The sequence below is a fragment of the Paenibacillus eucommiae genome (assembly GCF_017874215.1).
Taxonomy (GTDB): Bacteria; Bacillota; Bacilli; order Paenibacillales; family NBRC-103111; genus Paenibacillus_AI; species Paenibacillus_AI eucommiae.
Map to the genome: position 1 here is coordinate 57672 of NZ_JAGGLB010000005.1, position 57671 is coordinate 115342.

The 57671-nt window shown below is 47.5% G+C and carries 39 protein-coding genes (1 of these 39 only partly in view); 33 read left to right on the forward strand and 6 right to left on the reverse strand.

Annotation, left to right across the window (positions count from 1 at the left end):
- Positions 1-937: 937 nt before the first annotated feature.
- The 5 genes from J2Z66_RS09845 to J2Z66_RS09865 all read left to right on the forward strand — a co-directional run bounded on the left by J2Z66_RS09845 (position 938) and on the right by J2Z66_RS09865 (position 7136).
- Positions 938-1723 carry an STM4013/SEN3800 family hydrolase gene (locus tag J2Z66_RS09845; protein ID WP_209971221.1) on the forward strand — a complete coding sequence of 262 codons (786 nt, stop codon included), beginning with the start codon at positions 938-940 and terminating at the stop codon, positions 1721-1723.
- A gap of 195 nt (positions 1724-1918) precedes the next feature.
- Positions 1919-3265, forward strand: coding sequence for an STM4012 family radical SAM protein (locus J2Z66_RS09850; protein WP_245375441.1), 1347 nt, complete (start codon positions 1919-1921; stop codon positions 3263-3265).
- Complete coding sequence (locus J2Z66_RS09855) at positions 3262-4185, forward strand: STM4011 family radical SAM protein (protein WP_209971223.1); 924 nt, start codon at positions 3262-3264, stop codon at positions 4183-4185. Before J2Z66_RS09850 ends, J2Z66_RS09855 begins: the two co-directional genes overlap by 4 nt.
- A 24-nt stretch (positions 4186-4209) precedes the next feature.
- Positions 4210-6045, forward strand: a complete 1836-nt coding sequence (locus J2Z66_RS09860) for an HSP90 family protein (protein ID WP_209971420.1) — start codon at positions 4210-4212, stop codon at positions 6043-6045.
- Entirely contained in the window at positions 6042-7136 is a 1095-nt protein-coding gene (locus J2Z66_RS09865; protein ID WP_209971224.1) for a hypothetical protein, read from the forward strand. Before J2Z66_RS09860 ends, J2Z66_RS09865 begins: the two co-directional genes overlap by 4 nt.
- 114 nt (positions 7137-7250) lie before the next feature.
- Here J2Z66_RS09865 and J2Z66_RS09870 read toward each other — a convergent pair whose 3' ends face one another.
- Positions 7251-8102, reverse strand: coding sequence for a helix-turn-helix transcriptional regulator (locus tag J2Z66_RS09870; RefSeq protein ID WP_209971225.1), 852 nt, complete (start codon positions 8100-8102; stop codon positions 7251-7253).
- A 138-nt stretch (positions 8103-8240) separates the two neighbouring features.
- Here J2Z66_RS09870 and J2Z66_RS09875 point away from each other — a divergent pair, with 138 nt between their 5' ends.
- The 8 genes from J2Z66_RS09875 to J2Z66_RS09910 all read left to right on the forward strand — a co-directional run bounded on the left by J2Z66_RS09875 (position 8241) and on the right by J2Z66_RS09910 (position 22903).
- A complete protein-coding gene (locus J2Z66_RS09875) occupies positions 8241-10262 on the forward strand; it encodes a DUF5107 domain-containing protein (RefSeq protein WP_209971226.1) in 2022 nt (673 codons plus the stop codon).
- Between the two features lie 665 nt (positions 10263-10927).
- Entirely contained in the window at positions 10928-12943 is a 2016-nt protein-coding gene (locus tag J2Z66_RS43775) for a helix-turn-helix transcriptional regulator (RefSeq protein WP_209971227.1), read from the forward strand.
- A gap of 324 nt (positions 12944-13267) precedes the next feature.
- A complete protein-coding gene (locus tag J2Z66_RS09885; protein WP_209971228.1) occupies positions 13268-14839 on the forward strand; it encodes a type 2 periplasmic-binding domain-containing protein in 1572 nt (523 codons plus the stop codon).
- 71 nt (positions 14840-14910) lie between these two features.
- Positions 14911-15894, forward strand: a complete 984-nt coding sequence (locus J2Z66_RS09890; RefSeq protein ID WP_245375425.1) for an ABC transporter permease — start codon at positions 14911-14913, stop codon at positions 15892-15894.
- Complete coding sequence (locus tag J2Z66_RS09895) at positions 15888-16757, forward strand: carbohydrate ABC transporter permease (RefSeq protein ID WP_209971229.1); 870 nt, start codon at positions 15888-15890, stop codon at positions 16755-16757. The genes J2Z66_RS09890 and J2Z66_RS09895 overlap by 7 nt, the downstream gene beginning before the upstream one ends.
- 24 nt (positions 16758-16781) lie before the next feature.
- A complete protein-coding gene (locus tag J2Z66_RS09900; protein ID WP_209971230.1) occupies positions 16782-19259 on the forward strand; it encodes a discoidin domain-containing protein in 2478 nt (825 codons plus the stop codon).
- An 84-nt stretch (positions 19260-19343) separates the two neighbouring features.
- Positions 19344-20777 (forward strand): hypothetical protein, encoded by a 1434-nt coding sequence (locus J2Z66_RS09905; RefSeq protein WP_209971231.1) that lies wholly within the window; start codon positions 19344-19346, stop codon positions 20775-20777.
- A gap of 191 nt (positions 20778-20968) precedes the next feature.
- Entirely contained in the window at positions 20969-22903 is a 1935-nt protein-coding gene (locus tag J2Z66_RS09910) for a copper amine oxidase N-terminal domain-containing protein (protein WP_209971232.1), read from the forward strand.
- Positions 22904-22919: 16 nt separating this feature from the next.
- Here J2Z66_RS09910 and J2Z66_RS09915 read toward each other — a convergent pair whose 3' ends face one another.
- Positions 22920-23426 (reverse strand): hypothetical protein, encoded by a 507-nt coding sequence (locus J2Z66_RS09915; protein WP_209971233.1) that lies wholly within the window; start codon positions 23424-23426, stop codon positions 22920-22922.
- A 291-nt stretch (positions 23427-23717) separates the two neighbouring features.
- Between J2Z66_RS09915 and J2Z66_RS09920 the strand changes: the two genes are divergently transcribed.
- From J2Z66_RS09920 to J2Z66_RS10010, 19 genes are all read left to right on the forward strand, one after another.
- Entirely contained in the window at positions 23718-24605 is an 888-nt protein-coding gene (locus J2Z66_RS09920) for a LysR family transcriptional regulator (protein WP_209971234.1), read from the forward strand.
- Between the two features lie 164 nt (positions 24606-24769).
- Positions 24770-25582: a transporter substrate-binding domain-containing protein gene (locus J2Z66_RS09925; RefSeq protein WP_209971235.1), complete on the forward strand. Its 813-nt coding sequence runs from the start codon at positions 24770-24772 to the stop codon at positions 25580-25582.
- A 2-nt stretch (positions 25583-25584) separates the two neighbouring features.
- Complete coding sequence (locus tag J2Z66_RS09930) at positions 25585-26262, forward strand: amino acid ABC transporter permease (protein ID WP_209971236.1); 678 nt, start codon at positions 25585-25587, stop codon at positions 26260-26262.
- Positions 26259-27038: an amino acid ABC transporter ATP-binding protein gene (locus tag J2Z66_RS09935; protein WP_209971237.1), complete on the forward strand. Its 780-nt coding sequence runs from the start codon at positions 26259-26261 to the stop codon at positions 27036-27038. The genes J2Z66_RS09930 and J2Z66_RS09935 overlap by 4 nt, the downstream gene beginning before the upstream one ends.
- Before the next feature lie 85 nt (positions 27039-27123).
- A complete protein-coding gene (gene speB / locus J2Z66_RS09940; protein ID WP_209971238.1) occupies positions 27124-28071 on the forward strand; it encodes an agmatinase in 948 nt (315 codons plus the stop codon).
- A gap of 72 nt (positions 28072-28143) precedes the next feature.
- On the forward strand, positions 28144-29568 hold the full coding sequence (aspA, locus tag J2Z66_RS09945) for an aspartate ammonia-lyase (protein ID WP_209971239.1): 1425 nt from the start codon (positions 28144-28146) through the stop codon (positions 29566-29568).
- Positions 29569-29684: 116 nt separating this feature from the next.
- Positions 29685-31058 carry an NAD-dependent malic enzyme gene (locus J2Z66_RS09950; protein WP_245375444.1) on the forward strand — a complete coding sequence of 458 codons (1374 nt, stop codon included), beginning with the start codon at positions 29685-29687 and terminating at the stop codon, positions 31056-31058.
- A gap of 282 nt (positions 31059-31340) precedes the next feature.
- Positions 31341-32789: a M23 family metallopeptidase gene (locus tag J2Z66_RS43395; RefSeq protein WP_209971241.1), complete on the forward strand. Its 1449-nt coding sequence runs from the start codon at positions 31341-31343 to the stop codon at positions 32787-32789.
- Between the two features lie 121 nt (positions 32790-32910).
- A complete protein-coding gene (locus J2Z66_RS09960) occupies positions 32911-34728 on the forward strand; it encodes an ABC transporter ATP-binding protein (protein WP_209971242.1) in 1818 nt (605 codons plus the stop codon).
- A 69-nt stretch (positions 34729-34797) separates the two neighbouring features.
- Complete coding sequence (locus J2Z66_RS09965; RefSeq protein ID WP_209971243.1) at positions 34798-35001, forward strand: CsbD family protein; 204 nt, start codon at positions 34798-34800, stop codon at positions 34999-35001.
- A 3-nt stretch (positions 35002-35004) separates the two neighbouring features.
- A complete protein-coding gene (locus tag J2Z66_RS09970; protein ID WP_209971244.1) occupies positions 35005-35532 on the forward strand; it encodes a DUF2188 domain-containing protein in 528 nt (175 codons plus the stop codon).
- Between the two features lie 883 nt (positions 35533-36415).
- Complete coding sequence (locus J2Z66_RS09975) at positions 36416-38191, forward strand: sensor histidine kinase (protein WP_209971245.1); 1776 nt, start codon at positions 36416-36418, stop codon at positions 38189-38191.
- Positions 38179-39843, forward strand: a complete 1665-nt coding sequence (locus J2Z66_RS09980) for a response regulator (protein ID WP_209971246.1) — start codon at positions 38179-38181, stop codon at positions 39841-39843. Before J2Z66_RS09975 ends, J2Z66_RS09980 begins: the two co-directional genes overlap by 13 nt.
- A gap of 114 nt (positions 39844-39957) precedes the next feature.
- Positions 39958-41673, forward strand: coding sequence for an extracellular solute-binding protein (locus J2Z66_RS09985; protein ID WP_209971247.1), 1716 nt, complete (start codon positions 39958-39960; stop codon positions 41671-41673).
- Positions 41674-41759: 86 nt separating this feature from the next.
- Complete coding sequence (locus J2Z66_RS09990) at positions 41760-42617, forward strand: ABC transporter permease (RefSeq protein WP_209971422.1); 858 nt, start codon at positions 41760-41762, stop codon at positions 42615-42617.
- 27 nt (positions 42618-42644) lie between these two features.
- Entirely contained in the window at positions 42645-43529 is an 885-nt protein-coding gene (locus J2Z66_RS09995) for a carbohydrate ABC transporter permease (RefSeq protein WP_245375426.1), read from the forward strand.
- Between the two features lie 41 nt (positions 43530-43570).
- Positions 43571-49855: a DUF4838 domain-containing protein gene (locus J2Z66_RS10000; protein WP_209971248.1), complete on the forward strand. Its 6285-nt coding sequence runs from the start codon at positions 43571-43573 to the stop codon at positions 49853-49855.
- Between the two features lie 280 nt (positions 49856-50135).
- Positions 50136-51857 carry a polysaccharide deacetylase family protein gene (locus J2Z66_RS10005; RefSeq protein WP_209971249.1) on the forward strand — a complete coding sequence of 574 codons (1722 nt, stop codon included), beginning with the start codon at positions 50136-50138 and terminating at the stop codon, positions 51855-51857.
- A 77-nt stretch (positions 51858-51934) separates the two neighbouring features.
- A complete protein-coding gene (locus J2Z66_RS10010; RefSeq protein WP_209971250.1) occupies positions 51935-52762 on the forward strand; it encodes a hypothetical protein in 828 nt (275 codons plus the stop codon).
- Between the two features lie 313 nt (positions 52763-53075).
- On the opposite strand, the gene J2Z66_RS10015 is transcribed toward J2Z66_RS10010, so the two are convergent.
- Positions 53076-53483, reverse strand: a complete 408-nt coding sequence (locus J2Z66_RS10015) for a DoxX family protein (protein ID WP_209971251.1) — start codon at positions 53481-53483, stop codon at positions 53076-53078.
- Between the two features lie 120 nt (positions 53484-53603).
- Positions 53604-54218 (reverse strand): 50S ribosomal protein L25, encoded by a 615-nt coding sequence (locus J2Z66_RS10020; RefSeq protein WP_209971252.1) that lies wholly within the window; start codon positions 54216-54218, stop codon positions 53604-53606.
- Positions 54219-54485: 267 nt separating this feature from the next.
- On the opposite strand from J2Z66_RS10020, the gene cls reads away from it, so the two are divergent.
- Complete coding sequence (gene cls, locus J2Z66_RS10025) at positions 54486-55931, forward strand: cardiolipin synthase (RefSeq protein ID WP_209971253.1); 1446 nt, start codon at positions 54486-54488, stop codon at positions 55929-55931.
- Between the two features lie 920 nt (positions 55932-56851).
- On the opposite strand, the gene J2Z66_RS10030 is transcribed toward cls, so the two are convergent.
- Together J2Z66_RS10030 and J2Z66_RS10035 are read right to left on the reverse strand one after the other, a co-directional pair.
- Positions 56852-57016 (reverse strand): DUF1328 domain-containing protein, encoded by a 165-nt coding sequence (locus tag J2Z66_RS10030; protein WP_209971254.1) that lies wholly within the window; start codon positions 57014-57016, stop codon positions 56852-56854.
- Between the two features lie 79 nt (positions 57017-57095).
- On the reverse strand, positions 57096-57671 hold the 3' end of the coding sequence (locus J2Z66_RS10035) for an alpha-glycosidase (protein ID WP_209971255.1). Its footprint extends 1173 nt past the window's final position; 576 of the gene's 1749 nt are visible here — the last part of the coding sequence; its start codon lies beyond the right edge, outside the window; the stop codon is at positions 57096-57098.

Consider the following 57671-nt stretch of genomic DNA (forward strand, 5'->3'; position numbering starts at 1 on the left):
AGGGAAAAATTATTATTATTGGGTTCATTTAGATATTTTTTTATTTATATAAAATCAACTTAATTTCCAATATTTGATGTTTCCATAAAATTGGAAGCATAGTGGGTCAAGTTTAGTCACGGATGTCCCTTACAGGCTGAAAAAGGGGCGATTGTGGGGAAAACCGCCTTCTAATGGTCGCGGATGTCCATTAGAATCGTGAATAGGTAAAAATCAGCCTCTAAAGGTCAGCGGTGACCGTTAGAGACAGGTCCTTTCCGTATCTGGAAGATATCTTCCTTCGTTGTGATATCGGTCTATTCCTCTTTTGTTGTTGGGTAGGACTTTCAACCGTACAGGATTGGCAGATGTTTTTCCAGTTTTAGCTATCCATTCATTTGTCAAGCACTGATTGTGGTGTTGAGCCTGAAATATAGGATGAAAGATGAGGCATTTAGATTAATCAATAAAGGGTTATTTCCAAATATTTCATCCCATTTACTTCAAATACGCTCAAATTAAGAGGCCAAGCTGCCATGTGGGGTAAAAAGATGCATATACACATCTTTTAGCTTAATGATCCCGATAAAGAAAATTACTGCAAAAATACAGGGTTTCATCCGTCTTTTGCCCGTTTCGGAGGTTTAAGCCCTAAATTCCTGCACAATCTCCAATTGTAGGAATTCTCGCTAAATAACCGATTTTGGGTGAAAAATCCTGCACAAACGCAGCTTTTTTACCATCAGTGGGCGGGGACGTCTCTATTTTATTACCAATAATCGGATGATAGACGGGCGGGCTTGATGAAAGTTTCTAGTAAGACCTGAGTGGGGATGATTAAGCAAGGATTTGGCAAGGATTAAGCAAGGAATGAGCAAAGATTGAATATGGATTGCAACGAGGATTTGAGCAAGAATTGAGCAAGAACTGAGCAAGAACTGAGTAAGGATGGAACTCGATGACTGATATGAACTTGATTGTCGGATCACACGATATTGTAATGATAACGCTCGATACGCTGCGTTACGATGCAGCGGTTCTGGAGGAAGCAAATTGTCCTAATCTGTGCGGCGATGGGCCTTGGGAGAAGCGCCACACACCCGGGAGTTTTACATATGCTGCGCATCACGCTTTCTTTGGTGGGTTTCTGCCGACACCGGCAACAACGGATAAAGAGAATCACATCCGTCTGTTTCATTCCAGGAACACGGGGCTGAAGACACATCCCCATACATGGTTGTTCGACACGCCAGACATGGTAAGCGGTCTGCAGGCGGAAGGCTACCGGACTATTTGTGTTGGCGGCGTTATTTTTTTTACGAAGAAGGTGGCTCTTGCCAAGGTGCTTCCGGGTTACTTTCAGGAGAGTTACTGGCGCATGACCTTCGGGGTAACGAACCCCCGCTCGACCGAGCATCAGGTCAATCACACGCTAAAGCTGCTGGAACGGGCCGATCCGGAGGAGCGGTTGTTTCTTTTTCTTAATGTATCTGCGATCCATGGCCCGAATCATTACTTTGTACCGGGAGCCCGCAAGGATTCAGTAGACAGCCAGCGGGCTGCACTGCGTTATGTGGACGGTCAGCTGGGACGTTTGTTTGAAGCGCTGAGGGCGCGGAAGCGGCCAGCGTTCTGTCTGGCGTTCTCAGACCATGGGACTGCTTACGGCGAAGATGGATATGAGGGGCATAGGCTCGCTCATGAAGTGGTCTGGAATGTGCCTTACCGTGAGTTTCTGTTATAGATCTGCAATTCGAATAGAAACTCAAGAGTAACTCACCAGAATCTCAGTAGTCTATCAGTAGTATCAATAGTTTCAGTAATTTCAGTAGTAACTTAGCAGTAACTCAAAAGTAACTCAACTGTTGACTAGCAAGATGAGAAAGGAAGTGATCCTAACGTGTCTGTAACCTCTTCGAGATCCACGACAGCGGCTCACCTGAACCCGGAGGAGCTTCTTGAGCTCCAACAATGGAAAGATCAACTGACTGCTGATCCATACCGCTCTTATCTGTATTCTTATCCGCACAAAACAGCCTACCGCGATCTGGAGCCGAAGCTGCCGCTGCAGGAACTTTGGCGGAATGAGCCTGCAGAATCATTTTTCCTGTATATGCATATCCCATTTTGCGGAGCCCGGTGTGGATTCTGCAATTTGTTCACGCTGCCCGACAAGCGTGCTGATGTGCACGAGCAGTATGTGGATGCATTGGAGCGGCAGGCGAAGCAGTGGGCTCCTTATGTAGGCCACAAGCCGTTTGCCCGTTTTGCCATCGGGGGAGGAACGCCGACGCTGCTTGCGCCCAAGCAGTTGAGCCGCCTCTTTGATATTGCTGAAGGGACGATGGGTTTTGATCCGCAGAAGGCGTCCATCTCGGTCGAAACGTCGCCAGAGACGATAACCAGTGAACGGCTCGGCATTCTTAAGCAGCGGCGCGTCGACCGTGTGAGCATGGGCATCCAGAGCTTCGTAGAGGCGGAAGCAGCTGCAATATACCGGCCGCAGCAGCCGGATGAGGTTGAGCGTGCGCTTGAGCTTTTGCAGAAATTCGACTTTCCGCTGCTTAATCTGGATTTGATTTATGGTCTGCCGGGACAGACTGTCAGCTCCTGGCTGTATTCGTTAGAACGTGCGCTTGCCCATAATCCTGGCGAGTTGTTCATTTATCCGCTCTATACGCGGGAGCATACGATCGTGAAGCCTGATACGATCCGCCAATTAGGCACGGATCTGCGTTTGGAGTGCTACCGGGCAGCCCGCGAGCTTCTGCACAGCAGAGGATATCGCCAATACTCGATGCGCCGCTTTGCCAAGGAAAGTCCGATTACAGGCAAGGATATTTTGTCATACAGTTGCCAGGAGGAAGGGATGGTCGGGCTGGGCTGTGGAGCCCGCTCGTATACACGCAGTGTCCATTACGCTTCTCGTTACGGAGTGAGCCGCAAGGCAACCGAGAGCATCCTCGCCGATTATGTTGCGACGGAGCATTATAACACCGCCGATTACGGCTTTATTTTATCTGAGGATGAGCAGAAGCTGAGGTTTGTTGTGAAGGCGATTTTGCACCAGGAAGGTCTGGATGCGGCTGCCTATCTGGAACGATTCGGTGTCCGCCTTCAAGAGGACCAGCCGCAGCTGAGAAGGCTGACGGATGGCGGTCTGGCCGTGGAGCATGAAGGTGTGCTCCGGCTCACGGAAGAGGGAATGGCCTATTCCGACAGCATCGGAGATTGGCTGATTTCTCCTGAAGTGAGAGAACGCATGGAAAGCTATGTGCTGTCATGAAAGCCTCCCTGTACTATAGAGGCAGTCTGTCTTCCTGCAATTACGACTGTCCTTACTGCCCATTCAGCAAAACAAAGGATAGCGCCGAAACTCTTGCAAAAGATAGGGAGCAGCTGCGGACTTTCGTTGAATGGGTGCAGGAACAGGCGCATGATGGACATCGGTTGTCTGTTTTTTTCAATCCTTATGGGGAAGGGCTAACCCACCGCTGGTACCGGGAGGCCATTACGCAGTTATCTCATATGGAGCATGTGGAGAAAGTGGCCATCCAGACCAATCTGTCGGCCAATCTCGATTGGACGCAGGATATTGACAGAAGCAAAACAGCATTTTGGGCGACTTATCATCCCGAACAGACGAAAGAAGCGAGATTCCTCGCGCAGTGCGATGATCTGTATCGCAGGAGTATTGCGTTCAGTGTCGGTACGGTAGGACTTCGCGGCGCCTTTGGAGCCATCGAATCGCTTCGCAGGCTGCTTCCGCAGGATGTGTATCTGTGGGTTAATGCCTTTAAAGATAAGCCCAATTATTATACGGCTGATGAGGTTGCTTTTTTGCGGGGTATTGATCCGCTTTTCGAATGGAACTTAACGGATTACGACAGCCGTGGCCAAAGCTGCAGAGCAGGTGAGCAGGTTTTCTACGTTCAGGGAGCAGGGCTGGTAAAGCGCTGCTATAAGGACAGGCAGGTCATAGGGAACCTTTACCGCGACGGTCTGGCGGGGTTGTCTGCGAAGCGCCCTTGCCGCATGGAGCATTGTGGCTGCTACATCGGCTATATTCATATGCCGCAGCTCCCTTTTCAAGATATGTACGGCAGTGGTTTGCTTGAGCGGATTCCTCTTCGTGGTGCAGGTTCCGCAGATATAGGTTCCGCAAATATAGGTTTCACGGATACAGGCTCCGAAAATGCAATTTGAATATGTTGAGCAAAGGAGATTATGATGAGCAGCGCAGATCCATATCGTTTTCAAGTTAATTTAAGCGGCATGATTGATATTCTATCGAACCATTTGTACAGCAGTCCGAAGGTGTTTCTCCGCGAGCTTATGCAGAATGCCACGGATGCCATTACAGCAAGGCGTAAGCTGGAGACGGGACACAAAGGCAGCGTGATGGTCGAGCTATCGGGGGATGGCAGCAGTGCGACCATGACGGTAGAAGACAATGGCATCGGTCTGACAGAGGAAGAAATTCATGAATTTTTGGCGATGATCGGTCAGTCCTCCAAAAGGGATTCTGACAGCCTGGCTGCGGAAACCTCCTTTATTGGCCGTTTCGGTATTGGTCTGCTTTCCTGCTTCATGGTTAGTGATGAGATTATTATGCTGACGCAATCTGCCAAAGGCGGCCCTGCGATGGAATGGCGGGGGAAGCCGGATGGCACCTACACGATTCGCAAGCTGGAAACGAAGCTCTCGCCCGGTACGAAGGTATATTTGCGCTGCAAGCCTGAGGCGGAAATGTATTTCGAGCCTGATGAGGTTGGCGAAAAGCTGTTCTATTATGGGGCGCTGCTGCCCTACCCCATAACGCTTCGCACAAGCGATAGCAGCAGGGTTATTAACGCTGAGCTGCCCGTCTGGATCGAAGAGCCTGGGCTGGCGCGCAGCCGCAGACAGGAGGTGCTGCAGTTCGGCCAGCGGCTTCTTGGTGAACAGTTCGGCGACTTTATCCCGCTGCGTACCGCTTCGGGGCGAACTGGGGGCATTGCCTATATTTTGCCTCATGCCGTCAACCTGAATGCCCGCCGCTCGAACAGGGTGTACCTCAAGCAGATGCTGGTGTCGGAGAAAGCCGAAAATGTCCTGCCGGAATGGGCTTTTTTCGTAAAATGCCTGATCTGGACCGATGAGCTACAGCCTACGGCTTCGCGTGAGCATTTCTATGAAAATGAGCGTCTTGAGCAGATTCGCGAAGAATTAGGAGACTCGATCCGTGACGAGCTGCTGCGGATGGCAGAATATGACCCCGACCGCCTTCAGGCAATCATCCGGCTTCATGCTCTTTCTATGAAGGCGCTGGCTGTCGAGGACGATGCGTTCTTCGGACTGATCTACCGGTGGCTGCCCTTCGAGAGTACATACGGATCCATGGAACTGGGGGCGCTCGTGCGTGAAGGGCAAAAAATATACTATACCTTTACTGTGGATGAATATCGGCAAATCACTCATGTTGCTGCAGCCCAGTCCCTGTTAGTCGTAAATGGCGGCTATATTTATGACGGGGCCTTGTTAAGCATTCTGCCTCAAGTATGTCCGGAGGCGGATACCGAGCTGCTGTCCGTTGATGACATATCGCTGTCTTTCGTGGAGCTAAGCTCCGTAGAGCGGAATCGGTATTATGATTTCCTTCGCATGGCTGACAGTGTCCTTCAACGTTTCCGCTGTCATGTGGAGCTGAAGCGGTTCAAGCCCGCCGAACTGCCGGCACTTTACACTTTATCGAAGGAATCGGCGGCTTTACGCTCACTGGAAGCGGCAGAGGAGAAAAGCACGGAGCTGCTGTCCTCCGTCCTCAAAAATTTATCCGCCAGCTTAAATGAAGCGGCTTATGCCAAGCTGTACTTCAATCTGGATAATCCGATGATTGCTAGAATTGCCGACTCTTCGGATAAGGTCATGCTGCCTATTGCCATTGAGATGCTGTATGTCAATGCGCTGATGATGGGACATTACCCGATGAGCAGGGAGGAACTGGCCGTTCTGAATAAAGGCATTGTCAGGTTTATAGACTGGGGCTTGGCCAAAAGTGCGCAGACCGGAGGGGATGACCAATGATTTCAGATTTTGAGAGGCTTATGGATGAAGCCTATGGTTTGCCGGCAGGCGAGTCCAAGCTTGCTGTGCTGGAGGAAGCCGCAAGAATTGCTGACGCTCTGGGAAATATGGAGCAGGGCTATGAAGCCCGTACTGAAATTGTGGAGACGGCCATCTTCAATGGATTCCCGTTAAAGGCATTAGTAGCCTTCTCCTGGCAGCTGGGCCAATATGATAAGAATCCTGAGAATGATAGCTTCGACAGCTCTTCACTGCTATGGTCCTACAAATGGATTCTAAGTAAATCGACATGCTTTCCGGATATTACGAGGAATCAAATTGAGGAGCTGCTGGAGGATTTCCGCAAGCGTTACCGGAAGCATGGCTACAGCGACCGGACTTATTATTATTACCGGTTCCGTATAGCGATGGACACTGGATATCTTGACGAGGCAGCGAGCCACTATGCCGTTTTCAGTGCGACAGACCGGGATTATATGAGTGACTGCGAGGCTTGTGAGCAGAATCAGATCGTCAGATATATGGTTCTTCTGGGGGAGGACGAGCATGCCTTGAAAATGGCTGCGCCGATTCTTTCGGGCAAAATGAGCTGCGCCGAGGTTCCCCATGTCACTTTGTCCAAGGTGCTGCTGCCCCTTCACCACCTGGGAAGGGAAGAAGAAGCGAAGAATAGCCAGCGTAAGGGCTATCGGCTGATTAAGGGCAATCGTGATTTCCTGGTCAATGTGGCTGAACATATCGCCTATTTAAGCTTGACAAGTCCGCTGAAGGGACTTGAGCTTCTGGAGAAGCATATGGCTGAAGCACTCGATCACGAGGACCCGCTTGACCAAATGCTGTTCCACCTTCAAGCGGCGGCACTGCTTAAGCAATTGGCCGCACAATCGGCAGAAAAGGCACAAAAAGCAGGAGCTGCGGCCTCCCGGCTGCGGCTTCCTGCCCGCCACCCTCTGCAGGGCGAAGAGGTGGACTTCAGCAGGCTTGCTGTCCATTATGGAAAACTCGCCGCAGCGGCAGCGGAACGCTTCGACCGCCGCAATGGCAACCAGTATTATTTCAAGCAGGTTCAAGCGGCAGGAATCGGCGGATAGCGGATACTCCTATAACAGCAGCCCCGGCGAGCGGATCCTGGCTCCGAAGCCGGGGCATGTTTATTTGTTGCGGGCTTATGCGTACATGGGTCCAGACTAGATCTGAAGCGATTCTCACATTACCTGGCCGCGAGCCTCGCTGGGACACATCCCCTCCAGTTTTTTAAAAACTCTGCTGAAATACAACTGGTCCCCGAACCCCACCATCAACGAAATTTGGCGGATCGTCAAATTGGTATACCGGAGCAGCTCCTTGGCTTTAAGCAGTCTGAATCTGATCAGATAATCCTTTGGCGTGGAGCCAGTCCGCTGTTTGAAGGTTTGAATATAGCGGCTAACGCACAGCCCTGCAAGATCGGAAAGCTCAGGTACGGTGATGGGTTTATGGTAATTGGTGTGGATATAGCTGATCGACAGGTCCAGCCTATTGCTGCTTTCAAGCTGCTTGCCGGTAAATCCGGATTGTAGATAATAACGCGACAGCAAGGTAAGAATCTGGATCATCAGAGAGGCGATATTTAAGTCATAACCCCTCCTTTGGGCTTGTATTTCGTTCTGAGCCATCCTCGACAAGAGGGAATATTCCTCCATTTGCCCGGTATAATAAATATTTTGGCCGGCTATGCCCAGCCTCTCCAGAACCTCTTCAACACCATACCCTGTAAAGTGTATCCAGTAGCTTTCAATCGGCTGCTCATCACTTAATTGATACAGCTGCTCTTCTCCAGGGCGATAAATGACTGCTGTTCCGCTGCCCACCTCATGATCGGTTCCTTCTGCCCGCACGATGGCTTTTCCTATATGGTTGTAAATTAATAAGTAATCCTTTCTTCCTTTTTTCCGATATCTTTCGTATTTCGCTTTTTCGAGTTTATAGTAACCAAGACAGTTGACTTGCAGAAATTCGGTCGTGCTTGCCGTACCGGCTTCATCAACCTCGGGAATGTGATACGCGGAATCATGCATGGCTGAGCTCCTCATTATCAAATTATCAGATTATCAATTTATCCATATAAATGCGTTATAAATGACTATTCTTGAACGGAATTATAGACTAATATTAAAAAAAAGTACATGTTAAAAGAATGGATGGGAGCTGACGGCGTGAACGTTTACAATTCGGTTATGAGCATAGAAGGCACTGGTCTTGACGGGGATAATCCGCTTCCGAAATTCCGGAGCAGGCAGCGGCATCGTGAGGTTCCGGAGAACGGAAGTCTCTCGGCAGAGCAAAAGGAAAAGCTGGGCTATGAAACAGGGGACCGTTATTTGCCTTACAGGATTCAGGACAGATACACACGGGATAAAAAAGTGATGCAGCTAAAAACGGTCATACTGGAAAATGACATCCTGCAGGCTGTTTTCCTGCCCGAATATGGAGGCAGACTGTACTCCCTCAAAGATAAGCGGACGGATCGTGAGGTGCTGTACAAAAATCCGGTTTTTCAGCCCGCCAATCTTGCGATTCTGAATGCATGGTTTTCCGGAGGGATTGAATGGAATATTGGGCAGCTCGGCCATACATTTACAACCTGCGCTCCGCTGCATGCAGCGAAGCTTGCAGATGACGAGGGGAATGCATTCCTGAGGTTTTATGATTATGAGCGATGCAAGAACGTATTCTGGCAGCTGGATATTCATTTGCCGGCAGGCTCGGAGCATCTGCAGGTCTATGTCCGGATCATCAACGATCAGGCACAGTCCGTTCCTATGTACTGGTGGACGAATATCGCGGTGGACGAGACGGAACACTCTCGTGTGTTCGCCTCTACGAGTGAAGTGATCTATATCGACCATGCCGCCAAGGGATTTGGTTCGGGGGAGATGCCATATTTGCCGACAGTACCTGATGCAGATGTGTCCTATCCGATGAATTTTCCTTTTGCTAATGAATATTTTTTTCAGAGTCCTGAAGCTTGCAGATCTCCTTGGGAAGCGGTTTCGTATGAGGACGGCAGATTAGTGTATGAACGCTCGACCTCACTTTTGCGGTACCGCAAAATGTTCTGCTGGGGCAGCCATGCAGGCGGCCGGCGCTGGTGTGACTTCCTGGCTAAGCCGGGTGAAGGCAACTATGTTGAAATTCAGGGCGGATTTGCGCCTACACAGCTGCATGGTCTTGATCAGCCTGCTAATACCGAATGGGATTTTACGCAGATTTTTGGCGTCACCGATGTGGATGCAGCTAAAGCTGGCGGGAACGATTGGGCAGCTGCCCGGGATTACATCGAAGCTCAAGTGGAGGATAAACTCCATGAGGATGAGGTGTACAGGATACACGACAAGCTGCAAAGCTTGGCTGACCGGCAGCCCGAGCAGCAGCTGCACACTGGCTCAGGCTGGGGTGCATTAGAGAGACGCCGCCGGGAAAAGGCAGAAGGCCGGACAACGCCGCAGGGCTTTGTTTTTGCTGATGCAAGTCTGGGCGCTGCTCAGCAGCCTTGGTTAGGGCTGCTTGAGACTGGAAGCTTGCCGGCTGCTGCTGTTGATGATATTCCGGCCTCATGGATGGTGCAGGAGGAATGGCTCGAATTGCTGCAGGCCAGTCTGTCCGCTGAGGCACATGCATCGTGGGATGCCTATATGCATCTCGGCGTCATGCTGTATGAGAAAGGGCAGGAAGATCAGGCCGTTGAAGCATGGGAGCATTCCCTGATGCTTCAGCCTTCTGCCTGGGTGTACCGCAATTTGGCCGAGGTGATGAAGCATAGAGGGGACATGGATGCCGCCTTCGCTCGTCTGGAACAGGCCTACCTTGTTTCCGGCAGCTTCCCGGACAGAGCGTTTGCGGAGGAATACCTGGAGCTGTTGATCCGAAATGGTCAGTATGTAAAAGCCTGGGATGTATACGAATCGCTTCCGGAATCTTTTTCCGCTAGCGACCGGCTGCAAATCATCGTTGGGCAGGCGGCACTGCATTTGAACAAGCTGGACTTCCTGGAAAAGCTGTTCGCTACAGAGTTCGCCGTAATCCGCGAAGGCGAGCTGTCGATTGTTGATATGTGGTACCAATACAATGCCAGGAAGCTGGCTGCAGCAGAAAACCGGGAGCTAAGCGAGGAGCTTAAAGCGGAAGCGGTTAAACGGTTCCCGCCGCCTCAGCATATAGACTTTAGAATGAGCTAGTTAATGGAGTGGAGTCGTCATCAGGTTGCAGCGAGTCAACGAGAGAGATCTGATGACGTTGTTGCAGCAGGTCAGGTCCCTGATGATCGGTGCGGATAAGAAGAGACTGTCGATTAAACTGCTAGCAGCACATTGGATTTTGATTTGAATTAGCCACAATGCGAACTAATCTTCGCGTTGTGGTTTTTTTCAACGTCGCGGATTCCAAAAAGGTTATCTAGTGCCGAATGATTGTATAATTATATCCATATATTGGACGGAATTTACTGGTGTTTGCTCCGTATGAAAATTCCACTGGCAACGATCCGAACAGATAATGCGATTACTAGGCTAAGGCAACGTTTCACGCTAGCCGTCTTCCCTACTTTTTTTATGTTAAAATTGATTTGCAACACCCACCCGGTCCTAATAACCTTGATCTAACTGGCTTCCATCGTTTTTGAGTCAATATAAATAAGGCCCCTAATAAGATTATTGTATATAATATTGTTTCATTATATATTATATTTATGGTGTGCGTAAAATAGGGATATTACAATAAATGGAAATTGGTAAAGGTAGATTTGGGGGAGAACTTCTTGACGCTTCCATGCTATTATAGTATATCTATATCGTTTGTATATAAATTGAAGATTTCAGCAGCAGGTATTTAAGGGGGTGTAGTGGTGACGAAAGATATTAAATCGTACATCTACAAAGTGATAATCGTTTTGGCGGTTGTCTCCAGTATTCCAATTCTAATCGTTAGCGCTTACAATATTAATTTGTTTTTAACCAAAACGGTAGAACTCATCAATTCGAAAAACGAAAATGAATTAACTCGAACCGGCGCATTAATGGAGAGAACGCTTCAGCAAATTATGGATTTCACGAATTCCATTACGCTTGACAGCCGTTTCGCAAATATTCGAACGGATTACGAACAATGGAAGGCATTGAGCGATATTAACAACTTAATTTATGCCAATCCTTTTGTCACGGAAATCCTGTATTACAATGCTAATGAGAATATATTGCTTATTTCCAATTATGGAATCGAACGAAATCCCGGTAACAGTCCGATACCGTGGATCGCCTCTGTTGCATCCGGGATGACCTTATACGGAATCGAGGTCGTGGAGGGCAAATCCAAGCAAGGGGCTCATGTTGCGTCTATTGTTCAACGGCTTCCTTCTTCAAGAGGAGAGCAAAATTATATCATTTACAACGTGAATCTTGATAAGATCTATGCTTCCTTTTTGCAAGAATTGAACGTGAACGCCGAGCTGTACAATTATTATCTTACAGACGCTAGCGGTAAAATCATGTTTCATCGGGAGCCGCAAAAATTCGGGATAAACCTTTCCGATATCGAGCGGGACCCAAAGACCATCCAAGTGAACGATTATAGACTCAATGCCTTGAATTGGCGATTAATTAGCGAAGTTAATACGAAGCAGTTGTACGGGGATGTCGCGAAATTAAAAAGTACGTTGATTACCGTGCTCTCGGCCGTTGTCGTCTTCATGCTGGTTCTTATCCTGATCGGATTCCGCGAGCTTTATAAGCCTTTTCATCGGATTGTCCTGAGAGTCAATGAAAACGAAGAACTGCTGAGAAAAACGCTTCTGCATCGTCTTTTGATGGGCCAGATCGGAATTAATCCGGACATAGAAAGATTAACCAAAGCTTATGCGAGATTTCATCTTGTGACGATCATCAAAATCCTGCCGTCGATGGATGAAGTCGGCCATGATCCCGTACACATGAGAAAATCGATTGTAGACGGTTTAGACGGGGCATACCGTTATGAAATGTTTGAAGAGTCGAATGAAACGTATATCATGCTGTTCCAACTGGAGCATGAAGACGTGAGCCGCTTCACTACCGATCTCCTGCTTAGCTTACATGAAGGACTGCTGGAACGGTTAGAGATAAGCATCGGCGGCATTCATCCGCTTCATAATTTGCATAAGTCTTATCTAGAAGCCATGTATGCGTACAATATCGGTCGGATTTTCACGTTGGATTCGAAGCTGTATTGTTATAATAAACTTCCGATGGATTACCATAACACAACAGTCGAGACCCCGGCCGTTGAAGAAATGGAATTGGCTATTAAGCAACAAAACGAGAGGAACTTTACGAACGCCTTGCATGCTTTGTTCTCCGAGCAAATTACGGTGGTCGAGTACAATTTGAATTTCTATACGGTCATTTCGCTTTTTCTGCGGATGTACGGGCAGAACAGCTTGGCGTTCTTGGATGAATTGAATAAATTGATTGCGGAAAAGGGCAACATGAACGTAACGGCCGTAAAGCAATTTTTATTTTCCAAGTTCCATAATTTTCGGGAATATGCGGTCGATACGAAGGATTACACCCGCAAGATTGACGATTTCATCGCGGCTCGCTACATGGATAATTTCTCCCTCGACGAAATGGCGGACTATACCGGGATTAGCAAGCAGCACTTGATTCATGTTTGCAAAAAAAGTTATAACCGGACACCCATTGAATACCTGAATGAGTATAGGGTCGAGAAGGCAAAGCATCTATTATCGAATACGAGCACGAAAATTGCGGAGATCGGCTTGAAAATCGGATTCAACAGCAATAGCTACTTTGCCAGAGTCTTCAAGCAATATACGGGGATCACGCCGTCCGAGTACAGAGAGCTTCGAGTCAACCGAAATACGTAAATCCGTTTGAAACAAAATCGACTTCGACGTCGGTTTTTTTTGTTGAAGTCTCTGAATGTATCTTGTGGATGCGGCTCGACTTTCCGGTAAACGAATGGCGTCCAACTTATGCTTCCGAAGTGTGTTTGCTCCGCAAAACGGTTCAGGATGCTGCATGCGTTTATCCTTGTGGAATCGGATAGTAATACAATATTCAACACGTTGAACAGGGGCGAAAAGCCCATTGTTTCAACGGATTAATATATTAGGATTGAATTGCGGGCAAGGGCTGTTGTAGGTTATAGCTATCCCGGGGGGCCGGGAACCAATAAGGAGGAATGAAGTGTGAAGCAGAAAAGAAGGGGAAGGCTATGGCTTTCAGTTTTGTTAGTGTTCATCATGGCAACATCGTCAGCATGCAGCTCGTCAGGCGCCAAGGATCCGAAATCTACGGGGGAATCGACGCCGGCCAAAGGCGCTGCAGCCGAAGAGACCAAGACTCCTGTCGAGGTCGTAGGGCTGAATTGCAATGCGACATTCGATCGGAAGACGCCGGAAGAGAAGCATGTGCACGATATTATTCAGGAAAAAACAGGCGCCGATGTCAACCTTGTCTTCTCGGAGGCCGGCCAGTGCGTCACCAAGCGCAATCTGATGCTCTCCTCAGGCGAAAAATTGGAATTCGCTGAAATGTCTATTGCGGATGCGATACAAGCTTACAATGACGGCGTCATACTGTCGCTCAACGACTTGCTGGATAAATACGGATCGAACTTGAAGAAAAATGTATTACCTGCCGCTTTTGAAAGAGTGACGTACAACAATCAAATTCTGGGTATTCCGATTGAGACTCCTGTGATCACGCCATACGCTTTGCAAATCCGAACCGATTGGCTGGCCAAGTTAAATTTAACGATGCCAAAAACCATTGACGAATATGAAAAGATCATGGAAGCGATTAAAACCGGTGACCCCGACGGAAATGGAAAGGCCGATACCTATGCTTTGTCGACGGGGTCAGGCGGGACGATTGACATGCTGGAATATGTCTTCGCTCCATTCTTCATGCCGGCAGCTACGGAATGGTGGCAAGATACCGACGGCAAAATTAAACCGCCCGAGCTTCACCCGAGCTATAAAGATATGATGGCCAAATTCGTAGAGTGGCAGAAAAAAGGGTATATCTGGCCCGATATGCTGCTCTCTACGGCGCCTAAGCAGCAAGAGTTGATCGCACAGAACAAAGCGGGAACCGTGGCAGCCTCATTCTCCGGAACCATCATAAACGCGGTAGAGGTGCTTAGGAAAACGGTGCCGGATGTCCAATATGTTCCGGTCGCGTTAGAAGGCAAGGGAATCAATAAATTGCCTGCCTCACCTGCCGCCACGTCGGCATGGGTCATTTTCAAGAAAAACGCCAGTCCCGAAACCGTCATGAAATATTTCGATTACCAGGCAACGCCGGAGGGGAGCGACTTGGTCTACTTCGGGGTTGAAGGCGAGAACTACAATCGGGGAACAAATAATACGATCGAATTTATCGCTGAAGATAAGTCGGATCTGTCCAAGGCCAAATATTACGCCAAATACAAGACGGTGTTCATCAACTGGCCTGGAAGTCCCGTATGGGCCGCGAATACATGGACACACCAGGAGTACAACTTGAAACGGGAGCAAGTGAACAAGCTGCCGCGCTTTGAACCGATTGACGCTAAAGTGCTTTACGACAATTCCAAATGGCAATCATTCTCCAAGCTGACGGATCTGAAAACGTATTGGTCCGAGCAGAAGGTAAAAGTATTCAACGGAGAAATTCCGGTTGAGAATTGGGATAGCATTGTGAAGAAATGGCTGGAGATTGGCGGGCAACAAATGATTGACGACCGAAACGAGCAATTCGCTGAGGCTGCCAAGTAAACGGATAAACGGGTTCTGCTTCTGTTTGTCTCAGCAGAAGCAGAGCCCTCTTATGGAAAGGTGTGAGCCGTTTGAAATCGATCCCTGTGTCTTCTTTAAGCAAAGGCATCCGAACGCAAAATCCGCTGGGAACGAAGAAAACGGGCTTCTTCCGCAACCTGTGGAAGTTCAAATTTCTGTATCTATTGCTGCTTCCCGGTTTGCTGCATGTGCTGTTATTCCATTATGTGCCTATGTACGGCATTGTAATTGCCTTTCAGAATTTCAGCCCGTTTCGCGGTGTCGAATCGATATTTATCGATGCCAGATGGGTGGGGATGGACAATTTCGTCCAGTTTTTCAACTCCTATTATTTCGGGCGTATCCTTACCAATACGCTGCTGATCAGCGCCTACAAGATCATCTTCGGTTTTCCGGCGCCGATTGTGTTTGCTCTTCTGTTGAACGAATTAAGAAGCTCCAAGTTCAAGAAAACCGTACAAACGATCAGTTATTTGCCGCATTTTCTGTCTTGGGCGATTATTTCCGCTCTGATTCTATCGTTGTTGTCCCCTACAAGCGGCTTGATCGGCAAGATGGTTGCGGAGTTCAGCGGATTCCAGAGCAATTTGATCTCCGAACCGGATTTTTTTCGCAGCATTCTTGTTTCCAGCGACATTTGGGCGGCACTCGGCTGGGGAAGCATCATTTATTTGGCCGCACTGGCGGGAATTGATCCTGCCCAATACGAGTCCGCTAAAATAGATGGCGCTAACCGGTTTCAACAAATGATTCATATCAGCTTGCCGGGGATGGCCAACATTATTTCCATTCTATTCATATTCGCGGTCGGAGGCATCTTGAATGCCGGCTTCGAACAAGTGTTGCTCTTGTACTCTCCTAATGTATACTCCGTTGGAGATATTATCGATACGTACGTATACCGGGAAGGTTTAGAAAATTCAAGGTACTCTTATGCGCAAGCGGTAGGCGTGTTCAAAAACGTCGTTGGGCTCATATTCCTGCTCGGCACGAACTATATCGTTAAACGCCTCGGGAAGGAGGGCATATGGTAAGACTTAAGCTATTCGATTATGTGAATGCGGCTTTTCTCATCATGGTATGTTGCTCGATTATCGCTCCTTTTCTGTTCGTCATCAGCCAATCGCTCATGTCCAATGAGGACATCATGCGAAATGGCGTTACATTTTTTCCGCAGCATGTCGTGTTTGATTCTTATATTTACTTGCTGACAGGCAGCTCCAGAGTGTATCAGGCGTTCGGCAACAGCTTGTTCATTACGTTTTTTGGCACGTTATTTAGTTTGCTTTTTACGGGCTCGATTGCCTATGCCTTGTCCAAGAAATACTTGCCTTATCGTAACGTAATGACGGCGGTTTTGCTGGCCTCCATGTTTTTTGGAGGAGGGCTGATTCCTTCCTACCTCCTTGTCACCGCTCTTGGTTTAAAAAATTCATTATGGGCCGTTATGATTCCGTCTTTTCTCAATGTTTGGTATGCCTTTTTATTGCGCAACTTCTTTATGGAGATCCCGCAGGAAGTGGAAGAATCCGCACGCATCGACGGGGCGAATGATGTGACCATATTCGCTAGAATCGCATTGCCGATGTCGATGCCGGCGATTGCGACCATCGGCTTGTTCTATGCGGTCGGTTATTGGAACAGCTGGTTCCCGGCTTCCATTTACTTGTCCGAACAGAGCAAATGGCCGCTGCAATTGATGCTGAAGTCCATGCTGCTCTCCTTCGATCCGAACATGAGCGGGGTAGCTGAATCGCTGGGGCTGCTCGCTGCGCTTTCCAAGGATAGCGTCCGCGCCGCGATGATTATAATTACAACGGTGCCAATCCTGCTCGTGTATCCGTTTTTGCAGCGCTATTTTGTGAAAGGCATGATTGTAGGATCAGTGAAAGGATAACGAAAGATGAGGTGTTGGAAGCTTATGAATGTCATCACTCCTTATGTTCAACTACCGACAACCGCGGGGTACGTGGACCGGGATGAAGGTCCGGAGACTACGCCGGTCGGGAATTGGGGCTTTCCGTTTGCTCTTACAGCCGATTATATGGGCCGCAGCTTAGGTTTTCATCTCGGTGCGGTGACCCAAGTCGATAAGGTCGAATTATGGTGCGCCGGTGTGACTTTAGTCGGAAAAGCGGAAATGTATCGCTTGTATGCCAGCTTGGACAATAGGTCGTACACGGAGATCGAATCCTTTCAATTCCTTTCGCGGGTCATCGAAGGACGAACCGTCGATAGTTTTGCATTATCCGGTGTGCGAGCGCAATTTATTAAAGTTCACATCCTCGCCGAGGAAGGAAATGGAGTATTTCCTCTTCGCCTGCTTCAGCTCGACGCTAGAGCCTATGCGGTTGACGCGAGCATAGGTTCTCAATTGCCCGCATTAATCGGATTTAGAAGCGGAGACATCGTCCCCGAAACCGGAGCTCTTCAGGAATGGGGCAGCACCGCCACATTTGCCATAGATTTCGTGAGAAACAGCGTAGGCATCGATTTGGGCGAAACTCGAGAGGTAGGGAGGATCGATCTGATTAACCGGTACTCCAGCTCCAAGGGGACGGGCAAAGGCGAAGAATATGCCTTATATTGGAGCGATGATAATGTGACCTATTCGCAAGCGGAGCATGTGGCCTTTACCCAGAAGATCGCCAATTTGCAATTGGTCTACTCGTTCGAGCTGGAGCAGATCAAGGCCAGATACTTCAAGGTGAATACACGCTTCACGGACGGAGAATCGCATTTTGAGCTCTACGATAACCCCCAATTCAGAGTGAAAGCGTTCGGTCCAGCTTTTGACAGCCCGGGAGGAGGAAACTCGACAGCGCCGTTTCTTGTAGCACAGCCATTCTCCATCGGATCTCGAACGGAATTGTTTATCTCGCGGGACTTGGTGGAGGCCATTGATGGCTTGAGCTATACCTTGCATCCGGGCGTCAAGCATGGGGATCAGCCTATCCTCACGATGGACCGCCCCTGGGAGGGATACCGGCAGGTGTTGTGGGGGGACGTTTTATTCGATGAAGAGGAGCAGCTGTTCAAGATGTGGTACTTTACCGACACGGGAGGGAGTACCGAATATTTCCCTCATAGATGGACTCTTCTGTATGCTACTAGCGGGGACGGGATCAACTGGAGCAAACCGTTAACGGGGACCTCCACGAACAACGGGAAGCCTACCAACGCGGTAGCGATTAGCGGAGCCGTCGAGACGGCCAGCGTCATGAAGGATGTATCCGCACCCCGCAATGAACGGTACCGGATGGTCACGTTTAATTGGGATAAACGGTATCAAACGATGGTTTCGCCGGACGGGATCAATTGGACGTTCGCAGGGAGCTTCGGTTCGGGCCATGATGTCGCCTCTGCAGTATGGGACCCTTATCGCGAGAAGTACGTAGCTTTGCATAAGTGCAGTTTCACGGATCCCGGTTATTTTCATCCCGTACGTCGATTCTTCTACACCACGACAAGCAGCGACTTTCGAACGTGGACACCGTCCTACCGCAGCTTGAATACGGATGCGAAGGATCAGCTTGTGGATCAGGTAGCCAAGAAGCTGGAGGAGATCGAGCCGCTCATGGAAGTTCCGGTTAATCGCTCTCTTATGCGGACTGATATGTATGGGGCGGGGCTGTACCCGCATGAGAGCGGGTTGATTGCATTCCCTTGGGTCTTTTATGCGAATGATGAAGAAGTGTATTACTACACCATCGATGATGGAATCGATGACGTGCAATTGGCGTTTTCGCGCGATGGCAACAATTGGTCGAGGGAGCTCCGGGAACCGGTTATTCGGCGCGGCGAAGTAAGGACAGCGGGACCGGAGGCCACGGTACAGGACAACGCTGCGGTATCCGATTGGGATTGCGGATGGATCTATACCGCTTCCAAAGCATTCGACGTAGGCGATGAAGTATGGCTGTATTACAATGGTTCGAACTATACGCATACCCAGCCGGCTCATTTCTATGAAATATATCCGGAGGGACATCCACGCGCGGGACAATCCGCCGGGCGATTCGATCACAAGACGGGGACAGGTGCGTTCAGGGGCGAAATCGGGCTGGTAAAGTGGAAGCGGGATCGCTTCGTGTCCGTCGACGCTGGTCAAGCGGAGGGAGTGCTTACGACGAAACCTATTCAGTTTACCGGCAGTAACCTGCTCTTGAATGCCCGGATTGCGGAGGATGGTTACTTGAAAGCGGAATTACTGGACGACCGAGGCAACGTGATTCCCGGTTTTAGTGCAGAGGAGTGCAGGGCTTTAGAGGGAGATCATATGCATCATCTTGTAAGTTGGTCAGACCATAGTAGTGTTTCTGATCTTGCAGGCAGCGTGATCAAAATCAGGTTTTATCTAAAAGCCGGACAGTTGTTTTCCTATCGGTTTGGCGATTGACAATCGATGGTGCTTATTGCGGCGGATAGTTTAATGCGAATTCACATCGAGGGTGAAAAATTTTTTCAGAAGGAGAATCCGACTATGACTGATGCGATACGGATCGAAAACCGCCGTGAGCTGTTTTGGGACGAATATTTGATCGATACGGAAAAGACGACCGCAGTCCGGCAGCTGAACAAGTTTCAGCCGAAGGAAGTCGCGATCCATCACGACGCTCCATGGGAAGGAGACGGGTGCAACTATCATTGCATCGTAAAGGACGACGGCTTGTTCCGGATGTATTATTTGGGCTGGGAGATGCTGGACCCGGATGTAACTCAGCATGTTACGGGGTCGATTGTCGTATGTTATGCGGAAAGCGAGAACGGCAAGGATTGGATCAAGCCGGACTTGGGTATTTGCGAATACGGAGGCTCCCGGGACAATAATATCATTCTCGATTCGAATACGGCCAGGTTCGACAACTTTTACGTATTCAAGGACAATAACCCCGAATGTCCCGACGAGGAGCGCTATAAAGGTACGGCGATCGACTGGAACGACAATTATTTGTGGTGCTTCACAAGCAAAGACGGCATTCGTTTTCGAAAAGCGTGGCGGATGACGAATCAAGGTAAGTTCGATACGCTGAATGTTGCATTCTGGGATGCTCTAGCAAATAAATACAGATGTTATATTCGCGATTTTCACGATATTCCGGGCAATGACTGGAACGCAGGTATCAGGGACATCCGCTGGATGGAATCGGCCGATTTTAAACAATGGACGAATCCCGAACGGCTTGATTTCGGAGATGGCGAGGACTACCCGCTCTATACGAATGTCGTTCAGCCGTATGATCGGGCTCCGCATCTCTTTGTCGGCTTCCCGTCCCGCTATGTGGAAAAGAAAGAGTGGACGCCGAACTTCGACGATTTTGCAGGTGCGCAAAGCCGAAAAAAAAGGATGGGCGTGCATCCTAGATACGGGCTGGCCATTACGGACTGCGTATTCATGAGCTCCCGCGACGGGCGTAGCTGGAACCGCTGGGACGAGGCGTTTATGACGCCGGGACTCGAGCATCCGTACAACTGGGTGTACGGCGACTGTTTTCCTGCCGTCGGCATGATCGAAACCGGAAGCGATCTCCTTCCATACGCTCCGAACGAGCTTTCAATGTACGCCAAAGAAGGGCATTGGTCGCAAAAACCTGCGAGGCTGAGGCGCTATACGATCAGGATAGACGGTTTTGTGTCTTATAAAGCGACGTATAAGCCTTGTAAAATAACGACTAAGCCGTTCATCTATGAAGGCAGCCGGCTATCGGTCAACTTCGCTACTTCTGCGAGAGGTTATATGAAAGTTAAGCTTGCTTCCGGGGATCAGACGATAAACTCCATCGAGTTGTTTGGAGACTCCCTCGACAAAACGGTTGTTTTTATGGACGGCGATCCTTCGTCCTTGTCTGGCAAACCAGTAATTATGGAAATAACGATGAGCGATGCGGAGCTTTATTCTTTCAAATTTAATGAATAGGTTAGGTCGTCTTGTGGGTGATAACTCAGTGACGGAACAACAATAATCATATGGTTAGACCATTCGGGGACATTATTACGCAGTTAACCAAATGCTAGGCCCGAAATGTTTCTTATTTCAAAAGCAACCTTTATTCACATACAGCGTCTAACTTAAAAGGAAGATTAATCCTTTTTGGGGAGGCGCTTTTTTTGAGGTTATCGAAATTCATATCCATTTGTACGGCACTCAGTATGTTACTGCTATTGTTAGTATCCATTGTAGATACATCCACATCTTTATCTAGTGCATCTGCTGAGCCCGACAGCGCCACGTCCAAGTCTATGACCATCACGACCCAGGAACAGGTGATAACAAGGGTAAGGGATTTGAAGCTCATTCCAGCAGGAACTGAAGTGACGGATGTTAGAGCAGAAGGCGCTTCTTCTGATCAGATGAAGTGGTCATTGAGCTTTGCGGGACCCGTCAAAAATGCTTATGGACAGCTTTTGCATAGCGGGTCTGTGATTCTGAATGCAGCCGACGGTTTCGTCCTGGGATATAACGAAGCAAAGAGTAAGCCTGATAAGGATTGGTCTAAAGAGGTATTTAAAGAGTTTGATGCTAAAGATGAAAAGGTAAGCCGAGATGAGGCTGTTGTCATTGCTGAGTCTTTCATTGCTAGCTACGCAAGGAAGCTTAATGCGGCCTGGATACTTAATCCCTACCCTGAACCAGGGAAGGACACGAGATTTGAAGACCTGTCTTTGCGCAAGATCCGCTTCAATCTTTCCCACGATGGTATCCCTTATGGTCATACTTCCTCCATTTACGTTGACCGAATAACGGGTGAAGTAGCTAACTACTATTTGAGTTGGAACGAGGATAACGAGTTCCCTGATATTAACAACGTTATTCCTCTAGAAACTGCTCAAAATCTCTTTTTTGACAAGCTCAGACCTGTTTTACGTTTCTATTGGATGGATCAAAAGCCATGGCTCTTATATTCACTGGAATCTTTAACCTTGGATGCTGTAAAGGGCACCTTTAAAGAGTATGATGAACAGCACTATGATCCTGACAAGTGGAAGCCAATAAGCCTCACTCAGCTGAAGTCAGGACAGGGTAATTCGACGAGTGGTGGCGCAGTTCCTTCCCCGGCTGCCAAGCCAGCTATAGATGAACAAACAGCAAGAGCTAGTGCTATAGCTTATCTCAAAAAGGTATACCCGGCTTATGCCGATCAGCTATCTGAACGTTACGTTAGTCTTTATAAGGATAACAACATGCTGTATTTTAGCTTTGAAAGAGGAACGAGCGGGATCCCTATTGTAGGGGAATCCGTGGATATACAGATTGATGCAGCGAATGGCAAGCTGGTCAGAATAGATTCAAAGCTATCTGAACATGTTTACCCCAATAAAGTCGTGCCTGCTATTACGCCGGAAAGAGCCAAGCGATTATTGCTGGCGCTTTATGATATTGAGCTCAGGTATGATGATGGGCAGGTTGGCAAGAAACATTTGGTTTATCAAATGATACCCAAGCCATCTACGCCACTCTTCTATACGGGAGATGTGCCCTATCTGGATGCGAATGATGGAGCCTGGCGGAATTTTCTAGGCCATGTCTTCACAGAGCCCATACCTACAGCCAGTGATTGGCTGAGCGAGATCTTATCTTCGCCGAAGAGGATTACCTATCAAGCAGCTGTAGTCCTGGACGGAAAGCTGCTGCGCCTTAAGGATGAGCCCATCATTCATAAGGACTCAACGCTAATGCCCTTCCGTGAGCTGTTTCAGCATATGGGAGCCACGGTTGCCTGGGAGGCAGCTAGCCGCAAGATTACAGCCAGGACGAAGGATACTCTGCTGGAGCTGACACTGGATAGCAAGACTGCTTACATCAATGGAACGCCTTATACACTGGAAGTTCCGGCACAGCTGGTAGATCAGCGCACCTACATCCCGGCAAGATTTGCAGCAGAAGCACTCGGAGTGAAGGTGATGTGGGAGGCCTCGTCAAGGCTTGTAATTATGAATACAGATCATACAAATCCTTCTTCCAAGCCTATGACAGGAGCAGCTCTTAAGCAGCTTCGCCTGGAAGCCCAACAGAATTGGGAAGAGAAGCATTGGCAATACTAATGCGCGGACGGTCCCTTTAGTTAGTATTAATAGAAGGGACGGACCCGATTTCCATCAGAAGTGTTTGCACTTTTTGCAGCCGCAGGTATTCATTGGCTACCATTTGAGGACGGAAGTAGGCGAACAGGTAGGCGGCCTCCATAAAGGGCAGGCCAGGGTAGCAGACGACCTCCTGGATGGTGGCGGGATTATCCATCACGATCTGCCACTCCCCGTCTCTCTCTCCGACAGGTACGGATTGCAGCACCATCACTTTATAGGCTATGATCTGCTCCAGCTCAGCCCAGATCCGTTCCCATGAGGGACTGAACACAACCGGAGTCGGAAACCATTGCTTCGCAAGGCTCAGCAGTTTCTCAACTTCCTGTTCTTCCGTATCGGCAAAGGCTTTGATCCTGGCAGTAAAGCCATTCAAGAGCCGATAGAAGCAGGAGTGTCCTCCCTGATTCACTAATGTTTGCAGAGCAAGTAAATCTTGCTCTGTTTGTGCTTGTTCCAGCATATCAAAAGGGCTGCTCTTCAATAGACGGTCTCCTTAGGATGGTTTCTGCTGCACCACGATTCATGATCTTTTCTCAAATTTATCATAATTGGTCGAGGAAGAAAAGCAGAGCGGCGAATTCTCAAGTCGGATTTAGGTGAGTATAGGTGGATATAGGTGGTTACAGGCTGATGCATCTTTTTTTCCCAGTTGATAATATGGTGACACGTGATGTAAACTTTCAATTGTGCTATAATCAATTTTTTAATCACTTCTAATAAATTCTTTTATCGCTTCATTAATAACTTCATATCACATGACAGGGGGAGAAGAATGAATCTGGATAATTTGGAGACGTTTATTTACGTTGTTCATTTTGGTACTTTTCAAAAGGCGGCGGAAGCGCTCTATTTAACGCAGCCTTCCATTACAGCGCGGATTCGTTCCCTGGAACATGAGGTGGGCACGACTTTATTTAATCGTGAAGGCAAGAAGGTTCATTTGACGGAAAGTGGAAAAAAACTGGTTCCCTATGCGGAGAAGATTTTAAATTTACAGCAAGAAGCCACATATAAGCTTAAGCAAAACCTGTTTGTCCCCGATCAAATAAGAATAGGCTGCTCCAATTCGATTTCTAATTATGTGATTCCTGAGGTTTTGCCGGAGCTGAGGCGTGCTTTTCCAAAGATGAAAATCAACATCATTTCAAATCATTCTGAAGAAATCATCAACAAAATTTTGAATAGAGATGTAGATTTTGGAGTCATCCGCTCCACCCATCACCAGAAACTCGAATCCAAAATGATCACAAGCAGCGCTATTGGCCTCTATGCTCATCCGGAGCACCCTCTAATTAGTAAGAACAGATCGGTTACTGTGCAAGAGATTTTTGAATACGATCTTATTTTTTATGACCATAATTCAGTGGAATGGCTGTTTGTTACGCGATTATTTGAACCTTTGCCATCCGGACCCAATGTGATCGTCGAAGTAGATAGTATGGAAACCTCCAAAAGACTCGTTGCGAAAGGTATGGGAATTTGTTTTTTGCCGGAGCTGTCCGTTCATGAAGAATTGCGCAGTAACATACTGGCGCGAGTTCCCTTAGAGACCAACCTGGAGAGTACGATGCAGATTTCTGTCATGTATTTAAAGGAGAAAGCCGATAGCCCGGCGCTTCAATTTTTTTCGAATTTTAATTTTCACAATAGGGAAGCCTAATCGGGGAGAAAGCCCGGCTAGGGCATCTATTAATTTTTTCTATATAAACCAAGGCAATGATGATTATTCGGCTTAAAAAATATATGCTATATTGGGATTACAAATGAAACGCGAAAAAAATAAAGCGCTTTATTTGCTGGAAATATCAAAAGGAGGAGTTCATCATGATGACAACGAAAAAGAGGGTCCATTTGGTATTGCTTGGCGCACTCATGCTTTTAGCAACTGCTTGTGGAAGCGGTACCAATACGCCTTCTTCATCCTCAGACAAGCCGGGGAGTTCGGATGCCGTATTAGCCAATATTGCCAAAACCAAAATACTGAGGGTCGGAACAGACGCTACCTTAAAGCCATTCGAATATAAAAAAGGAGATCGCTTTGAAGGGTTTGACATTGAGATGGTTGAAGCCTTGGCGAAAGAATTAGGGGCTGAAAAGGTTGAGTTTGTGGACACCGAATTTAAAGGTCTGATTCCGGGATTGCAGGCTAAGAAGTTCGATATGATCGCATCTGCGATGTATATTACTGACGAGCGCAAAAAGACGATTGATTTTTCAGATGCTTATTATCCTAGCGGTGTATCTCTTTTAGTGAAAAAAGATAATAATACAGTCAACGGAATGGAAGACTTGAAGGGTAAAAAGGTCGCGGTTCAAATTGGTACGGCGAATGTTAAATTCGTTGAGGATAATTATAAGGATATCGAGGTTGTGAAGGTAGATAAAAACACGGAGTTGTTCCTGGAACTGGAGACAGGTAAGGTGGATGCTGTGGTGACTTCGTTCCCTTCCGCCAAAGGATATGAGAAGGAAAATGCGGGGACAGTTAAAGTACTCCCAAATAAGCTCACTGAGGATTACTACGGGTTCGGTGTTAGCAAAGAGAATACGGAATTTACAAAGGCCATTAACGAGGCTTTGAAAAAGATGAAAGAAAAAGGAATAACGGATGAAATTATAAAGAAATGGGTTGAATAATCATGCAGTCCTTCGATTTTTCTGTTCTTTTTCACTGGGAAACGATAAGCCTGCTGTTACGATCTTTGTGGTTAACGATTTTATACACATGTGCCAGCTTCGTGTTGGCCATTGGAATCGGAACTGTAATCGCTTTCGGGCAAATCTCCAAATTTAAGCCTTGGACCTATATCTCGCTGGCGTATTTATCCTGGTTCCGGGGAACGCCTTTACTGGTGCAGCTGTTTCTATTGTATTACGGGCTTCCCATGGTGTTCAAGATTGATACTGTTCCTTGGATGGCGGGAGTTATAGCTTTAGCCATGTATAGCGGAGCCTATGCGTCGCAAATCATTCGTGGTGCGATTCAATCGATTGACAAGGGCCAAATGGAAGCGGGACGTTCCCTTGGCTTCTCGTATGCGCAGACTATGAGTAAAATCATTATTCCGCAAGCGGCTATTCGGATGCTGGCCCCGATGACCAATGAATTGATTTCTCTAACCAAGAATTCCTCCTTATTATCTACGATTACTGTAGTGGAGCTTTTCAGACAAGCCAATCTTATGATTGCAGATACCTATAAGACGATGGAATTTTTGCTGGCGATTGCCGTTCTTTATTATTTAATTAACAATCTTATAGGGTATCTGGGACTTATGCTGGAAAGAAGGCTGAGTATGGGAGATGACATCCGATGATCAAAATCAGCAATGTGCATAAAACGTTTGGAACCAATCATGTGCTGCGCGGTGTAAATCTTGAGGTGAGGCAAGGAGAGGTCGTAGTTATTTTGGGCCCATCCGGATCAGGGAAAAGTACGTTATTGCGGTGTATCAATTATTTGGAAGCTTTTGACCAAGGGCAGGTTCTAATTGAGGGCAAGCCTGTTGGCAAAATGATAATGAATGACCAGCTCAAGGAAATTCCACAAAAGGAACTTAATGCTTTGCGGCAAGAAGTGGGCATGGTTTTCCAATCGTTTAATTTATTTCCCCATAAATCCGTGTTGCAAAATATTACGATGGCTCCTGAGACGCTAAGAGGAATGAGCAAAGAGGACGCAAGGAAATTGGCATCCGATTTGTTGCGTAAGGTTGGTCTGGAGGAAAAAGCAGATAGCCGCCCATCCAGCTTATCCGGGGGACAAAAGCAGCGGGTAGCGATTGCCCGGGCTCTGGCGATGAAGCCGAAGGTCATGCTATTTGATGAACCCACTTCAGCTTTGGACCCGGAAAAGGTAGGCGAGGTTTTGCAGGTTATGCGGAACTTGGCTGTAGAAGGGATGACTATGGTTGTCGTAACGCATGAGATGAGCTTCGCTCAGGAGGTTGCAGACCGTGTAGTTATTATGGATGAAGGTATCATTATTGAAGAAGGGCCTCCAGGCAAAATTTTTAAGGAGCCTACTCAAGCACGGACGAAATTATTCTTAAGCCAAATTCTGAATAAAAATGCCGGCGCAGTAACGATGTAGTTACGTCGTAGCTTGCGTCGAAATGGAATCAGTCACAAGTATGGTCACATAATCTAATACAAGACATCAAGGAGAGATTAACTCTATGAAAAAAATTAATATGCCCATTACTGGTATTTGCTCTTTTGCTAAGTATCCGATCTGTACAGACTTTGAAAATTTGGAAGCAGATATGGCTATATTGGGTATTCCTTATGATACTGGAGTTGGGTATTTGACAGGAACCCGGCTTGGACCAAGGCGCGTAAGAGAAGTATCTACACATTATTCCAGAGGAGATGCGGGATTCTATGATCCTGAACGTGATGAAGTATTTCTTGCGGCCCCTTGGAAAATTGTAGACTGTGGAGACGCCGATGTCATTCATGGCAATATTGAGCAATCCTTTGATGCCATTGAGTGGGCAGTCCGACAAATTGTTGAAAAAGGAACGATTCCCGTTGTTATTGGAGGAGACCATTCCATTTCCATTCCTGTAGCAAGAGCACTGGATTCACTAGGTCCGGTTACCGTTGTTCAATTCGATGCCCATTTGGATTGGTCTGACGCTCCGGGAGGGCAGCGTTTAGGGAATGGCAGCCCGATGCGCCGTATGTCAGAGATGAGTCATATCAAGGAAATGGCCCAAATAGGGCTAAGAGGACTGGGCAGCAGCCGGAAAGAAGATTTCGATGCCGCTAAGGAATACGGCAGTGTGCTTATTTCCGCAAGAGAAGCGAAGGAGCTTGGCGTCGAGAAGGTGATGGAGAAAATTCCCCAAAGGGAGCGGTACTACGTAACGATTGATATTGATGCATTCGACATCTCTATCGCAACAGGTACAGGATCACCATCTCCAGGTGGATTTAGCTTCGATGAACTGAATTCGATGCTGGAAGCCTTGGCTCAAAAGGGCGATATCGTTTGTTTCGATTTTGTAGAAGTTGCTCCCCAATATGACCCCGCGGGTCAGACAACCCGGGTAGCGGCGATGACGATTTTAAATTTCATGGGGCATATTTTGAAAAGAAAAGAAAATATGCAAAATAAATAATTTGAAACAGGTCAGTGCCATGGTTGTATGACCATGGCACTCCTAAATTACTGCAAATGGAGGTAGAATTCATTGGTACACGAGACCGGCGGCGTAAGGTTGGAGAAAGACTTTTTGGGAGAAAAGGAAGTGCCAGTCGGTGCCTATTATGGTATCCAAACGTTACGGGCTGTCGAAAATTTTCCGATTACGGGGTACAGAATTCATGAAGAATTGATCACCGCCATGGCCATGGTGAAAAAGGCGGCCGCCTTATCCAATATGGAGATTAAGCAGCTTACTCCCGGCATGGGGACATTCATTGTTCAGGCAGCTGAAGAGATCATCTCAGGCCAGTGGCACGATCAATTTATCGTTGACCCCATTCAAGGCGGTGCTGGAACATCCATCAACATGAACACCAATGAGGTGATCGCTAACCGTGCCCTCGAATTATCGGGAGGAACGAAGGGAGATTACTTCTCCATCAGTCCCAATACCCATGTAAATATGTCGCAGTCGACCAATGACAGCTTTCCAACTGCCATCCACCTTGCAGCCTTATCGTTAATCGAAAAGCTGTTGGTAACGATGGAAGATTTGCATGCAGCTTTTGCCCGCAAGGCCGTGGAATTCGATAGTGTGATTAAAATGGGCAGAACACACCTGCAGGATGCAGTTCCAATCCGGCTTGGGCAGGAGTTCGAGGCATACAGCCGCGTGCTGAGCCGTGATATCAAAAGAATCAGCCAAACGAGGGACCATTTGCTGGAAGTGAATATGGGCGCCACGGCTGTTGGAACGGGATTGAATGCAGAACCCCGCTACATGGCAAGGGTAGTGGAAATCTTGGCTGAAATTAGCGGATTTCCTGTCATTAATGCGGAGCATTTGCCTGATGCCACACAAAATACAGATGTCTATACTGAGGTTTCCGCCGCCTTAAAGATATGCATGATCAATATGTCCAAAATCGCCAATGACCTTCGTCTTATGGCCTCTGGACCACGCACTGGCTTGGGGGAAATCAGCCTGCCTGCGCGTCAGCCCGGATCCTCTATCATGCCGGGTAAAGTAAATCCGGTCATGTGCGAGGTCGTCAATCAGGTCGCCTTCCAGGTCATTGGGAACGACCATACCATTTGCCTGGCTTCGGAAGCGGGACAATTGGAGCTCAATGTGATGGAGCCGGTCCTGGTGTTTAATCTGCTGCAGTCCTTAAGCATGATGAATCAAGTGTTTAAGGTATTCCGCACGCACTGCCTGGAGGGCATCGAGGCGAACACCGAGAGGTGTAAAGCTTACGTCGAGAACAGCGTCGGCATTATGACTGCACTGAACCCTCATCTGGGATACGAAGCGTCGGCAAGAATCGCCCGTGAAGCAATTGTGACAGGCAGACCCGTTCGTGAGTTATGTTTGGAGCATCAAGTGCTGACGGAAGAAGAGCTGGATCAAATTCTTGACATTTATCAGATGACTCAGCCCGGAATAGCGGGGAAAGCGCTGCGGGACTAATGGAAAAGAGCAAGGATAACCTTATGGCATCGACTATTGAAGTATCAGGAGGGACCTTTGTGGAGCGTGAATTTGGTAAATTAATTACAGGCAAAAGTATCATATTACGTCTGGAAATGAAAACAGATGTGATTAAATTTAGCGACATTGTCCAAATCATTTCGGATGAGGGCGGTGATTTGGTAGCGATTGATGTCATTCAAATGAAACATGATATGACCATTCGTGACTTGACGGTGAACGTGTCAGATTCCTTGCAAATCGTACAGATTTCAGAAAAAGTGCAGCAATTAAATGGCGTGAATTTGGTAAATGTGTCCGATCAAACGTTTTTGATGCACTTGGGTGGAAAAATAGAAACGAAGCTGAAGGTTCCCATTCAGAATCGTGATGATTTGTCTCGTGTATATACTCCGGATGTAGCCCGGGTATGCATGGCTATTCAAGAGGACCAGCGCAAGTCGTTCACGTTAACGATTAAGCGCAACACGGTTGCAGTTGTATCCGATGGCAGCGCCGTTCTAGGCCTGGGGAATATCGGTCCCTATGCGGCGATGCCCGTCATGGAAGGAAAGGCGATGCTATTCAAGCAAATGGCGGATGTGGATTCGTTTCCTATTTGTCTCGAAACCCAGGATACAGAGGAAATTATCCGAACGATAAAGGCGATAGCGCCGGCTTTTGGCGGCATTAATTTGGAGGATATCTCTTCCCCGCGATGCTTTGAGATAGAGGAACGTTTAAAAGAGGAATTGGATATTCCCGTGTTCCACGATGACCAGCATGGTACAGCTGTTGTTTTGTATGCAGGACTAATTAGCGCGTTAAAGCTCGTAAATAAATCAATCGATCAGATTAAAGTTGTCGTTAATGGTATTGGCGCAGCAGGAATCGCCTGTACAAAAATTTTGCTTGCAGCTGGAGCGAAAGAAATTATAGGTGTCGATAAAGATGGGGCTATCGTATCAGGTAATGAATACACCAATCCCATGTGGAATTGGTATTCTCAGAACACGAACCCTCACAAAAGCAGCGGATCGCTGGCGGATGTAATCAAGGGTGCCGATGTTTTTATCGGATTATCACGAGGCAAGATTCTAAGCCGCGAAATGGTGATGACGATGAACGCCGAACCGATTGTATTTGCGATGGCCAATCCAACGCCAGAGATTGATCCGGATGAAATAGAGGATATTGCCGCTGTAGTAGCAACCGGGCGTTCTGATTACCCCAATCAGATTAATAATGTTCTTTGTTTCCCCGGCATATTTCGTGGGGCCTTGGATTGCAGGGCGACGACGATTAATGAAAAAATGAAGCTGGCTGCGGCAGAGGCAATCGCCTCTGTAATATCCGATGATGAACGAAACAAATACTACATTATTCCTAGTGTTTTCAATCCGGATGTAGTCAAGCTGGTCCGCGATGGTGTGGTGGAAGCGGCCATTCTGACAAAAGTTGCCCGACGGATTCCACGGGAGTACCGGTAATTGTGCAGCACAAAATACCATTATGTTTGGGCAGTGCGCTTCCGTAAGGGGGCGTGCTGTTTTTTGTGTCCGTGCTTGACTTAACGATGTTTTTGATCGTTAAAGGCAGTGTTTCCAGTGCAATCAGTCACTTAATGATGTTTTTCATCGCTAAATGAGCACGGATGGCTTCTCGTCTATCTTTCAGCTAACATGGATATTTGCCGCAGGATATCGTACTATTAAGATACAAGCAAAGCAAGAAGAAGAGTCCATTGGTACAAGGGAGGCGGGAGAAGTAAGATGAATCCGCAAGATAAAAGACACAGGAGCGGGGCGCACATATGGCAATCTGCCAAGTTTAGAATTTTATTAGTGGGAGTGTTTCTTGCTGCTTTTCTAGCTGTAATTGTTTTTGTGCAGCTTCCTGCCAATGCACCCGCACCTGCGCCTGCGGCCGGTGGGACGGGTGAGACAGGGACAGTCGATCAACAGCAGGAGCCATCACCAACGGTGGCAGTAGTCAAAAAAGTAATGGTCGATTTCCACATGCAGGATCTCCAACACGGTTGGATTAAATATACAGATAGTGCTGCAGCAACGGAAGACGGGGGAGCAAATTGGCTGGATATGGCCCCTGAGCAGATGGAACAGCTTGCAGCCGATGGCAGCTGGCAGCTGGAGATGGCTGATTGGTTTCAGGCTGTGGAGCCACCGCGTACTGTAAGCTTTCAAGCCAAGGAGTTTGAGGTGAAGAAAGCACAGTTCCTTACGGATCGCATAGGTTGGGCGCTGGTAAGTCATGCTGATCATCCGGAGGGGTCTCTGTTAGTGACAACAGATGGCGGAGCAACCTGGGTGGATGGAGCGAAACCTGAAGGAGCGGCACCTGAGATTGCGGCACAATTGCAAGCCGAAAGCCAGCGCATAGACGATATGAAGCGGGAAGCCGCCTATTACTCAGCAGAAGGAACAGCGAAGGAAGCGATTCGCTCTGACTGGACCCTCCTGCCTGCGGCAGCTGCCCCGGGAGATGTGGTGCTTGTGAGGCATAAGGAAGCGGGAGAGGTCGTCTGGGAAGGGAAGACTTATACGCTTAAGCCCTTTGGCTCCGGATACTTTACCTATGTGCCGATTTCGATGAGTGCCAAACCCGGACAGTATCCGATTGGCGATCAGCTTTTGACCATTAAGGAGAAAAAGTTTGAAACCCAATATCTCAAGGTAACGAAGCAAATGGAGAGCATGAAGCAGGAAACGGATAAAATTAATGCGGATCAGAAAAAGATCGATCTGGCACGCAGCAGCTCCGCACCGGAGTTTCTATTTTCCGAGCCCTTCATTCAGCCTATCGAAGGTATTTTGACGACGCCGTTTGGCTATACACGTTATGTAAATGGCAAGCTGGACAGCTCGCATCGCGCTATCGACCTTGCAGCGAAGGAAGGAACGCCTATTAAGGCGACTAACGATGGGATCGTGGCCTTAGCCGAGCTCCTGTACCTGACGGGGAACGCCATTTATTTGGATCATGGAATGGGCTTGTTCTCGCAATATGCTCATTTATCTGAGCTGAAAGTGAAGCCTGGAGATAAAGTGAAAAAAGGTGACATTATAGGACTTGTCGGCACTACTGGATTTTCTACAGGCCCCCACCTGCATTTTACATTCTGGGCGCATAATGTTCCTGTAAACCCGAATCTGTTTTTTGATTCTTCTCCTTTTTTGTGGCTTTTGAAGCGCTCATCCTGAGAGGGGTGGGTGCTTTTTCCATGAATCGAAGAATTTGTATAATGGTAAGAATATGTTTATATTGAATTCATATAGGTGTGATACAGTGTTACCAGAGTTAAGCAGAAGGAGTGAAAAAAGTATGAAAGAAAATGTCCAGTCCGGCTCCCCGTCGGGTTCAGAGCCCAATTCCAAGTCTGGACGCCGCACAGGTTCTTTAAAGCCATTTATCCGTCTTATCCGAGAAACGAATCCGCCCAAGCTGATGCTGGGTATCGCTTTGTTTATGAGTGTCGTGACGACACTGGTCAGCCTGGTCATTCCACTTTTCACCAAAAATCTGGTGGACAGCTTTTCCATCTCATCGATTAAACCAGCACAAATTGCCTTGATTATCGGGATCTTTATCGCACAAGCGATCGCTGGCGGGGTATCCATCTATTTGCTGAATCATGTGGGGCAGAGTGTGGTAGCAAACCTGAGAGACCGCTTGTGGAAAAAGCTGCTCATCCTGCCTGTTCCCTATTTTGATAATAATCTGACGGGTGAGACAGTAAGCAGGATGACGAATGACACAGCAGTGGTCAAGGGGCTTATTACTGATAATTTAACTAATTTCATAGGCGGTATTATTTCTATTGTTGGGGCTGTTACGATCCTCTTGTTTCTCGATTGGAGAATGACGCTGATTATGCTGACTGCTGTGCCGCTCTCAATGCTGATTCTTGTACCCTTGGGACGTCAAATGCACCGGATATCCAAAGGCTTGCAGGATGAGACCGCGCGGTTCACAGGTATTTTGAGTCAAGTGTTATCGGAAATCCGTCTGGTGAAGGCGTCGAATGCAGAAGCCAATGAATATACCAGCGGCAAAAAGGGGATTACTAATCTCTTTCAATTCGGGCTAAAAGAGGCGAGAGTCCAGGCTGTAATCGGGCCTTTGATTTCTTTTGTGCTTATGATGCTGCTTGTCGTTATTATTGGATATGGCGGAGTCCGGGTGTCTTCAGGCGCGTTAACTGCTGGGGATCTTGTTGCATTCATTTTGTATTTGATTCAGATTATTATGCCTATGAGCCAGTTGACGATGTTTTTCACCCAGCTGCAGAAAGCAATCGGCGCAACGGAAAGAATCATTTCGACGCTTCACTCGGAAGAAGAGGATCACGCCTCTGGGCGGGAGTTTGAGAATGCTTTCCAGCCAATGAAGCTTGAGCATGTTACGTTTGCTTATGAGAATGGTGAAACTGTGCTGGAGGATTTGAATTTTACTGTAGAGCCGGGCAAGGTGACGGCTGTTGTAGGCCCAAGCGGCGGCGGCAAAACGACCTTGTTTTCACTTGTGGAAAGATTCTACAAGCCTGTCAGCGGCACGATTCAAATGGGTACAGATCCGATCGATGCGTACTCACTGCAATCCTGGAGAAGCCAAATCGGCTACGTTTCCCAGGAAAGTCCGCTGACTGCAGGTACAATCCGGGAGAACATTATATACGGTACGAACAGAACGGTCACCCAGGCAGAGCTGGAGTATGCGGCCAATATGGCTTATGCCGATATTTTTATCAACGAATTGCCGGATAAATATGACACGGAAGTAGGAGAACGGGGCATCAAGCTGTCAGGCGGCCAGCGGCAGAGGATCAGCATTGCCCGCGCACTGCTCAGAGATCCTAAGATTCTGATGCTCGACGAAGCCACATCCAGTCTGGACAGCCAATCCGAGCTTGCGGTACAGAATGCCTTGAAAAACCTGATGAATGGCAGGACCACTCTTGTCATCGCACACCGACTTTCTACCGTGGTGGATGCGGATCAAATTATTTTCATCGAAAAGGGAAAAATCACAGGCAGAGGCACGCATGAGGAGCTTTTCCAAACCCATAAAATGTACCATGAATTTGCTACACAGCAGCTGCGGATAAAGGAGCATCAGTTTGAAGGTGCTGCCGAATCGTGATTTAACAGCCTCCTCTTTGGGTAATAACTAGCGTACAACGTTCTCACCAAAATAAGAGGAGTGATGACAATGGACAGCAACATTTTTAAAGGAAAATGGAAGCAGATAAAAGGCGAAACCCAGAAACAGTGGGGGAAGCTGACGGACGACGATATGGACGTTATTAATGGCGAGAAGGAAAAGCTTATCGGCAAGCTGCAGGAGCGTTACGGTTACGCCAAGGACGAGGCAGAGAAAGAATATTCGAACTGGTCTTCCAGCCAGAAGGTGTAGTATATGCCTTGGACAAAAAGGGATTACCCGCCTTCACTGAAAAATTTCGAGCCTCGTCTAAGAAATAAAGCCGTAGAAATTGCGAATGCCCTGCTGGAAGAGGGCTATGAAGAAGGCCGGGCGATTGCCATCGCAACGGCTCAAGCGAAGGAATGGGATGACAATCATCCTGACCATTCGGACTCTTCGGATCATTCAGATCGATCAGATCATTCCGATGAGCGCAAAAAGCACTCGCAGAGCAGTAAAGACGATCATGATGGAGCAAACAGTGGCAACAGCAGTAACAGTAGGAATAGTGCCAGCAGTGGCAACAGTAATGAGATGAGAAGATCTGAAGGGCCCATTCATGTTGTGCCTCACGACAAGAAATGGGCCATCAAAGCGGAAGGCTCGGCAGAGCCTGAGCATATAACGGATACCAAGGCCGAAGCTGTGGAAAAAGCGAAGAAGCTGGCCTCTGACGCCAACCAAAGCGCTATTATCCACCGCCAGAATGGTACCGTAGAAACCTCACATAACTATAAATAGCCCATGCGGCGAATATCGATGTTTTTCATTGTTAAGTGATGGGAATCCCGATACTTTGGCGCGATAGTGATGTTTTTCATCGTTAAAAAGACTTTGGGGACGGGACGACTCACACGAGAGCGTAGGTCATAGTCCAGATCGCCGCCAGTTCACAGTCTAGGTCACTGCCCAGATGACAGATCAGATCGCAGATCACTGGTCACTGGTCACTGGGATCATCGGTCACAAGGTTCACAGGTCGAGTCGTAATTCATAGGGGGCTGATTGAAGCCTCCTCCCTAAATTAAAGCTAATTTAAGAGAAACAAGCGTTCATAAGGTGTGCACGCTTGTTTATTTTGTACGTCAGGAAGTACAGGTTTTTGGGGATGTCTTGAGTGAAAAGTCTTCAATTATGCAGTGTAGCAGTGCAGCTTTGTTACTTTGCAGCATTGCAGCTTCGCTGTGATGATGTACTCATTACTACCATTCATTCTCCAAGGAAGCAGTTAGGAAGCGCAGTTTTTCCATATCGTCACTATCCCTTTTCCTCAGAAAAGCCACCTCTGATGGCTGTCCGTTTTGGTTTTCGTGTGATTGTAGCTGTGAGAGCCACGAGAGGTGAACGGGTGTGGGTGGAGGAGCGATAGTGTCCGCATTTAAAGATTTGTTCCTACAGTGGCTGGAGCCCAGATTCATTCCCTCCGCAACGCACAACATACTCGAACACACACCTCAAAAGAACACACATGGCTGGTGGTCCGTGAGACGTTTGCTATGACTCCCTCTCTTTTCCATAAACTCCTATAGTTCGCTTAAAATTTACAAGCCGTTAAATTTACTTGACGGGCACGTCGGGCAGCATTTACCATGGGTTCTATCCAGGACCAGTGAGGTGATGCTAGTTGAAGATTTTTAAGCATATGAAAATGTCTATTTTCACAAAGCTGACATTAACCTTTCTCAGTGTTTTGCTGCCTTTTTACGGGATGACGCTTTTTCTTAATCAGAAAGGGTCCCAAAGCATCAGCAGTGAGATTACGAAGTCCGTGAAGAGCAGGGACGCCTTTTATATGCAAACGCTGGAGCAGGAGATCAAACGGATTTCCCAGCTTTTTTATGAATTTGTGGTGGATAAGGATCTTATGCTGATCGGCATATCGGAAAATTTGCATACGGCTGATCTTCAAGACAAGGTGAAGGCTATGCAGAAACGTTTGCAAATGGTTAAAGCCTCCAGCGTCTATGTGGAAAAACCGATGATTTATTTTCCTCTTATGAACCGGATGATGACCCCGAGTGATATGCCTGATTACGACAAGCTGCAAAATCAGGATGAGGTGGACAGGCTGTCGAGGAATGTAGATCCGAGCCGTTTGATCCAGCTGAAGGATGGCCGTTTGTTTATGAGCCTGCGTTATCCGATGAACACGAATTTTGAGCGCACGCCCTTGTTTGTCGTGATGATGGAGCTTTCGACCGTTCAATTACAAGATAGTCTGAGGAACGTTGTCAGCCCAGAGCAGGGGAATTCTCTACTGGTCCATACGACGGAAAACTGGATGCTTTCTACTGTCCAGGATCAAGTTCTTTTAGAGGATTTGAAAGCGCTATCCGAGGCTGAGAGGCCAAAAGATGTTCTTTCTGGCGCGGGCTCCGTTAAGCTCGATAAGACCAAGTATTGGGAATCCTACATCAAATCGGTCCCGTTAAACCTGACTCTTTTTGTATATATCCCGGATGAAAAGGTGCTCGGCGTATTAAGAAGCTATGAGAAATGGGTATGGGTCATGCTTATCGTGTCCATTGCGATTATTCTCTTGTTTGCTTTAACGCTGTACCGGATTATTCATAATCCGATGCGGAAGCTGGTATCCGCTTTTCGCAGAGTGGAGCAGGGCCGGTTTATGCCAGTCACGGAGAAAGCCACAAGGGATGAGTTCCACTACTTGTTTGCGGGCTTCAATCGCATGGTTTCCCAGCTGAACATTTTGATTCATGAGGTGTATGAAAAGGAGATCAGGTCTCAACGCTCGGAGCTGAAGCGGCTGCAGGCACAAATTAATCCGCATTTTTTATACAATTGCTTCTTTATTATGGGAGGTTTGATCACAGATAAGGAATATGGCAAAGCGTATGGATTCGTTCATTATTTGCGTGATTATTATCGTTTTATTACAAGAAATGCGGAAGATCATATTCCGTTGGAAGAAGAAATGCAGCATGCACAGACGTACATAGATATCCAAACGATATGTTACGGAGACCGCATTGATGTTGAGCTTGAACCGCTTCCTAAGGACCTTGAATCACTTGTGGTGCCCCGCCTGATCATCCAGCCGCTGATTGAAAATGCTTATAAATACGCACTTAGCTGCCATGCTTCCCAAGGTGAATTATGGATTCATTACAAAATGGAAGGTGCATGGATGTACATGATGGTGGAGGATAACGGAACAAAGCTCGATGATGCTCAGATTGCTGCTTTGTCCGCGCAGCTTGTGGCAGCAACTTCCCGATGGGAGGAATCGACAGGCATAATCAACGTGCACCGCCGCTTACAGATTATGTTCGGCCTGGGCTGCGGCTTAACCTTATCCAGATCACAGCTGGGCGGCTTATGTGCCAGGATAGCCATCAAACAACAAGATGAATTGGAGGAAGCGCCATGTACCGAATGATGATTGTTGATGATCTGCCCATTATTGTGGATCGGCTGGTCCGATTGTTTGGGGAGCACGAGCTCTTAGAGCTTGAAATGTACAAGGCTTATTCAGCTTTTGAAGCGATGGATATTCTCAAGGAAATCAAGATGGACATTGTATTAACCGACATCAAGATGCCGGGGATGGAAGGGATCGAGCTGCTGCATGAGATCCGCAAGTATTGGCCGAAATGCAAAGTGATTTTCTTGACGAGCTATGATGAATTCCATTATGCGAAAAGCGCGATTTCTGGCGGGGGCTTCGATTTTATTCTCAAGTTCGAGAAGGATGAAGTTATTGTTAAAGCGATTGAAAAAGCGATTGCGGCCCTTGATGACGAGAATGCCACGATGAAGCTGCTGCACCAGGCCCAAATGCAGAAGAGGCAGGTGATTCCGCTTTTGCAGGAGCAGTATTTGCATCATTTGCTATATGGCAAAAGAGTCTCTCTTACTGGCAGGATGGAGGAACAGTTCCGTGAAACAGGGATCCAGCTGCACCATCGTATGCCTGTATATATGCTAATGGGCAGAATAGATGGCTGGGCGGCTATCACTGCAATTTCCGACCGCAAGCTGATGTTGTATGCCATTCAAAATATAACTGCAGAGCTGTTGAACATATCCGTAGCCATGGTGTCTGTAACGCTTGAGGAATCAAAGATATTGTGTCTCATCCAGCCCAAGGAGTGCTCGACCGCATTGATGCAGGTAGATCTACCCGAAGAGATATGGGAAAGGACCTTTGCCTTTGTGTTCGGATCACTTGAACGGATTCAATCCACCTGCCGTGATCTGTGCAAGCTGTCGCTTTCCTTTGTGCTCAGTGAGGCGCCCATACAGTGGAGCCAGCTTCCTGAATCGTTCGATCATCTGCGTTCCCTGTTTCTGCGCCATGCTGGTGCGGGCAAAGAGATGAGGCTGACGGATCGTACTCTGGATGTGGATGGATCATCTGCCGCTGCTGTTCAACATAAATTGCAAAGCTTTAAGGTGAAAAAGATTGAGCTGCTTGGCCGGTTTCTAGGGAACGGAGCGAAGCCGGAATTTGACCAGCTGTATGAGGAAATTATGAACGATACTGCCCAGCAAGCCGTCTCAGGCTTCTTGAAGCTGGAGGTCTATCACTCGCTGGCTTCCGTATTTTTATCCTATTTCCGCCTTCATCCCTTGGACCCTTCTGTATTTGCTAAAGTGGAGCTGGAAAAACTGACACACGCGAACCCGGATTTGTCTTGGGAGGAAATGAAAGATTATTTCGCCCGTTTGGCGGATCATATCTTTGAGCATAAAGCGGAGATTAGGGAGCCCGGCAAAGAAAACATTATTTTATGGCTGAACGATCATATCGAGAAGCATATTGCTGAGGATTTATCGCTGACCCGGCTCGCGGAGGCGGTCCATTTAAATCCGGTTTATCTGTCACGCTTGTACATGCAAACGGCTGGCATCGGCATTTCCGATTATGTGAATCTGTGCCGGATGGATAAAGCGAAGGGGCTGCTGAAAAACACCCACTGCAAAATATACGAAATTGCCGAACAGGTCGGGTATGATTCGGTGTTGTCCTTCATTCGTTTTTTCAAAAAACAAATGAACATGACGCCTCAGGAGTACCGGGATTTATGAAGAAGTATATAAATGCATATAAAAGTAGGGGAATGCATGTAGAAGCAAAGCCCTTTCAATCGATATACTTAACATGTGATAACTTAAGCCGAGAATATAGTAGGGGGAAAAGAGATGGGATCTGTTACGGCAAAAAGAGTCATGTTCTCCTGCTTGATCCTGCTCCTTCTCGTTGCAGCTGCATGCAGCCGCTCCGGGGGAGATAAGCAGGAGAGCAGCGGATCGTCGCAGCCAGCGGAAACGACGGGCTCTGACAACATGCTGAATCCGATGGATATGAATGCCAAGTATGACCCTCCAGTTACGATAACAACGATTAGAGCCAAGAATGAAAGTATGTTTTTTCATCCTGATGAAAGTATGGATCACAATGCCATCTATGATGCCTATCTAAGAGATCTCGGCATTATTATCAAAAATGACTGGGTGGTGGACGGAAAGGAATACGATCAAAAGCTGAAAATCAGCATTGCCTCTGACAACCTGCCGGATTTCTTTCTGGTGTCTGCCGCGGACCTGCCTCAGTTAATCGAATCCGATATGGTCATGGATTTGACGGAGGCCTACGAACAGTTCGCTTCTGACAAAACCAAAGAAGTGCTGATGGCAGATGGCGGCAAGCAAATGAAGACGGCTACATTTGGCGGCAAGCTGATGGCCATCCCGCAAACCAGCAGCCCTTTTGGGACAGCTGAGCTGGTCTGGCTTCGCAACGACTGGCTGCGGGAAATGAAGCTGCCTGAGCCCAAGACGATGCAGGACTTATTGAAGATTTCCGAGGCATTTGCGTCGAGAGATTCGGGTGGCAAAGGCAAAGTATTCGGTATGGCTTTAAACAAGGAAGATATCAGCGTGCCAACCGGCTTTTTTAATGGCTTTTTTAACGGTTATCATGCTTATCCTACCCAGTGGGTGAAAGATGAAGCGGGCAATCTGGTGTATGGAAGCTTACAGCCCGAGATGAAGACGGCATTGAAGCAGCTGCAGGACCTCTACAAGGCAGGACAGCTTGATCCCGAGCTTGCTGTAAATGATAGTGCCAAGTCAATGGAAATGGTTGCGAATGACCGTATAGGCTTGATGTTCGGGGAATTTTGGATGAGTGCGATCATGCAGCAGTCGGTTGTAAAGGATAACAAAGTAACGCAGGACTGGGGCGTCTATCTGCTTCCTTCCATTGACGAGAAACCGGCATTAACGCAAGTAAGCGCAAGTGTCAACACGTTCTATGTCATTAACAAAAAGGCCAAAAACCCTGATGCTGTTTTTAAATTGCTGAATCACTGGGTAAATTTACAGACGGAGGGTGAGATTGAGGAAGGGAATCCACGCTCAGTATACACGTTTGGCAGGGAGCTGAAAAGCGTTGGCAAGGAGTTCTGGGCCATTAATCCCCTGGTTGTGTTTCTGCAGGATATTTTTATCCAAGGTGGCAAGGAAATTCCGAAAGCCATACAAACAGGGGATGCTTCCGCCATTACCTGGAGTAACGATCTATTGAGTCGATACGAGGCAGTCAAAAAGTATGATGCAGGCGACACAGCTCTTTGGTTACATGCCAAGATTGCAGGGGAAGGCGGGGGATTTGCTGGACTGTATGATTACTTTACCCAGGATCGCTACCATTTCGACGAATTTTATGGCCCAGTAACGCCAGTTATTGCCGAGCGGGGAGATTTATTGAAGACCAAAGAACAGGAGCTGTTCACGAAGATCATTATGGGCAGCGTGTCGATCGACGAGTTCGACAAATTCATCGGCGAATGGAACAAGCTGGGTGGAGATCAAATTACCCGGGAAGTGAACGATTGGTACAAGAGTATGAATTGATAGAAGTGAAACTAAGATAAATCTATTAGAAGGGGGATGCAGGGGTGACAGTAAAAATTTGGAAAAGGGACTGGCCGCTGCATCTTATGATTTTGCCGGGATTTTTGTTTGTGCTTATCTATAGCTATGGTCCGATGGCGGGATTAATCATTGCCTTCAAAAAATTTCTCCCATCTAAAGGTATTTTTGGTTCTCCATGGATTGGTCTGGATAATTTCAGATTTCTTTTATCCCTGCCGGATACGTTTCAAATCGTGTATAACACCATCATCATTGCACTGCTGAAAATAGCAGCTGGATTAATTGTGCCGATTGTCGTGGCCCTTTTGCTGAACGAGGTTCGCAAAACCGCATTCAAAAGAACGGTACAGACGCTGGTGTATTTGCCCCATTTCTTATCGTGGATTATATTAGGCGGCATTCTAATCGATATTTTGTCCCCATCCCAAGGGATTGTTAATACATTTATCGGATGGCTGGGCGTGAAGCCTATTTTCTTTTTGGGAAGCAACGATTGGTTTCGTTTTACGCTGGTTGTGTCTGACGTCTGGAAGGAGTTTGGCTTTAGTACGATCGTGTATTTGGCTGCACTGACAAGCATTAATCCGGTGCTGTACGAAGCGGCTGAGATCGATGGGGCGAACCGCTGGAAGCAGACGCTGCACATCACCTTGCCGGGTATGCTGCCGATCATCGTGCTGCTGGCCACGCTTAGCTTGGGTAACATTCTGAACGCGGGCTTCGAGCAGGTATTTAATTTATACAACACAGCTGTGTACGAAACTGGAGATATTATCGATACTTATGTATTTCGTATTGGCATCCAGAAAGCCCAGTATGGATTGGCGACAGCAATCGGCTTGTTCAAGTCAGTCATATCACTGGTATTCATTTCACTTTCTTATTTCCTGGCGTATCGCTTTGCCAATTATCGAATTTTTTAGCACCGTATTTGTTTAGGGGGAAATCCATTGGCCCATAAGATAACAGGCGGTTATCGGTTGTTTTCCATCATCAATCACTGCCTTCTACTACTGCTGGCCGTTTCCTGCATGCTTCCCTTGCTTCATATTCTGGCTTTATCCTTCAGCTCTGGCTCTGCCGTAACTGCAGGGAAGGTGACGTTCTGGCCGGTTGATTGGACGATCGCCGCTTATGAGAATGTGTTCGGCAAAAAAGAGTACCTGGCAGCCTTCTGGATTTCGATCAAACGGGTTTTGCTGGGTACAACGCTGAACATGCTGCTCACGATTCTTATCGCCTACCCCCTATCGAAGGAAAATAGCCATTTTAAGGGGAGAACGTTGTATGCATGGTATTTTGTGTTCACGATGCTGTTCAGTGGCGGATTAATTCCGTGGTACATGGTGATCAGAGAAACTGGCCTTATGGATACGATCTGGGCGCTTGTTCTTCCTTCTGCAGTCCCAATTTTCAATGTCATCGTGCTGCTCAACTTTTTCCGGGGCTTGCCGAAGGAGCTTGAAGAGTCGGCCAAGATGGATGGCGCCGGACCCTTCACCGTACTTTGGCGGATTTATGTGCCACTGTCATTGCCTGCCCTTGCTACGATTCTGCTCTTCGCCGTTGTAGGCCATTGGAACAGCTGGTTTGACGGCCTTATTTTGGCGAACCGGACTGAGAATTATCCGCTGCAAAGCTTTCTGCATACGATCATTATCAAGCTCGATCCCGCCTATCTGACACCGAAGGAAGCAGAACTGGCGGCTCTAATGAACGACCGAACGAGCCGGGCGGCACAAATCTTTGTTGCAGCATTTCCGATTTTGATTGTGTATCCATTTTTACAGCGATTTTTTATGAAAGGAATTGTTCTGGGGAGTGTGAAGGAGTAAGGGGACCTTCAGTATACTAATTTATAGGAGATGATGGGTGCATGAACGTAAGAGCAAGAAAGAAAACAAGCATTAATCGATTTTTATCCTTATTTATGTCTTTTTGTATCTTAATCAGTGCTATATTACCGGTTGGTTCCGTTGTTTATGGCGAAAGCCGTGATATGTCAGGGACGGATCTTTCCCGTCATTGGGCCGAAAGTGTCATGAGCAAATGGATAGATCAGGGCTTGCTGGACGGCTACGCCAACAATCAGTTTCGTCCTGACCAACCCGTAACGAGAGCTGAGTTTGTTGCTTTTATAAACCGCATATTCAAGTTTGCGGCAGCTTCGGTTTCGGGGCATCCCTTTCAGGATGTAAGCACCGGAGCATGGTATACGGATGATATTTCCAAAGTGTACACGGCTGGAATTATTCAAGGGATAAGCGGTAACCATTTCGCACCGGAAGGGAATATAACCCGAGAAGATGCTGCGGTGATCGTTTCCAGAGCATTTCGGACCAGCTCAGGTCAAGAGTCGGGGTTGACTGAGTCGGATTTACCTTTTACAGATAGCGCTCTGATAGCTTCTTATGCTCAAGAAGCTGTTTCAAGCTTACATACAAAGCAGTATGTGCAAGGTAGGGAGAAGGGGCAGTTTGCACCCAAGGACAGCATCACAAGGGCAGAAACGGTGAAGCTTATTGATAATGTGATGGGCACTCTTATTAACGCTGCAGGTAGCTTCAATCAACCAGTTAGCGGCAATGTAGTCGTGAATGCCGACAATGCTGTGCTGAAGGATGTTGTTGTATCCGGTGATCTGTATATAGCCCCAGGAGTCGGAGAAGGCAATCTTACACTAGATGGAGTCACGGTAAAGGGCAAAACCTATGCACTCGGTGGAGGTATACACAGTATTACTGTTCACAACTCGACGCTGGCCGGGTCATTGATCGTTGATAAATGGAATTCTCAAATCCGTATCGTCGCTTCCGGAAAAACAGAAATATCGGATACGATCATGCTTTCTGGAGGCATACTGGAAGAAAACGAGCTTGAGGGAGCAGCAGGCGGTTTTTCCGAAGTGGATGTGAACATTCCAGACGCTGTGGAAGGCAAAGAAGTGACGCTTAAAGGCGACTTCAAACGGGTGAATAATCGCAGCAAAGGGGCGAAGTTCAAGCTGGGGCAAAGTACAATGGTCCGCACCATGAATTTCGATGCTCCAGCAAATGTAGAAGGAGAGGGCAGCATTGAGCTAGCCAACGTAAACGTAAATGATGTGGTTCTGGGAAAATGGCCGACCCAAATCAAATTTGCCAACCGGGTAGCAGCCACTATCGCTTCTCAGCTAGTAACGGGTGACAACCGCGGTGGTTCTGCTTCCACATCAGGCAATGGCAATGGTGGTACACCAACACTAGCACCGACAGCAACACCGCCTGTATCAACACCGGAACCGACGCCGCCAGGACCAACAGCAACACCAACAGCAACACCAACAGCAACACCGCCAGGGCCAACCCCAACGCCATCGCCAACGGACGATCCTGCGGTTATCGTTAAAAATGGGGCTGCCAATGCGGATATCTTTCTGGGTGCTTCATCCAGTGATATGGAAGCCTATGCTGCAACTGAACTACAAAGCACACTGAAAATGATTAGCGGAGCACAATTGCCGATTATTAAAGGCGACATTGAGAGTGAATCGCTAAGCATTGAGCTGCTGTCCAGCAAGCTGAACCTTACAAAGATCGGCAGCTTCCCTATAGAGGTCCACCTGATCAATAATGGTGCGGCAAGTGTACAAGTCGATCTGGTGCAGGCAGACAATGGGCCTATTTCAGTGAGCTTCCCCGAAGAAATAGAGGTTGGAGCGCATAGTACCAGGATTGTGGAAGGCACCGTTCATGTTTCATGGATGGTTGCAGATGGAACCTTTGCGGTATCCATTAAGGCTAATGTTGATGGAGCATTAGCGAAGACAATGACACTCACCTTGAGCCTGGACCGGAATCTGATCCGCAATGCCGGGTTTGAGAATCAGGTTTCGAAGGAATGGTGGGTTCTTTTCGACGGCCCGGCAGCTTGGAATGATCAGGAATCGCACAGCGGGAACTATTCTTTAAGACTGGATATTCTGCATCCGACAGAGAACTTTAACTATGTCCGAACCGATCAGGAAATTAAGTTGAAGCCAGGTAAAAAGTATGTGTTTAAAGCTTGGGTCAAGGGTGCTAAGGCGGGGAAAATGGAAGTATGGTTCCGTGAAATGGTGAAGCCTGGCTTGGAAAATGCGGGCGGCGCGAATACTGTCGTACGCGAGCTTCAAGTGGGCGAGGAATGGACGCTTGTTGAGACGGAATATACCCGCAATCCGGGGCACACCTACGACTACAACTGGATTAATATCCAGAGCTTTGCGCAGGCTGCTGGAGGAACAGGCACGTTGTGGATTGACGATGTCACGTTGAGTGAGGTCGTCGAGGAAGAAGTAAGCGTACAATTAAATGCAAGTGAATTGAACATTAGCGAGAGTGGCAGCTACCCTATCGAAGTTTCACTTACTAATAATAGTGGAGAAAGCGTTCAGGTGGATTTGGGCCAAACCGGCAATGGACCCCTTACAGTGAGCTTTCCCGGGGCAATCGAGCTTGGGGCGAATGAAACCAAAACCGTGGAGGGTACCGTTCATGTACCATGGTCAACTGTAGATGGAGCGTATACCTTATCCATTCTGGCCAACGTGGATGAAGTGCCGCTTGAGACAATGACCCTGACCGTAAATTTGGACCGGAACGTGATCACCAATGGCGGCTTTGAAAATCTTGATCCGAAAAAATGGTGGGTGCTCTTCGACAGCCCAACCTCTTGGGATGATCAGGTGTCGCACAGCGGCAGCCGTTCGTTGAGACTGGAGATCCTGCACCCGACGGTGACCTTTAATTATGTCAGAACCGATCAGGAAATTAACCTGAAGCCAGGCAAAAAATATGTGTTTAAAGCTTGGGTGAAGGGTGAACAAGCGGGTAAAATGGAAGTGTGGTTCCGTGAGATGGTTCAGCCTGGCCTGGAGCACGCGGGTGGAGCGAACACCGTGGTGCGTGAGCTTCAAGTCGGAGAGGACTGGACACTTGTAGAGACCGAATACACCCATAATCCGGAGCATCCTTACGATTTCAACTGGATTAACCTTCAGAGCTTTGCGAAATCTGAAGGGGGTACAGGTACGCTTTGGATCGATGATGTCAGTTTGAGCGAGGCTATTGAGGAAGAAGTGACAGCCCGGCTAAATTCGAGTGAGCTGAATGTTACCAAGAATGGTAACCACACCATTGAGGTTAACCTGATCAATAACGGTGACAGGAGCGTTCAAGTCGATTTGGGGCAAGCAGACCAAGGACCCCTTACAGTGAGCTTTCCCGGGACCGTCGTGCTTGCAGCGAACGAAACCAAAACGGTAGAGGGAACCGTTCATGTACCAGAGTCGGTTGCCGATGCAACTTATACCGTATCCATTCAGGCAAGTGAAGCAGGTGTACCCTTTAAGACGTTGGATTTAACCGTCAAGCTGAACCGGAACGTGATCAGCAATGGCGGCTTTGAAAATCTTGATCCAAAAAAATGGTGGGTACTCTTCGACAGCCCGACCTCTTGGGATGATCAGGTGTCGCACAGCGGCAGCCGTTCGTTGAGACTGGAAATTCTGCACCCGACGGTGACCTTTAATTATGTCAGAACCGATCAGGAAATTAACCTGAAGCCAGGCAAGAAATATGTGTTTAAAGCTTGGGTGAAGGGTGAACAAGCGGGTAAAATGGAAGTGTGGTTCCGTGAGATGGTACAGCCTGGCCTGGAGCATGCAGGTGGAGCAAACACCGTGGTGCGCGAGCTTCAAGTGGGTGAGGACTGGACGCTTGTAGAGACGGAATACACCCATGATCCGGAGCATCCTTATGATTTCAACTGGATTAACCTTCAAAGCTTTGCGAAATCAGAAGGGGGTACAGGTACGCTTTGGATCGACGATGTCAGTTTGACCGAAGCCGTGGAGGAAGAAGTGATTGAGAGGCCGGCAGATGCGCGGGTACAAGAACAGGAGCAGGAACAGGATAAGAATCCAGAAGTAACAATGCGCAATAAAGACCGGGTGACTGCACTAAGCACGGATAGCGGCGGGACAGAGGAGCGTATTCAAATCATACTGGCAACGCCTGATTCTTTCCCCGGCTTAGCGGATCGTTACGGCGATGATCTTGCCTACTTGCAGCAGTCGGATGGCTTTGCCATAAAGAGGTCCGGTAACCGGATTTATATCATAGGCTCCGAACCCAAGGGTGTACTGAACGGAGTTTATGATTTCCTGGAAAAAAATACTGGGATATTATGGACACGATCGAAGGAGCTCGGCACCATTTATGAATCGCAATCGACAATTACGGCGACCAAAGTGGATTACAGAGAAAAATCACCCTTCCAAATACGCGGCTGGCACCTTACAGGAACGGGTGAAAACGATGAAGTACATTCCGACTTTGAAACAGAAAAGATGCTTGCCCGTAATAAGCTAAACGGCAAATTTGCTGAGGTCTATAATCTTCAATTCTGGGAAAGACACGAAAGCGTAGGTTTGAAAGCCGTTAATCTCGGTCACAATCTTGAATTCTGGCTGCCTAACGAAGTTTATTTCGATTCCCACCCCGAGTATTATAACGAAGTAGACGGTGTACATGTGCCAGTTAAGGATGATACGCAAATCAATTTTTACAACACGGAAGTGCCGGGCGTTATTGCGGGAAGAGTGAAGCAATTTCACGAGCGCTATGGTACTGAGTATATTGGAATAGGTATCAATGACAATCATAATTTCACTCAAAGCGCGGAGAGCAGGCTGCCATTTACTACTCCGGCAGGTATTACGGTTCAGCCCAATGATCCGGCTTATAAATCGACGGTATATTACACATTCCTGAATAAAATTGCCGCAGAAGTAAAGCTGGCTTATCCGAATGTGAAAATCGTGACCTTTGCCTACTTTTTTACCGAAGTGCCTCCGAAGGTAGATCTGGAGGATAACATCGTCATTGTTATGGCGCCCGTACTCGAAGATGAGAGACTTCCTTTGAACACAACCAACGAGCAGAGCAATAATTATAAATACAAATTGATGCTGGAATCATGGATGCAAAAAACGGAAAATGTCCTCATGTACAATTATTACGGTACCAGCTTTATGCACGTCTATGAGAGGCCGATCGCCGAGAACGTAAAGGCAACTCTGCAGTATTACAGAGATTTGGGGGTTATGGGCGTTCTTCCGGAAGGGCTCGTAGACACAAGCAAACCAAGCTACTGGGGAGAGGGAAAACCATGGGGAGTAAATGCTTTGCAGTTCTGGTTGTTCCACAAGCTGTTTTGGAATCCAGACGCTGATATCGAGGCACTCAAGAGTGAGTTTATTCAGAAGGCCTATGGCAGTGCTGCCGAACCGATGAGACGTTATTATGACATTATCGCGGAAGGCTGGGAGTACGATCAGGAGCCCATTCACTTCTATCACGATGAAAATCAGCTGATTGGTCAATACGTGATCGCCGCAGGCATTCAAGATGAAGCTCAGGCAGCTCTTGATGAAGCATGGGCGCTGGCCGACGCAAACTCCAAGGCAAGAATCGAACCGATTAAATCAACATTTGAAAAAATGACAGCTTTGGTCGGTGAAATTCCCAGACTTTCGGCAAATGCAGTAAAAACAACAGCAAGTAAGGAGGATATTCTGCAATCGCTTGATTTCAGCACAGGGCCATGGGTGAACGCGGAGCCCATTACCAATTTCCTGGAAATGAAAACGAAAAATCCGGTACCGGTCGAAACGAAAGTATACCTGCTGTGGGACGACACCAATCTCTATGTAGGCTATGAGAACTTTGATAATGATCCTGATGGCATGCTGGTAAGTGATGATGCGCCGAATGGATGGTGGAGAAACGGACCGGATGATTCCGTAGAAACCTTTGTGGCCAATAGCGCTGGTGGAAACACATATGCTTTCTTTACGAACCCCAAGAGTGTGAAATTTGCGTATAAAACAGGTCAAGTATTCTCACCTGAAACGCTCTTTGAAGCTAATTCGGTTATGGAAAGCGACCGCTGGAACACGGTTCAAGTGATACCATTCGCCAGCATTGGCGTTGATCCGCAAGCGACTCACTCCTTAAAGGCATTTTTCTTCCGGGATTACCACCGGCAGAATGCGGTCGCCAACGAGGGTTACTTCGGATGGGGAGGCGGCTCCGTCTGGATATCTGCTGATATGAACCCGGTTAAGCTGATTGAATAGGTAAAGGATAGATAACATTTTGAAAGTAACACTTTATTGGTAACATTTTACTAATAATACGTTCCTAATAATTAATAACACTTCTTACAAACCAACATTGCATATTTTGATTTTATTACAAGACTTCTCCACCTTTAATAGAGGTGCAGAAGTCTTGTTTTGTCTTAGGCTGTGCAGGCCTTCTTTTATTTTTGTATAAATAATGTTGTCTTTTTTAATAAATCAAATTACAATACAAGTATGATACATATATTTAAAATGTAGAGGGAGGGATTGAAAGATGAGGATGGCACGGCTCGGTGTACTTCTGGATCAGAGTGAGGCCGAGCGCCGCTGGATGTATGGCTTGAATGTGTTTGCCTATTATATAGAGGAAATTCTAGCTCATGCCGGTATTCCGTTTGAGCGCGTTGAGGATATAAGCGAGGTTGAGAGCGGCGCATTCGATATCCTGATAGCTGGCTTGGTGAAAGATGATACTGTATCTACATCCGTTCTATGGAACTATGTGGAGCAGGGCGGCGAGCTTGTTTCGTTTGCCAGCTTGAATGCTCTTGCTACGAGGCTGGGTTGCATATGGAGCGAAAGGGCATCAGTTGGATATGCCTCATTTGGGCCCTACTATGACAAAGCTGAGTCGATCCGTTACCTGCAGGCGTCACCTTGGCAGCCAATTGCTGCTGCGAATGCATATTTGCAGGAGGAAGTAGGTGAGCTGCACCGGGGCGAGCAAGCGGGAGCTGTGATCGGCGCAGCTTTGCAGCGATTCCAGATTGGGGACGGTTATTTCGATCGCTGGGCTGTCGATATTCCGGCAACCATCGTAGGTTTCCAGCAGGGCAGCAGCCCGGTGTTGGAGGATGGAGTTCCGGCGTTGGATGGATCTGCGCCCATAAATGAAGGGATTCTGAAGGCGGATGACCGGATTGAAATGGATTGGGAACATGACCGCCTGTACACGAAGACAGGCAATCCTTATTTCGCCTATCCATATGCGGATTTGTGGCGGGAGTTGTTTATCGGGCGTCTGTTGCGTAAAGCGGTGGATCATGGACTGACACTTCCCTTCGTCGGCTTCTGGCCGGATGGGGTAGAACATGTGGCTACCATCTCGCATGACAGTGACGGTAATGTGGCGGATGATGCACTGGCGACTTTGGCCATTCTGGAGGAGTTGAAGATCCAATCCACCTGGTGTATGATCGAGCCCGGCTATAGCAAGGCCATGTATGATCAGATCAAGCAGGCAGGGCACGAGCTGGCACTGCACTATAATGCACTCGATTTGGATAATGGTGTCTGGGGGAGTGAGGAGTTCGACCGGCAGCTTTCTTTTTTTCGCCAAGCAGCAGCGATAGATAGGGTCACCTCCAATAAAAACCACCTAACCCGCTTTGAGGGCTGGGGTGAATTGTTTGAATGGTGCGAGGTTAATGCTGTCGAGAGTGACCAGACCCGGGGGCCAAGCAAAAAAGGAAACGTAGGCTTCTTATTCGGCACCTGCCATCCTTATTTCCCAGTAGCATGGTCTAACGATCGAAACCGAATCTATGATGTTCTGGAAATTGGTTTTTTGACGCAAGATCTTGATCTTGCATCCTATTGGTCAGACAGCAGCGTCATTGTGCCCTTTCTTGAAGCAGTAAGCAAGGTGGAGGGTGTTGCTCATTTCCTGGTTCATCAGGCACATATTGGCACGCAGGAAACAGTCCGCAACTCTTTCCGCCAGATTGTGGCCGAGGCAAGGAGAAGAGGCTATGCAATCTGGACAGCAAAAGAAATCAATGATTGGGAGCGGGCCCGCCGAAAGATCAGGATAACTGATTCAAAGGATATGAAGGCTGCTTTGGAATTGGGCATGCCGCTGACTGCCCATGCAGTCATTTGGAACCCAGTGGCTGACAGCTATGCCCCAAGGGCATGGGAAACAATGGAAACGCGCTACGGCGTCCGCTGCCTAAAGCAGCTTTTAAGCGTAACCGGAAATGTTGATGTAAAGTAGAAAAGGGTAAGTAGATGCAGCTATGTGTAAATATAGTGTAGATGAAGCTGAAGATTATTAAACGAGGAGGCTATACAATGGGTGTTATTAAAGTTCCTACGCAGTACTACCAGCATTTTGATGCCGATTTTTCCCTGGAGGTGCCAGGTGAAGGTTACGGAGGCTGGAAAGAGAAGGAATTGCCGATTAGCTTGGAGCACACGGCTTTTGTCGTGATGCATGCATGGGATGGAGGGACTCCTGATGATTATCCAGGCTGGCATAGGGCCGTCGAGTATTTGCACAGATCTGCAGATATATGCCGGGACGTGCTGCCTCCTCTGTTGAAGGCGGTACGTCAATCAGGGATGAAAGTGTATCATGTAGTGTCGGATGACGAGCGTTATTATAACCGTTATCCGGGATTTGAAATGATGAAGGCAATCGCTGGCGATGAGCCCAAACCAGCTGAGAAAATTAAAACGGATCCTGTGCTAGAGGATCTTCAAGCCTTCAGGTCAGGTAATGTGTTTCCTGGGGCACATAATGTGCCAGATATTCAGAAAGGCTTTAGCGATTTGCGCTTTCCTAAAGAAGCAGAACCGCAGGGGGATGAGAAGATTGCAGCTACGACGAATCAATTGTATGCATTATGCCGGGAAGAGGGCGTTAATCATTTGATTTATAGCGGATTTGCGATTAACTGGTGCCTGCTGCTGTCACCTGGCGGGATGGCAGAAATCAGCAAACACGGCATCATGTGCTCAGCTGTACGTGAGGCGGTTACCGCGGTAGAAAATAAGGAAACCGCTGGACAGGAGTTGAATAAAGCTTTAGCGCTGTGGCGAGTAGCGCTTGCTTTTGGTTTTGTTTACAAAGCTGATGATTTGATTCACGCGCTTTCAGGTAAGGTAGCATTCCAGTAGTTGCCAGCCTCCCCCGAAATGAGCGTATGCTTCACTGCTAGGAAATCTCCTCCAAACTAGAGAAAAACCCTTGCTGGCAGTCCATTTGAGCTTGGTGTTCGTGCGATTGAAGCTGGAAGCGGGAATGGGTGCGGCTGGAAGTATGTTGGTGTAAGCATGTAAAGATTTGTTCCAACCTTCATATTCCATCCAGGAAACAAGTCTTTAAAGCGGCTGGAGGCCACATCCGTTCCCTCGGCAACGCACCCAAGTCACTAACACGCCCCTTGAGGACGCTCCTCAAGGAAGCCAAAAAGAGTCTTTCCTGTTGTCTCTACCATTTATTATTTGCAGGCAGCCTGCTGCACCATATGACCCACCAAATCAGCAGCGGCTGAAATAGCAGCCGTATCCACAGCAGGGTTGGGTCTGTTTCGGTTTGCCCCGGGGCGGGAATGTGTTCAATGGCGGCATATATATTGGCCGGGAAAATAAGCACCAAATAGATCGCTGTCCAGAGTCCGGCCCGCCTGCGCGTTCCCGGAATGACAAGGAAGAGGGCCAATAAAATCTCTAAAATCCCTGTTATGTAAATAATGGTTACTTTCAGGGGAACAAAATCCGGCAGCATTTCTGCAAATCCAGCCGCTTGCCTGAAGTGGCCAATGCCAGCATAGATAAAAAATAAGGCAAAGATCAGCAAAGCGATGAAACGGGGCACAGTAGTTTGAAGTATTTTCATTAAGAATTCCCTATCCCTTTCTATCCCTCTTTATTTCCTCTCTATTTCTTGTTCACATGGATAAAAGGATTCAAAAAAGCTTGGCAATATGCCAAGCTTTCTTCTTCAGAAGGAAGCTGCTTAATTAGCATCTTCCTTCTTTATATCCGAATCCGTTCCTTCTGCATCCTCAGCGGCAGGTTCAAGGCTTTCATCCAGCTTCTGCATGGCAAGAATCGTCACCAATACAGTCTCAGGATCATTCAAAATTTCAATATCCTTGGGAACCTTCAACTGGGCAACAGTAAAATGATCACCAATTTTAAGACCACTTATATCGATTTCGATATGGTCAGGCAATTTATTAGGCATACAGCGGACATTAACCTGATGCAGCTCTACTTGCAGGATGCCGCCTTCTTTCGTGCCGGCGGCTTCGCCTGTGAATAGCAGGGCAACTGTCGTATCGAGCTTTTCTTTCATATTAATTTGCAGAAAGTCGATATGCAGCAGTTGGCCGGAAAGGCTATTTTTTTGAACTTGATGGATAAGTACTGGATGCTTTTCTTTTGAAGGAAGTGTGACTTCAAGAATCGCATGCGGATTTCGCTTAAGCGCCGCACGAATTTCTCTTTCATCTACGGCAACATGTTCACTTTCCATCCGGCTGCTGTAGACGACCGCAGGTACGTGACCTTTGGCTCTCATCTTTTTTACGGATCCAGTTCGGGTTGTTAGTTGAATGGCGTTACTCATAACGTGCACCTCCTGAAACGATTACGAAAGCGGCTTTTTAGCCCTTTTCTTTATTACCCCGATCAACAAACTTTGAAACAGATTTTTTTAAATATTTTGAAAATATCAAATTAATAGTCAAATTCCCTCGGTTTTCTCTCACATTCACAAAATAGCAGAGCAATTCCTTCTTTTTTGTTTTCTATTTCCCATTGCGTGGTATACAATATAGAAGGTAATAGGATAAGAGCGCGAAACCGTGTAACATAAAGGAGCTGCCTGCTGTCTATGACGTTTTTCCAGAATCTTCTGACCGTAATGACGGTTCTGAATTTAATATTTGCAGGGACTGTAATTTTCCTGGAGCGAAGAAATGTGGCTGCTACGTGGGCGTGGCTCATGGTGTTGGTTTTTTTGCCGAGCGTCGGATTTATTCTGTACCTGATACTTGGGCAAAATTTAAGCCGCAGAAAGCTGTACAAGATTAAAGGGGACAGATTTGACACGATACGAGGAGTTATATACAGGCAATTTCAAGAATTAGAGCAAGGTATTGTTAAATACAAGGACCCTTCAATATCCGGCTATCACGATATGATTCATATGAATTTGGTAAGCAGCTTTGCTCTTTTCACTCAAGATAACGAGGTCGAAATTTTCAAGGACGGCAAAAGTAAATTCGAGGCTCTGTTTCATGCCATCGACGCGGCGGAGCACCATATTCATCTACTTTATTTTATTGTGCGTAATGATGATCTGGGTAACCGGCTAGTACAAGCATTGACGGAAAAAGCTAAAGCCGGGGTTGAAGTCAGATTTCTCTATGATGATATTGGCTGCTCTTCTCTGCCTCAGCGGTTTTTCCACAATTTAAGGGAGGCTGGTGGAGAGGCCGTTGCCTTCTTTCCCTCGCGAATCCGCTATTTGAATTTCCGGGTGAACTATCGCAATCACCGCAAGCTGGCTATCATTGATGGCAAATATGGCTTTATTGGCGGGTTTAATATTGGTGATGAGTACCTGGGGCTGATGGAGCGGTTTGGCGAATGGAGAGATACCCATCTGATGATTAAGGGCGGAGCAGTGCTGCAGATTCAGTCCCAATTCATGCTGGATTGGAATTTGGCTACCCGTAAGGAAATGCAGATTGAGCCTCAATATTATCCTGTGCCGATAGGCCGGGGAACTGTAGGGATGCAAATCGTGGCCAGCGGGCCAGACTCCGAAGAGCAGCAAATTAAAAATGGGTACATCAAAATGATCAACTCGGCAAAAGAGAGCATCTACCTGCAAACTCCGTATTTTATTCCGGACGAGAGTCTGCTTACAGCACTTAAGCTGGCTGCTTTGTCAGGTGTGGATGTGAAAATTATGATTCCAAGCATGCCTGATCACAAGCTGGTTTACTGGGCATCCTCCTCATACCTGGGAGAGCTGCTGAATTGTGGCGTGAAATGCTATCTATACGGAAAAGGCTTCCTTCACGCCAAAACGATGGTCGTGGACGGAAAAATTGCCTCTGTAGGAACGGCCAATATTGATATCCGCAGCTTCAAGCTGAATTTTGAAGTCAACGCTTTTATTTATGATACCCGCACGGCCTCGAAGCTGATGTATTTATTTGAGAAAGATAAAGAAAGCTCGACGGAGTTAACCATAGAGTTTTATAGAAATAGATCGTTGATGATTAAGCTGAAGGAATCCTGTTCCAGGCTGTTGTCACCGATTTTATGAGAGGACACATGGTTTGCCTTCCATAGGGGCTCCCGATGGATACTTCCCCTGTGATCAAAGAGCCCCGGCAGCAAGTACTTGCTGTCGGGGCTCTTTGATTTTGTTTGTGAACTTATTAGCAAGTATAAGTTTTCTGGGTGAAGCCTGGAGTGAAAAATTCCCGAATACACAGTGTAGCTTTACAGTGGGAAAGGGAGGGTGTAACTCTTCATCCTGCGAGGGAGTCAAAAAGGAAGCTCAGATTATCCTATCGCCACTATCCCTCTCCCTCAGGAAAGTAACTTCTATTGGCAGTCCGTTATCCATTTGATCGTAGCAGGTTCGGCACTTTTTAGCTGAGAGGGAGGGATCAGGGGAGGATGAGTGGTAGTAGCATCCCACCCTCGCTGAAATGAGCGTGTACTCCACTTAACGATGTTTTTCATCGTTAAAGTAAGTGTTCCAGGTCAATCCGTCACGTTAACGATGTTTTTCATCGTTAATAGAGGCAGGATGGCCTCTCAGGCTGGTTAAAAGGGATTTTAACGATGAATTTCATCGTTAAAGCAAGGTTGTGGAGAGGATCTGCTACGTTAACGATGAAATTCATCATTAACGTAGCAAGTCCTTCTCACCTGCGCGTTCTTTTCTTCCCCAGTGCCTGCGCTCGCTAGGAAATCTCTACTAACCAAAAGAAAAACCCTTGCTGGCTGTCCGTTTGAGCTTGGTGTTCGTGCGATTCGTGCGATTGTAGCTAGAGAGAGGGAAGGGCTGTGGGAGGAAGAGCGTTAGCGTCCGCCTTTAAAGATTTGTTCCTACATCCTCATCGATACCAATAAAGGGAACAAATCTTTAACAGCGGCTGGAGCCCACAGCCATTCCCTCCGCAACGCACCCAAGAACATGCACCTCAAAGGACGCGGCAAGGCGTTTATCTCAGCCTATGCCTTGGATCGTCTACCCATAATGAAGGAAAGAACGAAAAGTATGATGAAAACAATGAACAGTACTTTAGCAATACCGGCGAATGCCGATACAATACTGGTGAATCCGAAGACAGCAGCGACCACAGCAATGATCAAAAATAGAAATGTCCATCTAAGCATGGGTAACAACCTCCTTGTGATTGTTTTTTTGTACTACATTTTTGGGATCAAGTTTTGAGATGAAATTTTTGAGATGCACTTAATGTAAATTCCGATACAGGATCCGATAACCAAAAACATCAAGCTCAATATTCATGGTCCCTTCAGTCGTATGCACTTCCTCGCCGGTGAGTGCATCCTTCCAGTCGTTGGTGTCCATCGCATGGGAAATTTTGGTTTTCTGGTCTGTATTATTCATCCAAATCGTAAAATGAGTATCCTGATCAATCCGCTCATAAATCACTCTCGAGTCATGAGGGTCAGCCTTCAGGAAGCGGAAGAAGCCGCGGCGCAGGGCTTGGTTGTTTTTGCGCAGGGCAATTAACATTTTGTAGAAATCGAATAAATCACGGTCCTGTTTCTTAGGGTCCCATTCCATACATTTGCGACAATCGGGATCATCGCCTCCGCTGAGTCCAACCTCATCGCCATAAAAGGTGCACGGCGTCCCCAGGTAGGTTAGCAGAAATACTACGCAAAGCTTAAGCTTCCGCCGGTCTTCACCAACACGCGTCAATACGCGGGGGGTGTCATGACTGCACAACAGGTTGAAAATGACCTCATTGGTTTGCTGTGGATAACGGACCTGAAGCGAACCGATGTTATCCGCAAAAGC

Bases quoted from the DNA above. Each gene is read 5' to 3' on its own strand.
- J2Z66_RS09845 (WP_209971221.1), top strand. From the start codon at position 938: ATGACTGATATGAACTTGATTGTCGGATCACACGATATTGTAATGATA.
- J2Z66_RS09855 (WP_209971223.1), top strand. From the start codon at position 3,262: ATGAAAGCCTCCCTGTACTATAGAGGCAGTCTGTCTTCCTGCAATTAC.
- J2Z66_RS09860 (WP_209971420.1), top strand. From the start codon at position 4,210: ATGAGCAGCGCAGATCCATATCGTTTTCAAGTTAATTTAAGCGGCATG.
- J2Z66_RS09865 (WP_209971224.1), top strand. From the start codon at position 6,042: ATGATTTCAGATTTTGAGAGGCTTATGGATGAAGCCTATGGTTTGCCG.
- J2Z66_RS09870 (WP_209971225.1), bottom strand. From the start codon at position 8,102: ATGCATGATTCCGCGTATCACATTCCCGAGGTTGATGAAGCCGGTACG.
- J2Z66_RS09895 (WP_209971229.1), top strand. From the start codon at position 15,888: ATGGTAAGACTTAAGCTATTCGATTATGTGAATGCGGCTTTTCTCATC.
- J2Z66_RS09900 (WP_209971230.1), top strand. From the start codon at position 16,782: ATGAATGTCATCACTCCTTATGTTCAACTACCGACAACCGCGGGGTAC.
- J2Z66_RS09905 (WP_209971231.1), top strand. From the start codon at position 19,344: ATGACTGATGCGATACGGATCGAAAACCGCCGTGAGCTGTTTTGGGAC.
- J2Z66_RS09920 (WP_209971234.1), top strand. From the start codon at position 23,718: ATGAATCTGGATAATTTGGAGACGTTTATTTACGTTGTTCATTTTGGT.
- J2Z66_RS09925 (WP_209971235.1), top strand. From the start codon at position 24,770: ATGATGACAACGAAAAAGAGGGTCCATTTGGTATTGCTTGGCGCACTC.
- J2Z66_RS09930 (WP_209971236.1), top strand. From the start codon at position 25,585: ATGCAGTCCTTCGATTTTTCTGTTCTTTTTCACTGGGAAACGATAAGC.
- J2Z66_RS09935 (WP_209971237.1), top strand. From the start codon at position 26,259: ATGATCAAAATCAGCAATGTGCATAAAACGTTTGGAACCAATCATGTG.
- speB (WP_209971238.1), top strand. From the start codon at position 27,124: ATGAAAAAAATTAATATGCCCATTACTGGTATTTGCTCTTTTGCTAAG.
- J2Z66_RS09950 (WP_245375444.1), top strand. From the start codon at position 29,685: ATGAAAACAGATGTGATTAAATTTAGCGACATTGTCCAAATCATTTCG.
- J2Z66_RS43395 (WP_209971241.1), top strand. From the start codon at position 31,341: ATGAATCCGCAAGATAAAAGACACAGGAGCGGGGCGCACATATGGCAA.
- J2Z66_RS09960 (WP_209971242.1), top strand. From the start codon at position 32,911: ATGAAAGAAAATGTCCAGTCCGGCTCCCCGTCGGGTTCAGAGCCCAAT.
- J2Z66_RS09965 (WP_209971243.1), top strand. From the start codon at position 34,798: ATGGACAGCAACATTTTTAAAGGAAAATGGAAGCAGATAAAAGGCGAA.
- J2Z66_RS09970 (WP_209971244.1), top strand. From the start codon at position 35,005: ATGCCTTGGACAAAAAGGGATTACCCGCCTTCACTGAAAAATTTCGAG.
- J2Z66_RS09980 (WP_209971246.1), top strand. From the start codon at position 38,179: ATGTACCGAATGATGATTGTTGATGATCTGCCCATTATTGTGGATCGG.
- J2Z66_RS09985 (WP_209971247.1), top strand. From the start codon at position 39,958: ATGGGATCTGTTACGGCAAAAAGAGTCATGTTCTCCTGCTTGATCCTG.
- J2Z66_RS09990 (WP_209971422.1), top strand. From the start codon at position 41,760: ATGATTTTGCCGGGATTTTTGTTTGTGCTTATCTATAGCTATGGTCCG.
- J2Z66_RS10000 (WP_209971248.1), top strand. From the start codon at position 43,571: ATGAACGTAAGAGCAAGAAAGAAAACAAGCATTAATCGATTTTTATCC.
- J2Z66_RS10005 (WP_209971249.1), top strand. From the start codon at position 50,136: ATGAGGATGGCACGGCTCGGTGTACTTCTGGATCAGAGTGAGGCCGAG.
- J2Z66_RS10010 (WP_209971250.1), top strand. From the start codon at position 51,935: ATGGGTGTTATTAAAGTTCCTACGCAGTACTACCAGCATTTTGATGCC.
- J2Z66_RS10015 (WP_209971251.1), bottom strand. From the start codon at position 53,483: ATGAAAATACTTCAAACTACTGTGCCCCGTTTCATCGCTTTGCTGATC.
- J2Z66_RS10020 (WP_209971252.1), bottom strand. From the start codon at position 54,218: ATGAGTAACGCCATTCAACTAACAACCCGAACTGGATCCGTAAAAAAG.
- cls (WP_209971253.1), top strand. From the start codon at position 54,486: ATGACGTTTTTCCAGAATCTTCTGACCGTAATGACGGTTCTGAATTTA.
- J2Z66_RS10030 (WP_209971254.1), bottom strand. From the start codon at position 57,016: ATGCTTAGATGGACATTTCTATTTTTGATCATTGCTGTGGTCGCTGCT.